General features: G+C 65.4%; 55 protein-coding genes and 1 pseudogene (1 of these 56 only partly in view). 18 read left to right on the top strand and 38 right to left on the bottom strand.

What is annotated here, in order from left to right:
- Positions 1 to 10 precede the first annotated feature (10 nt).
- Positions 11 to 3,445 (top strand): ADP-ribosylglycohydrolase family protein, encoded by a 3,435-nt coding sequence (locus LCN96_RS51110; protein WP_225269618.1) that lies wholly within the window; start codon positions 11 to 13, stop codon positions 3,443 to 3,445.
- Positions 3,438 to 4,250: a carbohydrate kinase family protein gene (locus LCN96_RS51115; RefSeq protein WP_225269619.1), complete on the top strand. Its 813-nt coding sequence runs from the start codon at positions 3,438 to 3,440 to the stop codon at positions 4,248 to 4,250. Before LCN96_RS51110 ends, LCN96_RS51115 begins: the two co-directional genes overlap by 8 nt.
- 794 nt (positions 4,251 to 5,044) lie before the next feature.
- Here the strand turns inward: LCN96_RS51115 and LCN96_RS51120 are convergent.
- The 8 genes from LCN96_RS51120 to LCN96_RS51155 form a co-directional block, all read right to left on the bottom strand.
- Positions 5,045 to 6,409: a tyrosine-type recombinase/integrase gene (locus tag LCN96_RS51120; protein WP_225269620.1), complete on the bottom strand. Its 1,365-nt coding sequence runs from the start codon at positions 6,407 to 6,409 to the stop codon at positions 5,045 to 5,047.
- Positions 6,406 to 6,597 (bottom strand): helix-turn-helix transcriptional regulator, encoded by a 192-nt coding sequence (locus LCN96_RS51125; protein ID WP_080044974.1) that lies wholly within the window; start codon positions 6,595 to 6,597, stop codon positions 6,406 to 6,408. The genes LCN96_RS51120 and LCN96_RS51125 overlap by 4 nt, the downstream gene beginning before the upstream one ends.
- The gene (locus LCN96_RS51130; RefSeq protein WP_225269621.1) at positions 6,594 to 7,925 is read right to left on the bottom strand and encodes a replication initiator; all 1,332 of its coding nucleotides are present in this window, start codon (positions 7,923 to 7,925) and stop codon (positions 6,594 to 6,596) included. Before LCN96_RS51130 ends, LCN96_RS51125 begins: the two co-directional genes overlap by 4 nt.
- 243 nt (positions 7,926 to 8,168) lie before the next feature.
- Positions 8,169 to 8,330 (bottom strand): hypothetical protein, encoded by a 162-nt coding sequence (locus tag LCN96_RS51135; protein WP_155129025.1) that lies wholly within the window; start codon positions 8,328 to 8,330, stop codon positions 8,169 to 8,171.
- 12 nt (positions 8,331 to 8,342) lie between these two features.
- Entirely contained in the window at positions 8,343 to 8,672 is a 330-nt protein-coding gene (locus LCN96_RS51140; protein ID WP_225269622.1) for a hypothetical protein, read from the bottom strand.
- Complete coding sequence (locus LCN96_RS51145) at positions 8,669 to 9,343, bottom strand: DUF2637 domain-containing protein (RefSeq protein WP_225269623.1); 675 nt, start codon at positions 9,341 to 9,343, stop codon at positions 8,669 to 8,671. The genes LCN96_RS51140 and LCN96_RS51145 overlap by 4 nt, the downstream gene beginning before the upstream one ends.
- Positions 9,344 to 9,347: 4 nt before the next feature.
- Positions 9,348 to 10,718 carry an FtsK/SpoIIIE domain-containing protein gene (locus tag LCN96_RS51150; protein ID WP_225269624.1) on the bottom strand — a complete coding sequence of 457 codons (1,371 nt, stop codon included), beginning with the start codon at positions 10,716 to 10,718 and terminating at the stop codon, positions 9,348 to 9,350.
- Entirely contained in the window at positions 10,711 to 11,043 is a 333-nt protein-coding gene (locus tag LCN96_RS51155) for an SCO3933 family regulatory protein (protein ID WP_225269625.1), read from the bottom strand. The genes LCN96_RS51150 and LCN96_RS51155 overlap by 8 nt, the downstream gene beginning before the upstream one ends.
- A 144-nt stretch (positions 11,044 to 11,187) precedes the next feature.
- On the opposite strand from LCN96_RS51155, the gene LCN96_RS51160 reads away from it, so the two are divergent.
- Complete coding sequence (locus LCN96_RS51160; RefSeq protein ID WP_080044968.1) at positions 11,188 to 11,571, top strand: GntR family transcriptional regulator; 384 nt, start codon at positions 11,188 to 11,190, stop codon at positions 11,569 to 11,571.
- 188 nt (positions 11,572 to 11,759) lie between these two features.
- Here the strand turns inward: LCN96_RS51160 and LCN96_RS51165 are convergent, their stop codons facing one another.
- Entirely contained in the window at positions 11,760 to 12,974 is a 1,215-nt protein-coding gene (locus LCN96_RS51165) for a helix-turn-helix domain-containing protein (protein ID WP_225269626.1), read from the bottom strand.
- Positions 12,975 to 13,165: 191 nt separating this feature from the next.
- A complete protein-coding gene (locus LCN96_RS51170; protein WP_225269627.1) occupies positions 13,166 to 13,453 on the bottom strand; it encodes a hypothetical protein in 288 nt (95 codons plus the stop codon).
- Between the two features lie 302 nt (positions 13,454 to 13,755).
- On the opposite strand from LCN96_RS51170, the gene LCN96_RS51175 reads away from it, so the two are divergent.
- From LCN96_RS51175 to LCN96_RS51195, 5 genes are all read left to right on the top strand, one after another.
- On the top strand, positions 13,756 to 14,022 hold the full coding sequence (locus LCN96_RS51175) for a GntR family transcriptional regulator (protein ID WP_225269628.1): 267 nt from the start codon (positions 13,756 to 13,758) through the stop codon (positions 14,020 to 14,022).
- A gap of 56 nt (positions 14,023 to 14,078) precedes the next feature.
- The gene (locus tag LCN96_RS51180) at positions 14,079 to 14,552 is read left to right on the top strand and encodes an NUDIX hydrolase (protein WP_225269629.1); all 474 of its coding nucleotides are present in this window, start codon (positions 14,079 to 14,081) and stop codon (positions 14,550 to 14,552) included.
- A gap of 83 nt (positions 14,553 to 14,635) precedes the next feature.
- Positions 14,636 to 15,412 (top strand): AAA family ATPase, encoded by a 777-nt coding sequence (locus LCN96_RS51185; protein ID WP_225269630.1) that lies wholly within the window; start codon positions 14,636 to 14,638, stop codon positions 15,410 to 15,412.
- An 841-nt stretch (positions 15,413 to 16,253) separates the two neighbouring features.
- Positions 16,254 to 17,870 carry a DUF262 domain-containing protein gene (locus LCN96_RS51190; RefSeq protein WP_225269631.1) on the top strand — a complete coding sequence of 539 codons (1,617 nt, stop codon included), beginning with the start codon at positions 16,254 to 16,256 and terminating at the stop codon, positions 17,868 to 17,870.
- Positions 17,857 to 18,678: a PIN-like domain-containing protein gene (locus tag LCN96_RS51195; protein WP_225269632.1), complete on the top strand. Its 822-nt coding sequence runs from the start codon at positions 17,857 to 17,859 to the stop codon at positions 18,676 to 18,678. The genes LCN96_RS51190 and LCN96_RS51195 overlap by 14 nt, the downstream gene beginning before the upstream one ends.
- 171 nt (positions 18,679 to 18,849) lie before the next feature.
- On the opposite strand, the gene dndE is transcribed toward LCN96_RS51195, so the two are convergent.
- The 4 genes from dndE to dndB are packed head-to-tail and all read right to left on the bottom strand — an operon-like array spanning position 18,850 to position 23,845.
- A complete protein-coding gene (dndE, locus tag LCN96_RS51200; protein ID WP_225269633.1) occupies positions 18,850 to 19,227 on the bottom strand; it encodes a DNA sulfur modification protein DndE in 378 nt (125 codons plus the stop codon).
- Entirely contained in the window at positions 19,217 to 21,205 is a 1,989-nt protein-coding gene (gene dndD, locus LCN96_RS51205; RefSeq protein WP_225269634.1) for a DNA sulfur modification protein DndD, read from the bottom strand. Before dndD ends, dndE begins: the two co-directional genes overlap by 11 nt.
- Positions 21,192 to 22,715: a DNA phosphorothioation system sulfurtransferase DndC gene (gene dndC, locus LCN96_RS51210; protein ID WP_225269635.1), complete on the bottom strand. Its 1,524-nt coding sequence runs from the start codon at positions 22,713 to 22,715 to the stop codon at positions 21,192 to 21,194. The genes dndD and dndC overlap by 14 nt, the downstream gene beginning before the upstream one ends.
- On the bottom strand, positions 22,712 to 23,845 hold the full coding sequence (gene dndB / locus LCN96_RS51215) for a DNA sulfur modification protein DndB (protein WP_225269636.1): 1,134 nt from the start codon (positions 23,843 to 23,845) through the stop codon (positions 22,712 to 22,714). Before dndB ends, dndC begins: the two co-directional genes overlap by 4 nt.
- Before the next feature lie 84 nt (positions 23,846 to 23,929).
- Here dndB and dndA point away from each other — a divergent pair, with 84 nt between their 5' ends.
- Complete coding sequence (gene dndA, locus LCN96_RS51220) at positions 23,930 to 25,087, top strand: cysteine desulfurase DndA (protein ID WP_225269637.1); 1,158 nt, start codon at positions 23,930 to 23,932, stop codon at positions 25,085 to 25,087.
- Here the strand turns inward: dndA and LCN96_RS51225 are convergent.
- The 3 genes from LCN96_RS51225 to LCN96_RS51235 all read right to left on the bottom strand — a co-directional run bounded on the left by LCN96_RS51225 (position 25,074) and on the right by LCN96_RS51235 (position 29,584).
- Positions 25,074 to 26,522, bottom strand: a complete 1,449-nt coding sequence (locus tag LCN96_RS51225; RefSeq protein ID WP_225269638.1) for a DNA phosphorothioation-associated putative methyltransferase — start codon at positions 26,520 to 26,522, stop codon at positions 25,074 to 25,076. The genes dndA and LCN96_RS51225 overlap by 14 nt on opposite strands.
- 131 nt (positions 26,523 to 26,653) lie before the next feature.
- The gene (locus LCN96_RS51230) at positions 26,654 to 28,894 is read right to left on the bottom strand and encodes a ParB N-terminal domain-containing protein (RefSeq protein WP_225269639.1); all 2,241 of its coding nucleotides are present in this window, start codon (positions 28,892 to 28,894) and stop codon (positions 26,654 to 26,656) included.
- A gap of 3 nt (positions 28,895 to 28,897) precedes the next feature.
- The gene (locus tag LCN96_RS51235; RefSeq protein WP_225269640.1) at positions 28,898 to 29,584 is read right to left on the bottom strand and encodes a hypothetical protein; all 687 of its coding nucleotides are present in this window, start codon (positions 29,582 to 29,584) and stop codon (positions 28,898 to 28,900) included.
- A 467-nt stretch (positions 29,585 to 30,051) separates the two neighbouring features.
- On the opposite strand from LCN96_RS51235, the gene LCN96_RS51240 reads away from it, so the two are divergent.
- The 3 genes from LCN96_RS51240 (at position 30,052) to LCN96_RS51250 (ending at position 33,079) form a co-directional block, all read left to right on the top strand.
- A complete protein-coding gene (locus tag LCN96_RS51240) occupies positions 30,052 to 30,897 on the top strand; it encodes an IS5 family transposase (protein ID WP_225269641.1) in 846 nt (281 codons plus the stop codon).
- A 15-nt stretch (positions 30,898 to 30,912) separates the two neighbouring features.
- Positions 30,913 to 31,323, top strand: coding sequence for a hypothetical protein (locus LCN96_RS51245; protein WP_225269642.1), 411 nt, complete (start codon positions 30,913 to 30,915; stop codon positions 31,321 to 31,323).
- 733 nt (positions 31,324 to 32,056) lie between these two features.
- Complete coding sequence (locus tag LCN96_RS51250) at positions 32,057 to 33,079, top strand: hypothetical protein (protein WP_225269643.1); 1,023 nt, start codon at positions 32,057 to 32,059, stop codon at positions 33,077 to 33,079.
- A 354-nt stretch (positions 33,080 to 33,433) separates the two neighbouring features.
- Here the strand turns inward: LCN96_RS51250 and LCN96_RS51255 are convergent, their stop codons facing one another.
- Positions 33,434 to 36,199, bottom strand: coding sequence for an AfsR/SARP family transcriptional regulator (locus LCN96_RS51255; RefSeq protein ID WP_225269644.1), 2,766 nt, complete (start codon positions 36,197 to 36,199; stop codon positions 33,434 to 33,436).
- Between the two features lie 86 nt (positions 36,200 to 36,285).
- Between LCN96_RS51255 and LCN96_RS51260 the strand changes: the two genes are divergently transcribed.
- Positions 36,286 to 36,738, top strand: coding sequence for a carboxymuconolactone decarboxylase family protein (locus tag LCN96_RS51260; protein WP_225269645.1), 453 nt, complete (start codon positions 36,286 to 36,288; stop codon positions 36,736 to 36,738).
- A gap of 36 nt (positions 36,739 to 36,774) precedes the next feature.
- Entirely contained in the window at positions 36,775 to 37,065 is a 291-nt protein-coding gene (locus tag LCN96_RS51265) for a hypothetical protein (RefSeq protein ID WP_225269646.1), read from the top strand.
- On the opposite strand, the gene LCN96_RS57580 is transcribed toward LCN96_RS51265, so the two are convergent.
- The 3 genes from LCN96_RS57580 to LCN96_RS51280 form a co-directional block, all read right to left on the bottom strand.
- Positions 36,983 to 37,225, bottom strand: a complete 243-nt coding sequence (locus LCN96_RS57580) for a LamG domain-containing protein (protein ID WP_225269647.1) — start codon at positions 37,223 to 37,225, stop codon at positions 36,983 to 36,985. The two genes, LCN96_RS51265 and LCN96_RS57580, sit on opposite strands and share 83 nt — an antisense overlap.
- Positions 37,226 to 37,348: 123 nt before the next feature.
- A complete protein-coding gene (locus tag LCN96_RS51275) occupies positions 37,349 to 37,942 on the bottom strand; it encodes a hypothetical protein (protein ID WP_225269648.1) in 594 nt (197 codons plus the stop codon).
- 167 nt (positions 37,943 to 38,109) lie between these two features.
- Positions 38,110 to 38,607, bottom strand: coding sequence for an FBP domain-containing protein (locus LCN96_RS51280; RefSeq protein ID WP_225269649.1), 498 nt, complete (start codon positions 38,605 to 38,607; stop codon positions 38,110 to 38,112).
- A 65-nt stretch (positions 38,608 to 38,672) separates the two neighbouring features.
- Between LCN96_RS51280 and LCN96_RS51285 the strand changes: the two genes are divergently transcribed.
- Positions 38,673 to 39,275, top strand: coding sequence for a TetR/AcrR family transcriptional regulator (locus LCN96_RS51285; RefSeq protein WP_225269650.1), 603 nt, complete (start codon positions 38,673 to 38,675; stop codon positions 39,273 to 39,275).
- Between the two features lie 390 nt (positions 39,276 to 39,665).
- Here LCN96_RS51285 and LCN96_RS57585 read toward each other — a convergent pair whose 3' ends face one another.
- The 12 genes from LCN96_RS57585 to LCN96_RS51340 form a co-directional block, all read right to left on the bottom strand.
- Positions 39,666 to 39,773, bottom strand: a complete 108-nt coding sequence (locus LCN96_RS57585) for a hypothetical protein (RefSeq protein WP_397351834.1) — start codon at positions 39,771 to 39,773, stop codon at positions 39,666 to 39,668.
- The gene (locus LCN96_RS51290; RefSeq protein WP_225269651.1) at positions 39,763 to 40,359 is read right to left on the bottom strand and encodes a DEAD/DEAH box helicase family protein; all 597 of its coding nucleotides are present in this window, start codon (positions 40,357 to 40,359) and stop codon (positions 39,763 to 39,765) included. The genes LCN96_RS57585 and LCN96_RS51290 overlap by 11 nt, the downstream gene beginning before the upstream one ends.
- A 66-nt stretch (positions 40,360 to 40,425) precedes the next feature.
- A complete protein-coding gene (locus tag LCN96_RS51295; RefSeq protein ID WP_225269652.1) occupies positions 40,426 to 40,818 on the bottom strand; it encodes a hypothetical protein in 393 nt (130 codons plus the stop codon).
- A 269-nt stretch (positions 40,819 to 41,087) separates the two neighbouring features.
- Positions 41,088 to 41,720: a beta-lactamase family protein gene (locus LCN96_RS51300; RefSeq protein WP_225269653.1), complete on the bottom strand. Its 633-nt coding sequence runs from the start codon at positions 41,718 to 41,720 to the stop codon at positions 41,088 to 41,090.
- A gap of 45 nt (positions 41,721 to 41,765) precedes the next feature.
- Entirely contained in the window at positions 41,766 to 42,917 is a 1,152-nt protein-coding gene (locus LCN96_RS51305) for a hypothetical protein (protein ID WP_225269654.1), read from the bottom strand.
- 16 nt (positions 42,918 to 42,933) lie between these two features.
- Positions 42,934 to 43,890 (bottom strand): hypothetical protein, encoded by a 957-nt coding sequence (locus LCN96_RS51310; protein ID WP_225269655.1) that lies wholly within the window; start codon positions 43,888 to 43,890, stop codon positions 42,934 to 42,936.
- 33 nt (positions 43,891 to 43,923) lie between these two features.
- Entirely contained in the window at positions 43,924 to 44,646 is a 723-nt protein-coding gene (locus LCN96_RS51315; protein ID WP_225269656.1) for a hypothetical protein, read from the bottom strand.
- A gap of 44 nt (positions 44,647 to 44,690) precedes the next feature.
- On the bottom strand, positions 44,691 to 45,074 hold the full coding sequence (locus tag LCN96_RS51320) for a hypothetical protein (RefSeq protein WP_225269657.1): 384 nt from the start codon (positions 45,072 to 45,074) through the stop codon (positions 44,691 to 44,693).
- On the bottom strand, positions 45,075 to 47,330 hold the full coding sequence (locus tag LCN96_RS51325; RefSeq protein ID WP_225269658.1) for a glycoside hydrolase domain-containing protein: 2,256 nt from the start codon (positions 47,328 to 47,330) through the stop codon (positions 45,075 to 45,077).
- 106 nt (positions 47,331 to 47,436) lie between these two features.
- Entirely contained in the window at positions 47,437 to 47,811 is a 375-nt protein-coding gene (locus tag LCN96_RS51330; protein ID WP_225269659.1) for a hypothetical protein, read from the bottom strand.
- Between the two features lie 129 nt (positions 47,812 to 47,940).
- Positions 47,941 to 48,849, bottom strand: coding sequence for a hypothetical protein (locus LCN96_RS51335; protein ID WP_225269660.1), 909 nt, complete (start codon positions 48,847 to 48,849; stop codon positions 47,941 to 47,943).
- 352 nt (positions 48,850 to 49,201) lie between these two features.
- A complete protein-coding gene (locus LCN96_RS51340) occupies positions 49,202 to 49,636 on the bottom strand; it encodes an Rrf2 family transcriptional regulator (protein ID WP_225269661.1) in 435 nt (144 codons plus the stop codon).
- A gap of 131 nt (positions 49,637 to 49,767) precedes the next feature.
- Between LCN96_RS51340 and LCN96_RS51345 the strand changes: the two genes are divergently transcribed.
- Complete coding sequence (locus tag LCN96_RS51345; RefSeq protein WP_225269662.1) at positions 49,768 to 50,517, top strand: SDR family NAD(P)-dependent oxidoreductase; 750 nt, start codon at positions 49,768 to 49,770, stop codon at positions 50,515 to 50,517.
- A gap of 51 nt (positions 50,518 to 50,568) precedes the next feature.
- On the opposite strand, the gene ppk2 is transcribed toward LCN96_RS51345, so the two are convergent.
- On the bottom strand, positions 50,569 to 51,402 hold the full coding sequence (ppk2, locus tag LCN96_RS51350; RefSeq protein ID WP_225269663.1) for a polyphosphate kinase 2: 834 nt from the start codon (positions 51,400 to 51,402) through the stop codon (positions 50,569 to 50,571).
- Positions 51,403 to 51,421: 19 nt separating this feature from the next.
- Positions 51,422 to 52,282: pseudogene (locus LCN96_RS51355) on the bottom strand (alpha/beta fold hydrolase); the annotation flags it as partial.
- Here LCN96_RS51355 and LCN96_RS51360 point away from each other — a divergent pair.
- Positions 52,270 to 52,722: a TetR/AcrR family transcriptional regulator gene (locus LCN96_RS51360; protein WP_225276247.1), complete on the top strand. Its 453-nt coding sequence runs from the start codon at positions 52,270 to 52,272 to the stop codon at positions 52,720 to 52,722. The pseudogene LCN96_RS51355 and the gene LCN96_RS51360 sit on opposite strands and share 13 nt — an antisense overlap.
- A 134-nt stretch (positions 52,723 to 52,856) precedes the next feature.
- Here LCN96_RS51360 and dmpG read toward each other — a convergent pair whose 3' ends face one another.
- The 3 genes from dmpG to LCN96_RS51375 are packed head-to-tail and all read right to left on the bottom strand — an operon-like array spanning position 52,857 to position 55,653.
- Positions 52,857 to 53,870, bottom strand: coding sequence for a 4-hydroxy-2-oxovalerate aldolase (gene dmpG, locus LCN96_RS51365; protein WP_225269665.1), 1,014 nt, complete (start codon positions 53,868 to 53,870; stop codon positions 52,857 to 52,859).
- Positions 53,870 to 54,814: an acetaldehyde dehydrogenase (acetylating) gene (locus tag LCN96_RS51370; protein WP_225269666.1), complete on the bottom strand. Its 945-nt coding sequence runs from the start codon at positions 54,812 to 54,814 to the stop codon at positions 53,870 to 53,872. The genes dmpG and LCN96_RS51370 overlap by 1 nt, the downstream gene beginning before the upstream one ends.
- Complete coding sequence (locus LCN96_RS51375; protein ID WP_225269667.1) at positions 54,811 to 55,653, bottom strand: 2-keto-4-pentenoate hydratase; 843 nt, start codon at positions 55,651 to 55,653, stop codon at positions 54,811 to 54,813. The genes LCN96_RS51370 and LCN96_RS51375 overlap by 4 nt, the downstream gene beginning before the upstream one ends.
- A gap of 69 nt (positions 55,654 to 55,722) precedes the next feature.
- Here LCN96_RS51375 and LCN96_RS51380 point away from each other — a divergent pair, with 69 nt between their 5' ends.
- On the top strand, positions 55,723 to 56,272 hold the 5' portion of the coding sequence (locus tag LCN96_RS51380) for an IclR family transcriptional regulator (RefSeq protein ID WP_225269668.1). Its footprint extends 206 nt past the window's final position; the window shows 550 of its 756 coding nt (coding positions 1-550); its start codon is at positions 55,723 to 55,725; its stop codon lies beyond the right edge, outside the window.

Genomic DNA, 56,272 nt, shown 5'->3' on the forward strand with positions numbered 1-56,272 from the left:
AGGGCTGACTGTGCCGATCTTCGAGGAAGGCCCAGCCAAGTCCGTCGTGGCTCCCGATCGTTCGCTTGATCTCTTCGCGAATCGCTTCGAGTTGACCCGCCACGTCGTCTCGCTCATCAACGAGGACCCCGCGACCGAACGGATCCTCTACCTGCACGGGCTCGGCGGGAACGGCAAATCGCTGCTGCTGCGGCACCTGGAACAGCGTTGCTGCCTGCGTACAGACCAGTGGGCCACCATTCGGGCGGCCTCAGACGTCGAACTGCTGGAGCGACTGACCGAGCATGGCCGGCAGGTCCCCGTGGCCAGGATCGACTTCGGCGCGCGGCCGGCGGGTGAGAACCGGCCGCAGGAGGCGTTCTCCGGGTTGTTCATGCTCAAACGGCAACTCGCCCGGTATGGCATCGCGACGCCCCGCTTCGATTTCGCGGCGATCACCTACCTGCACAAGCTGGGCTTCGACATAGCCCACCGGGTGCCCGAGTTGTTCCCGCGAGGAGAGGCCAGCATCGCGCTGGACATCGCCGACGCCATCATGACGCTGCCGGTCCTGCGTGTAGGGCAGCAGTTGTTTCAGCTGATCAACGTGCGGATGGACAAGGTCTTCACCCGCGGCCGGATGAAGCGCCGCGTCCCTCAGGAGGACGCCGAGCAGATCCTCGCCCTCGTCCCGGAGCCGGACCTCCTGCACGAGCTCCCCCGCCTGTTCGCCAAGGACCTGAACGACGCCGTCGCCGAGCATCCCCGCATCGTGTTGCTCTTCGACACCCACGAGGCGTTTTTCGGTGAGGCGATCGGAGACCCGGACAGCCTGTTGCACGCCGACAAACTGATGCGGGACGAGTGGTTGCGCTGCCTGTTGGGGCATCTCGACCTGGGCGCCGGAATCATCGCCGTCCTCGCGGGCCGCACCCGACCACCCTGGTCAACAGCGCCCGTGTACCCCATCTCCGACCGGCATCTGGATCTGCACCTGGTCGGCCACCTGAGCACCATCGACGCCCACCAATACCTGAGCATGGCCGGCATCGCCGATCCGCCCATGCGCAAGGCTCTGGTCGAATATGCCTCCACCGCCCCCGACGAAGTGCATCCGTACTTCCTAGGCCTGTGCGCGGACGTCGCTCTCGCCGCCGGCTCTCGACTCAGCCCCGCGGACTTCACCGGTCTTGTGGACAAGGAACGCGACCTGGCTCACCGGTTGCTGCAATGGACGCCCGCCGAAGCCGAGTACGGGATTCTCGCGGTCAGCGCGTGTCGGGCCTTCACGGCCGAGACCTTCCGCCATCTGGGGCAGGAGCTGGACTTTCCCTGCGACCGCAGCGCGTTCAGCAGACTGACGGCCTTCTCTTTCATCGCCCCGTTGCGGGGAGGCACAGCAGGCGGAACCGGTGCCTACACCATGCACAACATCCTGCGTCGTTCGCTGCAGAACGTCCGGCCGGCCGAGCTGCGCCACGCGCATGAGGTCCTGGCGAGGTACTACGGCGAGCGCGAGGAGTTCACCGCGGAGATGGAGGCGGCCTACCATCTGAGCCATCTCGGCTCGACGCAGGGCGTGGCGGCTTGGGTGGTGCTCATGGATCGTAGCCTCGCCACGGGCCGGTTCGACCGGTGCCGCGCGCTCGCAGGGTTGCTTGGCGAACTTCGCATCGACCGTGACGAGGATCGGGGTCGTTGCCTGTACCGGGTTGCTCGCGCTTACCTTGGGCTGGGTCACTGGGACCAAGCTGAAGCCCTGTTGAACGACCTACCTCGAAGGTCGGCGCATGCCGAGCTCGTCCGCGCCGAAGTGGCCTTTTGCCGAGGAGACTTCGAGCAGGCCGAACGCCTCGCCCAAGCGGCCCTGACCCTCGCGGAAGGAGACGCGCGGCAAGGCTTCCTGTTCCGGTTGGCCGAGATCGAGCTCTACCAGGGGCGCTTCTCGGATGGACGCCGACACGCCACCGAAGGCATGCGGAGCACGGCCGACCAGGCGCCTTGGCGCAAGCTCCTCGGCGAGATCGAATACTTCTCCGGCAACGTCGACCGGGCGAACACACTCATCAACCAGGCACTACACGAAGTTGCTGCCCGCCCTATCCAGCTGAGGGATCAAGCGCTCTACGCAGGGCTTCTGCAGGATGCCGCACTGATCGCCGAAGCCACAGGCTCTTGGCGCACCGCCTTGGACAGTCAGAACAAGGCGCTCACGATCCGCAAAGCGTCGGAGGACGCCCGCGGAGTCGCCCAGTCCCTCCATGGAATTGGCAAGGCGCAGTGTGGCCTCGGCCTGCTCAAAGAGGCCGCTCACAGCCTGGCGGAAGCAGGCCGTATGGCCAGAGATCTCGGAGACGGCCTGCTGGCGGCGAAGGTCACGCACAGCGAAGCCGACGTCCACCAGGCCAACCGCGACCACGCGAGTGCGCGGCGACTGACTGAGCAGGCACTGAGCGAGTTTGAGCACCACGGCACTCCATACGACATAGCATCTGCTCGACTCTCGCTCGCACGCCTCACGGAGGGTCGCGAGCGCATCCACCACGCCGACCACGGCCGACGTCTCGCTGCTCAGGGAGGGTTCGGCGTACTTGATCAGTTGTTCCCTGACCAGGGGATCCCGTCCGCGGAGCGGATTCTGAATGGCCTCATCGGGTTTTGTTGTGGTGACGCTCTGGGCGTGCCGTGGGAAGGGAAGCCGCCGCAGGACATCACACTCACGGACACCTTGGCCACCCGCGGGGAATGGCCGACCGGCAGCACCTCGGACGACACCGAACAGCTCATCCTTCTCGCCGAGAACCTAATCAGCACGGGCGGCTCAGAACGTGCCTTCCTGACCGCCCTCGCCACGGCGCTGCCCACCATGCGCGGCGCCGGCCCCACCACGCGACGCGCGGTGGCAAGGTTCGAGGCGACCGGTTCCCTCACTGCGGACGGCGGAGGAACCAACGGCGCGATGATGCGCGTCCTGCCCATCGGCTGGGCCGTACCTGCCACCAACGTTCAGCATCGCCATGCGCTGGTCGAGCGTATGACCAAGACCACCCACGCCGACGCGAGAGCCATCGCCACCGCCAGCGCGGTAGCCGCCATGGGTTCTTGGGCACTCGAAGGCTGCGCCGCTCAGGACTTGATCACGATCGCTGCCGAGGAACTTGATCACTTCGGCATCCCCAGCGTCGAGGGGTGGGAACCGAGTCCAAGTGGCGTGTCACTGGACGTCATGGACACGTTGGGAGCAGTCCTACATGTGCTCCGCCTCCACGAGAACCCGGTTGGCGCCATGCGGTACGCGGTCAGTCTCGGTGGGGACACTGACACCGTGGCTGCAATCGTCGGAGGCATCTTGAGCTGCCGCCAAGACACGGTGGACATCCCCTGGAAGCCGCAAGTCGCTCTCCCCACGTCGCTGGACACGCTCGCGCAGGGGCTTCGTGCTACGCGACAGGTCATGTATGCCTGACTTCTGGATCATCGGGCCCATCGCCTGGGACCTCGCCCTGTACGTCGACCATCTCCCCGCCAGCGGCCACTTCGTCCAGGCCGTCGAGAGCACCGAGCGTCCCGGAGGTACCGGCGCGAACGTCGCCACCGCGCTCAGCGAGGCCGGCGCCCGTGTGCACATGGTGGGTTACGTGGGAGCGGATGCCGCCGGCCAGAGAATGACGACGGCGCTGACCGCAGCCGGGGTAAACGCCGATCACGTACAGGTCCTGAACGGACGCACATCTTCCGTGGTACTGCTGATCGAACCTAACGGTGAGCGCACCATTATCGGCATCCACCCTGATCTGCTGCACGACATCGCCATTCCCGCCGCGGCGGTGGGGCCGGGTGACATCGTCTACTTCGCCGCCTGGCGCGACGTCTTCACCCCCGCAGCCCAGGCCATGGCCGCCGCAGGAGCTTTGGTTACAAGCGTCCCGCCCGGCACGGTCCCGACGATGCGGTATCTGATCGGATCTCGAAATGACTTCACCGTCATCCCGAAGGACACCACCGCGATTGTCACCGAGGGCGCCAAGGGCGTCACCGTGCATTCAGCAGACGACGCCTACCATTTCCCGGCCATCTCCGCCGATGTCGTGGACGCAACCGGCGCCGGAGACGCCTTCGCCGCCGGCCTGCTCTGGGCGATCGGCAGAGAACAACCTCTCGTCGAGGGAGTGCAGCTTGGACTTGCCTGGGCCGCCGCCACCGTACAAGTGAAGTCATCCGTACCCATCGAGACTCCACCATGGACGAGCGAGCAGAAGCCACAGGCGTGACGTGGCCCTCGGATCATCCGTACAAGCGGTGGCATGCTTAATTCTGGATCCGGACCGCAGGGACAGAAGGCGGGAAGAGTTCATCGCATTTCATGGCGATCAATGACCCTTCCCGTTTCCCAGTGTCGACCTTCGGCACGGCTCGTCTGACTTCTGGTGTTCGCCTTGGCCGCACTGGTCGCGGCACCACGTCTCGACGGTCTGGCCGAGACGACACAGAACGGACATCTCCTCGCTCCCGCCTTCTGGACGATGAGACCGCTCTGTTCTTCGGCTGCTTAGAACTCGGCCGGGACTTCGCGGGTGAGCGCGCGCTGAACGTCGGCGAAGGCGTCGGCGTCGAGGGGGCCGGCAGCGACGGCACAGCCGCGATCGGCGTCGTGGGCGTCGGAACAGCGCCAAGGCCAGATGAGCTGAGCGGGCTGTTGATGACGGACCAGGCGGAGAATACGACGCAAGTCGAGAAGCCGACCCCAAGCAGCAGCTTGGCGGCGCGACGCCAACCTCGCGGAGATGATCTATGGGGAGCGGCCGGAAGAGAGTATTTACGCCAGTCGAGGGAGTTCGCCGCATCGTGCCTCATGCGAGGACGGATGGGCATTCCGTACGGTGGTCGTCTCAGCAGTCGGGTTGACGGGGTCGAGTTGTGGTCTTTGTGCATGAGCCCCCTCTCGCTGCTTGTTCATGCCAGGGTGACGCAGCGTGCCATCCCTGGAGCGGAACGACGCGGCATGTCGAGCAGCACGATGTGAAAAGGCCCCGGAAGACCGGGGCCGGAGGTGAATAACCTGGACTTATTCATCAAGAGCGCTGTTGATCTTGCTATTGATCTGTTCTTGCTGGCCGTCCATGCACTTGGCGTAGACCCGAAGCAGGACGTCCACGCTGTGCCCCGCCCGCTTGGCAACTTCGACGGCTGGCACGCCGGCATTCAGCCAGAGCGAGACCGCCGCGTGGCGGAGGTCGTACGGTCGGGCGGCGAGCGATGAGGCGATCTGGGCCGGAGTGAGGGCGAGCTTGCGAGCTTCCTGCCAGACGTAGGAGTGCGCCGAGCTGGAATAGGTCCCGCCCGTCCCCGTGGCGAAGATCCTGCCGTCCTCGGCGGTGCCGAACGTGGCGATGTGCTCGCGAAGTATGGCGACCAGGACGGGCGGGATGGGGATCTCTCGTGTCTCCTTGTCGGCGCGGTGCTTCAGGCTGCGCGACTCGTGGGTCTCACCGGAATTGGTCCAGCGCTTCGTCCCTTGGGGCCGCGCCTTCTCCAGGACGATCAGGCCCCAGCCCGATTCCGGCAGGGTGCAGTTCCTCTGCCTGAGATCGGCCGCTTCTTCCGGCCGAAGCGCGGCGTAGTAGATGCAGGCGAACAGCGCCTTGAGCCGGGGGCCGCGGTTGCGTCCGACCTTGGGGATGGCGTCGAGGAGTTGCTTGGCCTGAGCTGGGTTGACCACGGTGCGCGGGTCGACCGCCGTCACCGCCTTGGGCACTGTCCATTTGATCTCGTCCAGCGGGTTACTGCTGAAGACCTTCTGCTCCACCGCGTGCTCCAGCAGGTGATGCAGTACGGCGCGCTTACGTCGGACCGTGTTGGCTCCGGCCGGCTCGCCTGCGAAGGTGACTGAGATCGCGGCGAGCGCCGCGCGAAGTACATGTGCCTCCCCCAGGGCCGTCAGTGGCAGCGACGCCCTTTCCAACCAGCTCAGAACCGATGCCTGTGTCGGGGTCAGGTCCGTACGCCGCTTCTCCGGCAGCAACGCATGAACTCGGAGGACCTCTCGCAGGTGATCTGCTGAAGGGCGGCGCGGTGCGTCGGCTACGAGGGCAGGGATCAGCGATAGGAGCGCGTACGCGTCCGTCTCTCGGGTGCGTGCCGCGGACATGTTCCAGCGGCGCAAGACGTACGCCTGTGCGAACTCCAGGAAGGACGGTCCAGTGGCCTCGGGCGCCAGCATCGACACCGGCAGGCCGGTGGCTACGTCGAACTCCTCCCCCGCCTTGGCCGCCTGCCGGAGGTCGGACATGAAGGCGTTGGCCAGGCCCTTGGTTCGGAAGCTCTTGGACTTCTCCTTGCCCGCGACCCTCCAGCGGGCGACGTAGACGGGCATTCCGCGGTTCGAGCGCTGCTGGACCTGACTGAACTTCACGTCGTAGGTGGTGTTCATGCGGCCTCCCGTCGAGAGTCGAGCCAGGCGATGAGGTCGCTCCGCCAGACGCGGAGTTCGAGGTTGGGCAGTTGCACGCAGACCGGCGCACGGCCGAGTTCGCGCCAGCGGTAGAAGGTGCGGCGGGAGACTCCGCCCAGTTCGTCGAGGACCTGAGGAACGGTCAGCAGCTCGTCGCTTCTGCTCATTGAGGATCACCGACCAGCTGCGGCAGGCGGACGCCGGTTATGGCTGCGGCCAGGAGCTGTTCGCCCAAGGAGAGGCCCTGTCCGGCGTACTCCCAGTGGGCGATGACCAGGACGGTGTCCTCCTCGAACAGAGGGAGCCGCCCGGTGGAGATCTCTTCGGCGCGCATGTGTTCTTCGCGGGCGGCGCGGAGCGCGCCGAGGGTGGTGGAGTAGCGGCGGCTCTTGGTGGAAAAGTGGCCGCGGAAGCCGAGCATGTGGGCCCAATGGATGAGCCGGAGGTCGGCCAGGGCGGGTTGGCCGCCGAGGCGCAGGCAGGCGGCGATCAGCCGGCGGGCGTGCTCGCGCACCGGAAGAACGTTCAGGTTGTCGAGGGGTTGGATCCGCCGGTCCAGGGTGCCGACGCACTCCGCCGCCTTCGTGGCGTACTTGGCGATGTAGGCGGCTACGGCTTGGTCGGTGAGGTCCCCGGTCATGGTGATCTGGCGGGTGTCGAGCTGCGTGCCCCAGCGGAAGGCACGGCGCAGAGGCTTGATCTCTGCCGTCACTGCGGCAGCCGCGTGCTGGACGGCTTGGGCGAGTGTGTCTGCCGTGGCCCATGTCGGTGGTGGCGTGTCGGGTCCGTCCGGGCCGTCGAGGCGGATGACGGCGTGGAAGTGGACGACGCCACGGCGCTGGTACTCGGCGACCTTGGCGAACGCGATGCTGACGTGCTCGCGCAGCGCCTTGACGGTCAGGCCGTTGAGCCTGGCGAAGCGGCGACGGAGGGCGAGGTTGAAGCGCCGCCACAGCTCAGGGCTGATGGCGTTGAACAGGACCGAGCCGTCGTAGTCGTAGCAGTCGGGGCACAGCGGTTCACCGAGTCGCGGATCGTCGGCACTGTGCCGGTCGGTGCAGGACATCGTCCGCCCGTGCGGGCAGACCTCGGCGTCGCGGCGGGCATGGCACGGCAGGACCTTTCCGTTCTTCTCCCGCCGCGCGTGGACGACGCCGAAGGACGGCGCGGTGAGCGTCACGAACAGACACGGGTGTGAGGTGACCGTCTCGGGCACGCCCTTGCCGCCGACGAGGCCGGCGCGGACGAGTTGGTACGTATCGGCGCGGTACACCTCGGCGCAGGCCGGGCAGCGCGAGGCGCGGCGCGTCTTGCACGGCACGCGAAGGACGCCGTTGGGTTCGGTGGTGGTGCTGTACCGGTGCAGCAGGTGGCCGGTGGTCTGGTCGTAGTGCTCGACCTTGCCGCGTAGGTGAATGGGCTGTCGGCAGCCGCCGGTCCGCTTGATCTGGTGGGCCCAGCGGTTGTAGTCGGGGTCATGAAGTCGGGAGATCATCCCGGCTATGGCGTGTGGGTGGTGCAAGATGGATCCGTCCTGTCCGGATGTGCTCTGGGTGGGATGACCCCTCACCTGGCGCGGAACTTGGCGGTTGTGTGGCCAGGTGAGGGGATCTCGGCTATGCGCCGTGGTTGTCGATTCCGGTGCCGTGGCAGTCACGGCAGGTGTCGCCGTCGCCGTCGAGGCCCGAGCCGTTGCAGGTGCAGCAGCAGCCGGGTGCAATCTCTTCTGACGTCACGATCAGTGGCTCTCGCGCGGCGTGATCGTGAGGTAGATGCGGTAGTGGCGCGGTCGGTTCCTGGCGGGGAAGGCCCGCGACATGGACGTGACCGTGAAGTTCTGGCGTAGGTGGATCATGCCGAGGGTGAGTTCGGCGCGGTTGCCCTCGATGCGGATGCGCATGGCGCGTACCTCCTAGATGTCGGTCTGGATGCAGTCGCGGTAGCTGTCCACGGCGGCGTGGTGGGCACGGGCGGCGGCGAGGATGGCGGTGAACTCGTAGGTGACCGGTCCGAAGGAGATGCTGGTCATGTAGTGGCCGTGCGGGAGGTGGTCGCGGTCGATGTCCGTACCGAGCAGGGCGGCGACCTTGTCGACCTCGGCGCGCATCTGTTCGTCGGTGTCGTTGGCGGGAAAGCCGCGGATGATGACGGGTGCTATGGAGGTGGGTACTTGCGGGTTGGCCTTGAGGAAGCCGGCCAGGGCGATCAGGCCGGCGATGAGGGCGTTTCGGTCGTTGTTCATGGCGATTGCCTTTCGTGATTCTGGAACGTTCCACAGATGCTGAGCAGGTCGGATGCGAGTTGCTCGGAGACGCCCAGGCGGGCGCGGAGGACGTCGCGGGTGATGGGCTTGCTGTGCCTGGCGTGGTGTTCGTCGGCCACTCGGCGGGCGTAGTCGACAAGCGCAGGAGAAGGTCCAGGCCGATCCACGTCCACAGCCGGGGCGAGAGCGGGACGATCGTTGGCGGGAACGGTGGGCGGTTCATCGGGCTGAGGACTCAACGATGCTTCCGGGAATGAGGTGGGACGAGGGCCCGACGTCCGGCGTTCGAGCATGGAGACTGCGACGAGGAAAGCCGCTGCCGGAGTCGCCGCGGTGATCCAGCCCCAGACGGTCGGGTCGGCTTGTTGCAGGTTGGCAGCCAGGGAGAGGACGATGCCGCCGGTCAGGACGAGGACCGGCCAGGACATCGGACCGCGCCGCTGGCGCCCGGTCTTCTTGTCGCGCTGCCGCTCGCGGGCGGCCATGACGCAGGTGAGGTCGATGCAGACGGCGATCGCCCAGGCCATCCAGCCGGACTGTCCGTGTTCGCTGGCGGTGTCGCGGATGTGGGTGAAGGACCCAGCTCCGGCGATGAGGGCCAGGACGAGGACGGGGCCGGTGTCCATCAGCCAGTGGGCGAGGCGTCGCATCGGATCAGGCCTTCCGCGGGTCCGGGATGGAGTCGAGGAACTCGGCGAGGTCGGCGTCGGTCGGTGAGGTGGTGTGGCCGGCGACGATGTCCGCCCAGGTGGGCGTTCGGTCGGTGTAGGTGGTGGCGGCGAGTTCGGCGGCCTGCTCGCTGACGTAGAAGGAACGGGCGCGGTACCACTGGCCGTCCTGGGAGGCGACGATCGCGACGCCCGGCGTCTCGGCGGGGATGGCGCGAGCCGAGGCGAGGGCGGCGGGATCGAGGTCGCCGAGGGTCATGGTGGCGGTCTCGGGGTCGTTGACGCGGTGGCAGATGCGGCCGGAGCACTGGGCGCGGAGGGCGGTGACGCCGGGGCCGAGGTCGGAGCCGATGCGTTGGCCGCAGCAGAACAGGTAGATGCCGAAAGCTCGCCCGAGCTGCGCCACCCGGAGGAGCGCCGTCGAGGTCTTGGCGATCTCGTCCTTCTCGCTCTTGTCGGCCATCAGGTACAGCTCAGCCAACTCATCGACCAGGACGACGACAGGCACGGGCCGCTGCTCGTCCGGGAGTTGCCAGATGTTGCGGGCGCCGGCCTCACGGCACAGGGCCATGCGGGCGGTCATCAGACCAACGAGGTCATCGAGCAACGCGGTGCATTCACTTCGTGTGGTGCCCAGCGCCGAGAGGCGAGGACTGTACGGGGTGAACTCCACGCCGCCCTTGAGGTCGAAGCCGACCAGCGCGACCGGCTGTGGCGCGAGTCCTTGGACCAGGGCGTTGGCGAGGTTGGACTTGCCTGACTGTGTGGCTCCGGCGTTGATGTAGTGCGGGACGGTCTTGAAGTCGATGATCCAGGGGCCGCCAGTCTCCAGGCGTCCGACGATGACCTTGAGCAGTTCGGGCGAGGTCGGCAAGTTCTCGACCCGGACGAGTGGATCGCGGACGGTGGCGGACAGAACGACCCGTCCGGGACGAGGGGACGAGACGCGGACCGCGTGGATGCCCCAGGAGTGGGCGAGCCGTTCGGCGGCGTCGGAGTAGTCGGCGGGAATCTGGCCCTCAAGAGTGTGCAGGGTGACCCGCCAGCCGTAGCGGGTGGGCTTGGGCAGCCACATGAACGGCTTGGTGTCCACGGCGATGCGCTGCCACTTGCGCCGGACGCGGACGACGCCGGTCGAGGCGACCAGGCCGGGGACGGTGGTGAACCAGAAGCGCTGCCGCTTCTTGGTGAGGTTGCAGCCGAGTGCGACCTTGCGCCAGCTGGCCCGTACGCTGATCGCGACGAACGGGAAGGCCACCACGAGCCAGAACGACGGGAAATGCCAGCGGCGCCAGGCCCAGAGCCCGGCCGCCGAAGCGGCCAGGACTCCGAGCATGATGAGCGTGGTGTCAGACACGGAGCGGCTCCGTGCCCATCGGTAGGAGCGCGGCGGCGCGGTAGGAGATGCCCCACCGGCCGGCGATCTCCCAGACGTACCCGACCAGGCCGGTCGGGTTGACCTGCTGACCGGCGCTGATCGGGGGCTCCCCCGAGGTGCCGATCTTGACGAGCTCGATCCGGCCGAACTCGTCCTCGACCGAGACGGTGACTTCGTAGACGGTGTTGCCGTGCTTGTCGGTCTTGATCTCTCCGGTGTCCTTGTTGAGCAGGCGCGGCTTGGGCGCCTTCACGCAGGTGATGACGAGCTTGGACGTGTCGACAGGAATCGGGATGGTACGCACGAGAGCTGGTCTCCTTCAGAGGCAGTGTTCTACTTAACAAGATACCTAGGTATCTAGCTTTGTAAACCAAGATAGCTGACTCGGATCGAGATTGCTTACAGGTTGCCCAGAGACCTAGGCATCTAGAAAGGCTAAAGTTGGGTCATGGCATCCACCGACCGACGCCGGCCGTACCTGCGAATCGCCGAGGACATCCGGCGCGACATCGCATCGGGCCGCTACGCGGTCGGCGAGCGCCTCCCCGTGGCCCGCGAGCTGGCCGAACGGTACGGCGTTGCCATGATGACGATCGGCAACGCCCTAGCCGTCCTACGCGACGAAGGACTCATCGAGACCCGCCAGGGAGCCGGCAGCTTCGTCAGCCGGACCCCCGACGACGAGACCGCCGGCCCGACTCCCGGCGAGCACAGCGAAGAGTTCCGCATCATCTCCGAGCAGCTGAGCGAGATCCGTCAGCACATGCAGAAGCTGACAGTCAGGCTGGACGAGCTAGACGCCCGGACTCGTCCTGATCAAGCCGAGAAGTGATCCTCTCGGTGCGCCGCTGGAGTTCGGCCAGGTCGACCGTGATCTCCGCCAGCTCACGTAGCAGGATCTGTCGTTCGATCTCACTGAGACCCACGTACCACCCCATTGTGTAGGCAGGACGCCGAAGCGCCCCCGGGTTACCTGACAGGTGGGGAGCCATTGCGCGGACAGCCCTCCGTCTTCCGTGCTCACAGCAGCCGCATCGCCTTGGCGAGATTGAGAATCTCGCGCTGACGATGCAGGTTGCCGCTGTCCCTCAGGTCGCGCACGATGTTGCGGACCAGTGGACGGTTCCGGACGTGCTGAGGCGCGATCCGGTCGGCACGAAGCAGAGCGTCTGCCGCTTGGTTGTCCTTCCTGTTCATGTGGTAGCCCGCCGCGGTGCAGGTCCAGTAGTGGGCCTGGCGTTCGGACGAGGCGATCTGGGCGACTTCGACGTGTTCGGCCCGGGAGATGACCTCGCGGGGCCGGCCCAGCTCCATGCTCACCTCTACCGCGTGAATCGTGGTGTTCACCCGGTTGAACTGCGTCTGGAAGACGTTGCCGTCCCGCGGCAGCACCTCGGCGACCCTGCGAGCCTCCTCCAGGTGGCCCTCGGACTCTCGCTGGTCCCACAGCCGCGAGTACGCCACCGCGGCCCGCAGGTGCAGAGCGCCCCACATCGCCTTGATCGTGTCGCTCGCGCCTACGTGGGGTTCGATCTGGTCGATCGCCGACAGGGCCGCGTCCTTGGCCGGGTCAAGCTGCGCTTCGTGCAGCCATACACCACAGAGGTCCCAACTTGCGGCTGCGACCAGATCCGGGGCACCGACCCGTTGTGCGGCGACAAGCTCACGCTGCACGGCTGTCCAGCCCAGGTCATGATGCCCTAGTAGGTTGGACGACACCCGCGCCATGTGGCAGGCCCGCAGCATCAGCGCCTCGGCCCGTTCACGATCGGCTGACGAGTCGTTGGTAACGGCGATCAGGTCAGTGAGGATGCCGGGCAGCACCTCGCCCAAAGCGGTGAACCTGGCGTCCTGGCGCAGCTGCTCGGCGAGGCGCACGTTCGCCTCCAGCTCCTGCAGCGGCCGAGGTTCTCTTGCCCTCCCGAGCAGAACCCCGCTGGGCAGCGAAGCCTGTTGAAGCGCGAGCCGGAGCGCCGGCACCGCCGCGTGGCCGGAGTCGAGTTCCGTCGTCTCGTGCTGGTATGGCTGGCCGGTGAGCTCGGCGACCTCCACCCCGAGCACCTCGGCGAGTTGCCCGACCACACTCATGCGGTCCAGCGGCAGCCGCCCGTTCTCCACTTTCGACAGCCAGGAGACGGACCGGCCGACCTTCTCAGCGAGGGTGGCCTGATCCCACCCCTTGCGGTGACGCGCCCGCGCGATCCGCTGGCCCTGCGTCGCGTACTCTGTTGCCACGTCCGAGCCCCTCCCTCTCGCCGTCGCTTGCTTCGACGATAAGACGGGCGACCTGCGTCACTGGCAGAAAAACTGCCAGTCGGCGGGCATGCGAAACCGCAGGTCGGCCTTCGACCTGCGGAAACGCTCGTCACAGATCAGTCTCAGATTGTGACGCTACGTGTGCGTGGCCTACGAGGTTCGGCGCGTCCTCACCTCGCTTCGCCGTTGATGAGCTGTCGCCACAGCGTCTCGGCGGCACTGACCTTGATGCGCGGGCTCTCGGCGATGAGCCACGGAGAGACCGACCGGTCGTACCGCCGAATGAAGCCCTGCCCGCCGGCCCGGCAGTCCTCGAAGACCATCGACAGGCATTCGCAGGTGTAGCCCCGGACGCGCGCCGGAAGCGGGCGGTCTTCAACCTCGGCCCAGCTGACCGGCACCGCGTCCGGCCGCGGCGAGGCGGGGTGCGTGCCGTGAAAGTCGTCGTCATCTGCCACAGGGCTCACCGTCCTTCATGAAGAGCGATCACCAACAGAGCGCCGGCGGCACTCATGGAGACCGTGATCGATGAACAGGCGTTGGTGAGCGAGGAGCCATCTCCAGTCGCGGCGTGCGCACTCTCGGAGCGGCAGGCCGGAGCACAGCCGCGAAGCCCCACCCGGCGGGGCACTGGACCAGCACTCACCAACGCCATATCTCCAAGCTAGCAAGCCTGTAACCCCCTGTCTACTCCATGGAACTTCATGAAGCTCCAGGATCCGACGTGAAGGGCCGTGAAACGCCCTCCTACTCTCATACTGTGGCCAGATATGTCGAGCACACGCGCACCTGGGAGTTCGACGAGGACCGTTCCCGTTGGGAGCAGATCCTCGAAGTCCTGAACCAGCGCATCGACTCGGGCGAGTGGGGGCCCAAGTTCAAGATCTCCGAGGTCAAGCTCATGGAAGAGTTCGGAGTCGCCCGCCCCACCATACGCAAGGCCATGGAACGCCTCAGAAGCGCGGGCAAGATCTACACCGTCCCCAACCTGGGCAGCTTCGTCAAAACCGGCAGCGAGGCCGAGTAGAGCAAGAACGCCAACGTCCTCAAGGAGAGCGCCTCCGCGGAGTAGGCTCCGGGGACGTGAGCCAGCGGATCGACTACTACAACGACCCGAGAGCGCCAGCCGCCAACAGCCTCGTTCCTTCCGTGAATGTCGTCGTCACCAACGAGGCCGGCGAGCTGCTGCTCATCCGCCGCTCCGACAACAACAACTGGGCCCTACCCGGTGGCGCCATCGACCTCGGCGAGTCCATCCCTCAGGCCGCCATCCGCGAGACCCTCGAAGAGACCGGGATCACCTGCGAGATCACGGGGCTGGTCGGCACATACAGCAACCCCGGCCACGTCATTCACCACACCGGCAACGACGAGGTCCGCCAGGAGTTCTCTCTCGTCCTTACGGCGCGACCCGTGAGCGGCGAGCCGACTCCGAGCCCAGAATCCCGAGAGGTGCGCTGGGTGATGCCGGACGAACTCGACACCTACGACATGCACCGCTCCATGCGGCTGAGAATAGGCCACTTCCTGCAGGGCAACTGTCCCCACATCGGCTGAACCGGGCGCAGTCGATGGCACGCAGCTGCAACCGCGACGACCAGCCACCGCCCCTTGGCCTCCGTACACCGCTCTCAGGTGAAATGACCGCATCGGAAGCCAGCCTCCCAGGTCTGCCGTCGCCCGCCGACCCTTCGGACGACAACGCAGCCGACCAGCTGATCGAACACACCCTGCTCGAAGTCACAGGCCACCCAGCCAAGGCCGAGGCGGACATACTCCTCAACGGTGTCATTGACGCGTGGCGACGCCACCAGGGCCGCGGCAGCTCGAAGCCAACCCTCACACTCGTCGCCGGCTACGCCGGATCGGGCAAGACCGAGTTCTCCCGGTTCCTCTCCTATCTCACTGGCTGGCCCCTCCTCGACAAGGACACCTTGACCCGCCCTCTGGTCGAGCGGCTCCTTGCCTCTCTCGGCGGCGACCCTGACGACCGGCACACGGAGCTGTACCTGCGCGAGGTGCGACCGTTGGAGTACCGCTGCATGATGGAGACCGCCTTCGACAACCTGAGCGCGGGGACCTCCGCGATCCTGTCGGCTCCGTTCATCGCCGAGCTGGCCGACCCCAACTGGGTGTCTCACCTGATCAATCGCTGCGCCGCCGGGGGCGTCGACGTGGCGGTGGTGTGGGTGCGATGCGACGCCGCATCCATGCGCAAGCACATCGAACTCCGCGGCGACCCGCGCGATGCGTGGAAGCTCCAGAACTGGGAGGCGTACGCCGACACCCTCAACACCGAGACTCACCCCTCCACCGCCCACGTCGTCGTCGACAATCGGCTCGGCACCGCAATCGCTCTCGTCCACCAAGCACGCAAGAAGCTGAACCGGATCCTCGCGGGACTGGAGCTGCCCTGAGCGACGAACCTCAGCAAGGCGTCAAGCATCAACCGAGCTTCCTTGGGACCAGCAAGAGCGCAGGTACAGACCATGATCACAAAGCTCGCCGCCTGGATGAGACTTTTCTCTACGGTTTCAAGGGCGGCCCGCAGCGCGGCCCGCCGGGCGGTCTGCGTGCCCGGCTGCGGCTCTGCGGCCGGTCCGGGCACGCACCGCCACCGCGTGTCCAGGCACACGGGAGAAGCACTGAGCGCCGTGACGATCGCTCACTTCGGCACTCATATCCTGGGCTGGGGCGATCGGCTGCCGCAGACCGACTTTGTCGGTCCTTGCCACTGAACAACAGGGCTAGCCGAGCGCGTCGGACCCGCGGGCGTCGATAACTGATCCCCAGGCTATGAGCATGAACCGGCGAAACTCAGTCGAGCCCGAAGCAAGCAAGGCATACCCGGGCCGGCACAGTTGATCCGTCCATTGTCGATCGGGCAAGCTGTCGGTTCAGGGCCTGCCAGGATAACGGTGCAGGCGATCCCCCTTGTGGTGCCACTGGCTGTAGCCCCTCATACGCCCTGCAGAACAGGGCAGATGCTATCCACGCGACCTGCACGGCCGCGTTGCTGTCACGAATCAGCGATGACCCAACGGATCACCAAGCCGGTCCGCGCAGCCAGCACATCGACACCTACCTCTTCCTTCGCCTGCTCCAGCTACGAGCACATCCAGCTCGGCAGATGCCACTCCATGGAGGGTACACGAGGGCACCCACGACACTAGGCTTGCGAAGCAAGATGATCAGCGGCACGATGGCAATGCCACTGACACTACGAGCCTGCTCGGCGAACCATGAGAGTGGAGCAAAGTGCGCGCACCGCTGAACGCCTCTGCCACAACCGCAGGTAGCCTACTTGCCGGTGCCACCTTTCAAATCCCTGCATATCAGCGTGACTATGCATGGGACGACGCCGAGGTCGCAGAATTCTGGAATGATATATCTCACGCCGTCGAACAAGGGCCATATTTTCTCGGGCTGATCATTCTTACTGGCGAAGAGAAGCGGAAGCAGGTCGTCGACGGCCAACAACGGCTGCTCACACTAACGCTTTTGGCGGCAGCGCTGCGACATGCTGCTGTATCAATTGGACGCAAAGCGCTCGCGGACAGGATCTACTCCAATCTGTTGAGGTCGATGGACTATTCGACAGATGAAATGGTTCCACGCATTATTCTTACCGATACTAAAGCAGACGAAGCCCTCCAATCCATCGTAGACCATGATCGCGTTGATAGTGATCTCCTATCGAAAGGGTCATCAGCAGAGCACCTCTGGAGCGCCTATCAATATTTGCGTGACAGGCTAAGGCAGGAAGGTGGCCATGAGGGTTTCCGTCAACTTGGCGCATGGGCTGAATTCATCAACGAGCAGCTCTATGTCGCGGTTTTTGAGCATCCTGATGAGGCTGCCGCTTACAGCGTGTTCGAAGTAGTCAATACTCGTGGCCGGCAGCTGACCACTGCGGACCTTCTGAAAAATTTTGTACTACGCGAAACACCCGCCACCATGCGTGAAGCTCGATACGCACAATGGCATCAGACTTCGGGGCAGTTTCAGCAGCTAGGCGGCCAAAACTTTGTGCAGTACATCCGGCATGTCATAAACTTGAGCGCTGGCTATGTCCTACCGAAGGATCTCTACAACTACATAGCCCGTAGAGGAGAGTTCGCCCTAGCCAAGGAGATGTCAATTGACAAGCTGATGGAGCAGCTTCAAACAAATCTTCCACTTTATCTGCAGATGATAGACCCAACACTGGACGGTCCGGCAGAAGCTGACGCCTTGGGCATATTTGCTGCACTGAACGAACTAAGAGTATCTGCAGTCCGGCCTCTACTCTTGGCCATCAGTGGCACCGACGACGCGGTTCTCGGGATGCAGCAAGTACTGCGCCTCATCGTTAAGAGAATAATCGTAGGAAATCTTGGGGCTAGCAGTGTCGAGAGGAAGTTTGCAGAGGCTGCACACGCAGTTTACCAATACGGTTCCTGGCATCCTGGCATCGATATCCTCCGGGATCTAGATCACCCTCGACGTGACTTCATATCCGTACTTGGGCGCCGCAGTTACAACCGAGACGTTCTAACCTTTATTAGAAGATCAATCGTTTGCAGCTCGATAACTCCGAAGCCGATCGGAACACTTCAATATCTGCGCCCGCGCCAGTCCGTCCCCAATTGGTCTGAATTCAGTGATGATTATATAGCATCCTTGGGCTCAACTGTCGGAAACACGATCCTAGTTAACATCGATAGACGTCCTCGCGGAGCTAATTCTTGGGAAGGCGTGCGACAGCACTTGCTAAGTCAAGCCGTCGATGGTGAGATAACCTCACCTCTGCAGGAGTACTCTTCGTGGACTCCGGACTCCGTGCAGGAAGTTAGCTCTATCCTTGCAGAGGCTGCAGCTGATGTCTGGTGCTGAAGGCGTGTACGAGAACGAACTCAAGCTTCTGGAGCAAGTCCTCGATCGTCAGGCCGTTGTCGATCCGCTTAGCGCGCTGGCGGGCGCTATAAACGTCCCGGTAGATCCTCCGAACGATCTTACAAAGATTGCGTTCGGGATTGATTCGAGTGTGTTCTTGCGCCTAACAGAAGACCCGCGTGGAGCCGATATCCTCGACTATTTAACTACGCACCCTGCTCCGCTCGTCTTGCCAGGGCAAGCCGTCCAGGAGTTCTGGAATAATCGGCAGGCGACGCTCAAATTCAGCAAGCAGATTGCGACAAAATTCTCTGAGCTCTCAAGCTACGTGAGTAAGGTCGACTCAAATTATGGCGAGTTCGAAGAACGGTTCAAGTCGTTAATGACTTCGTTCGATAGCCAGTTTGGCTATACATATCAAGAACAGATATTGACCCGAGTCATGAAAATGCTGGAGCTTCTTCAAGAGCACGCGCACTGTAGTTCCGTTCCAAGATCACGCTTCACGAATCAAGCCCGCCTGCGGAAGTTAACGAGGACGCCCCCCGGATTTGAGGATACAGGTGACGGCGACTTCTTCGTTTGGGCGGATTTCCTCTTCGGGCTACTTGTATGCAAGCAGAAAAAGGAGGTGCAAGACTTCGAACATATTGTGTTATTAACGAACGACACGAAGAAGGACTGGAGTACCTCTGGAGTCCCACATCCGGTCCTGACCGCAGAGGTCCAGTCTCTCTTTTCTGTTCCATTCAGTGTCTGGGAATTGAAGACTTTCTCGACAAGGGTCGGAAAGTTCTATTCACAATGACGGCCTGAAGGATCGAGATTTGCTGCCTTTATAGTGCGAGGTAGAGTAAATCAGCTAGCTCGGGCCAAATGATTCATTCCAAATGGCGCACGCACCACTTTCTCGCTACTCGAAAGAGGTCTCGTTCTAGCTAAACGGTGGAAAGACAGATTACATAGTCAACACGCAAGGCTAAACAAGAGCAACTTTTATTAGATCATCCACGGATGATAGGTCGCGTCGTCCTGCAAGGTAGCCGATGCCGCGATGCAAGTGTGTGACGAGAGTCTTCAGGCAGGCATCTTCGGTGGGTTCACTGCCATCACGTAGACATCGGAATTTAATCAAGGCCATGTAGATGTCGCCATAGGGGCCAGCGAAAGTTCGCCAAGACATCTCAATGTTGGAATCAGTAACAATATCTCGTACTAGCGGAGGGGTCTCGTCCTGCAACGATATAGCTAGTGCCCAGCGACACAAAACGTTCCAGTGCTTTATCCCTGTGATCCTTTTAAGCTTGATCAGCTGATCCTTTGCTGGCTGAGACAATCGAATTGTATCAAGCGACATACCGAGTCTTCCCCCATCCGTATCCGCGTTCGATCGTTGTTGTAAACGTCGTGTCGTTATGAACCAAGGTGTATGTCTGGGCTATCGACGGGATAAGGCGCTTCAACAACTCATCATCGATCTCTTCGTCTGTCGACAGCAGAAGCACTTGATGGCTCGCTTGAGGGAAGTAGCGTTCAACAAGATTCTGCCGGTGTCGACTATCTAGCCGGCCCAACGGTGTATCGATAACGCTCGGGAGCCTGTTGCCCGCTACACGAGCTAGGCCCCAGAGGAGGGATACCGCTAGGAGCTGACGCTCGCCAGCGCTCAGACGGGCCGGGTTAAGGTCCTCACCGTCCGCACCAACCAAGGTCAAAGTAAACTTGCCAGTGTCGATACGCAGATCTTTGACCAAGCCATCCTTGCGCATTAGCCGGTTGAAACTGTCTAGTACAGCTACCTCCAACCGACTGATGTGACGTTGCAGCAGGAGCTCTCCGAACTTGTCCAGGGTGTTACGAGCGCGGTTGGAGTAAGAAACCACACGGGACCGATGCTCGATCTCGGCTAGTCCCTTAGCTCGTTTGGCATAAGCCTTCTCTCGGGTCGCCTCCAGCTGTGCCTGTTCACGGACGCGTGCAGCATAAGCCTCCTCTGTTGCGCGCAGTTCCCTCTCTAGATCGTCCACGCGCCGACGGACCTTGTCCTGTCGGGCGATCAAGTCCGCGATAGCGTCTTCTTCTGGAACGCCAGCCAACTGTCGATCTAGCCCATCGAGCTGTGCTCTGAGTTCCCCCGACTCATTGAGCAGCTCTTCCGCACGTTGAGATTCAGTCTCAGCAACTTGGTCGAGAGAGCCAAGCTGCTGAATACCTGTCGCCGACATCTGGATCACCCTAGGAAGGCTTGCGTCGCCGGCGCGCTGAGCACGGTCCTCTTCCATGAACTGCGCGATCTGCTCAAATTGGGCTTCCGGTATGCTGCTGCCCAATAGCGAGAGAATCTCCTTGTCCCGCCTGTGTAGAGCGTCGAGTAGCTGCTCCGCTCGCACCGCATCTTCCTCTCGAGCTACCTGCACTCGCAGTGCCTCCAGCTGGCCCTTGAGGAGGAGAAGTGGTAGCGGTCCTGCGGCGACTGTGTTAGCGAGAGTCGCAGTCACGGCTTCAAGCCGGTTTTTCACGTGCGCACTCCGCGCTTCAAGCTCGGCACGGCGGCGGAACAAGTCTCCGCCTTCCTTTGCAAACGCGGCGTCGATGGCCTTTAGTTCCTTCTTCCCGTGTAGCAGACCAGCCTTCGCCGAAGCGACTCGCTGATAAGCATCTGCTCTGGCCACCTCGTTCTCCTCAAGCTGCGCTTCGATAGCGTGGATCACGTCGAGTGCAGCCTTGTCCTCTCTGCCCACCTTTTGGCGGCGTTGAAGGGCAAGCAGATCGGTGCGCAGCTGTTCGACTGTACTGACACCTAGGAGCGATTGAACCGCCGACTCGATCACCGGAGCGGCCCGTTCAGGATCCGCGAGCGATTCGATCTTCTCGCCATCGAAAAAGAAGAGAGAGGCGACTTCCAGCGGTAGAAGATCCTCTACATAGTTCGCCCATGTTTCGCTGACGGTCTTATCATGTTCACCGTTGACGAAGATCGCTAGCGACTCGCGGAGAGTCTTTCCCGTGATGGACCAGGTTCGCTCAATGCGGTAATGACGTTGCTCCCCTTCAATTGTGGTCGAGAACCAGAGCTTCACGCCTGCCTGCTTCGGCATGGCTTGGCGATTTACACTGTCGCGAAGGAACGCGTCGTAGGAGCGATTCCCTCTACCACTGCACCGTGCCCGGGAGCCGTACAATGCGAGTTGGATTGCATCCAGCAGCGTCGTCTTCCCGCAGCCGTTGAGGCCGCCGATCAGGATGATGGGCTTGCCAGGCTTGGGATTCAGAGAGAGAACCTGCTTACCGCGGTACGCTCCGAAGTTCTCAAGAGTGATCTCATGCAGGAGCATCGGTGATCTCTTCATCCAGGCCGAGAAGGGCAGGGGCGATCTTGTTCTGCTGATTGCGCTTGGCTAGCTCAACCGCGTCCTTCTCATCCGTGTAGTAGCCCCTCTTAATCGCCTTCTCAAGTGCTTCAAAGAGACCTGATCGACGAGTCATTGTGCGGAATTGTCGCTCGACCGCGAGGAGCTCACGCATCGTCTCAAAGTGCAGCTCATCTCCTTCACAGACCTCACGAAGCAGCTCTACCTCATCCATCGCTACTGCGAGGTGCTGGTCGAGTGGACCGCCGGGGAACTCCTCGCCCGTCTCCTGCTTGTAGATCTGGGGCAGCGAATCCTCGACCTCATGCTTCTCGAAGACCCAGATGCGTCGGATCTCATGCAGCTCATTCATGGTGATCAGCTCGATGTCCCGCACATGCTCTGGAGCGTTCTTCCGAATCCAGGTCTGCGCATTGAGAAGTTTACGAAGCCACTCCTCACGGGCTTTCTGGGTGTACGGTCCAGGAACGTTGCGGTCGTGGAAGAGTTGGATCGTGCCGTTCATCTTCCGAAAGTCGCGCAAGTGGCTGTCATCGGGAGCGTCGAGCTCGTCTCGTAGCTCCAGGAGCGGAAGCATCCACTCCTTCTCCTCGTCGTTCTGGATCATCGCCGACATGGACTTGTCCTTATCAACGAGCGTGCACGTCCAACAGCCGAACCGGCTGTCACCACAGGACGGCGTGGTGTTATCCACCACAAGTGGGCATTCTCCGTCGCTCGAGGCCCCCTGATACATGGTGAGGAGGTCCTTATTCGGGTGTCCCCAGGGGTTAGGCTGCTGCATCAAGAACGTCCAGACCTCGTCGTTGCTCCATGCCTCGACGGGGCTGTAGACAAGGGAGTTGGGAAGATTGCCATTGGGCGAGAGACGGTCTCGGACACGGCGCTTCTCGTGGCGCTCCATCACCCGGGCCCGTGCCTGGCTCTCGGCTTTGCGGATGCCCAAGACCAAGATCGCCTCGCCGTGATCATGCACGACTCGGCGGATAAACGAATTGGAAGGCTTGATCTTCAAGCGTTCGGTGCACCAGCGAAACTTCGGCTTAGGAGCTGGGTATCCCTTGCCGATCAGGCCAACCCAGAAGGTGTCTTTCACATCGGGCACCAGTCGATTCGGCTCGATCGGAAGCTGCTGCTTCTCTGCCGCCCTACGCATAGTTTCCAGCGATTGGGTCACCCAAGCAGCCACGACCGGGTTCTCAACTAGGGTATCCGTGCTGATGACATAGACCGGCTTGGTGCGCTGGTCGGGCTCTAGGCCCTGTAGTGCCAGCCACACGAGTTGAAGCACCGCGGTGGAATCTTTGCCTCCGCTATAACCTACGACCCAAGGAACCTGATCGGCCAGATAGAGCTCACGGATCTCTGCAGTTAGTCCGCTCACCACCGCGGCGAGGCCGCCTTGAGTCTCAAAGGGCACGGCTCGTCGAGTGGGAGTGTTCAACATGACTGCACTGCGCGTCGGGGTGCTCATCGCTCTCCTCGCTGGTAGGCGTCTTCTGCCTGCTGCTCATCGGCAGTCAGTTCGAGACCGAGCTGCTTGCGCAGGTAATTCACGGTAAGTACGACGTTCTGATGATTCTTGGACACACGGCCACCGATAATCGCACGCCCCTCCCAGTCAGGATTGGTCCGTGACCAATCCACGTCCCGAAGCGGTGTCAGCCGCGGCTTCCACTCCTCTGGATCAAGGGAATCGCGAAGCAGCGTGTTCCCGAGCAGCCCTAGCGCATGGAGCGCGATCCCATGCGTATGCAGGTACTGCTTGCGCACCTCGGAGGCGGACAAAGATCGTCTCCGCACCTCTCCCCAGTCCGGCATGAGATCATCTATGGCTTCCCAGTAGCCCCACGACAGGCGCTCCCCATCCTTGCCATTGGTCAGCTCCAGCCCCTGAAGAAGGGCGCTCATCGCCGAGTACAGCGCGCTAAGCGTGAAGAGCTTGCGCGACCTGGCTGAAAGGTTGCTGCTCTCCATCTCTACGAAGTTGCGGAACACCGGGCACTTCAGCGCAAGCAGCCGTGTCAGCTGCGAGAGCTCATCCCGATGGTCGTAGAGAACGCCTATGGAACGGGCCGGCCGAACGGCATGTCGGTTCAGGTCAGCGAACATCTGCTGGCTGCGCTCAAGACCCGCGTCGTGGAAGAAGACGACAGCGATGGTTTCATCGCCGAGCGATGGGTTCTCTTTGAGCGCCGCCTCGATCGCTGCACGCCGGTGCTGGCCATCGTTGATCAAAAAGCGCGATGCCATCGGGATGTGCAGCTGACCGACACGCAAACCCGGCCCTTGATCCGCGACCCCCACGAAGCGTATGGCGCCATCAACGGAGGCGGTTAGCGCAGAAAAGACGTAATCGTCAGGGTTATCCAAGATGTACCGCGCGAGCGCTGGAACTCGTCCCCTGTTCAGGACTCGCTGCGCCCGAACCTCCGGCGCCAGCTCGTCCTCATCGAACAAGAAGATCTTGGGAATGAGACGCAAGGGACACATGGATGCGTAGTACTCGCGCCCTGCCTGCACACCGCGGATGGCTGGGAAGGTGTACTCGAAGCCTGCAGTTGTGGCGTCTCCGCCTTGCTGTGTCAGCGCGTGTGCTCCCACAAGGTCCACGGTACCGTAAGTACGTGTACGTTTTAACGTACGCACGTGATTCGGGGGTCAACAACTACGAGAGCAGGTGTGCACGTGGTCGCCTACCTGGATGCCGCTGCAACGACGCGGGTGTTCCCAGAGGTCGCGGAGGTCGTCCTGCACTGGATGTCCCAAGACTTCGGGAACGCAGGCTCGCGTACGCATGAGTATGGAACTCGCGCCAAGAAGGCGGTAGCGCGCGCCCGCGAGGGCATCGCAGCCCACCTCTCTGCTCGCCCGGATGAGTTGATCTTCACTAGCGGTGCAACCGAGAGCAACAACATTGCCATCCTTGGCCTAGCCCCCTTCGGCGCCCAGAGCGATCGCCGTCATATCATCAGCACCGCAATTGAGCACAAGGCCGTCCTGGAGCCACTTGAGCACCTGCAGTCACGGGGTTTCGAGGTCGAACTGATCGAACCGGGGCCTTCTGGCCGGGTGAGTACAGAAGCTGTACTGGAACGGCTCCGTCCCGACACGCTGCTTGTGTCTGTCATGCAGGTCAACAACGAGACGGGCGTCATCCAGCCAGTCGCCGAGCTGGCTGAGCATCTCCGCTCCACTGCCACCTTTCTTCATGTCGATGCAGCTCAAGGCTTCGGCAAGCGGCCGGACGACCTTCGTGTACCGATCGATCTCGTCAGCTTCAGCGGGCACAAGATCGGAGCCCCCAAGGGGATCGGCGGGCTGCTTATCAGACGTCGAGGGCGGGACTCCGTACCACTAACCCCGCTGATGTACGGAGGGGGCCAGGAACGCAAGCTCCGTCCGGGCACACTTCCGGTTCCGCTCATCATGGGTCTGTCCAAGGCTCTTGAGGTGTTCGATAGGGAGCGTAGCCAGTGGCTGGAAACGGCCGGCGAGTTCCGGACCCGACTGCTGGAGGGACTCAGCAAAACTCGGTTCACTCTTCATGGCGATCAAGAGAACGTGGTCCCGCACATCCTCAACCTGTCGTTCGACGGTGTGGACACTGAGGCTTTGATCTTGCAGCTGAAGAACTACGCTGCGGTGGCCACCGGGTCCGCCTGCACGAGTGCGTCATACACGCCAAGCCACGTCCTTGCGGCGATGGGGCTGCCCCAGGAACAGGCCAACAATGGACTGCGCCTCTCGTGGTTCCCTGATCAGGCCCAGGCACTGGACGTCGACGAGTTCGCAAGCATCATCGCCGAGTACCAAGCCGGCATCGCACCGCTTAGTGCCTCTTGATCAGGCGGTGACCACGGAGCTGGCGCCGGCAGCGGATGAGCTCGGCCTCCCAGCCCTGCTCTGTCCCGATGAGATGGGGATTGGCGTAGAGGCCTGCTCGCAGCTCGCTGTCGGTAAGTCGCCGGCACTTCGGGACATCCGGGTCATCCGGATGGAGAAACTCATGTTTGCGATGGAGCAGAGGCCTATTCTCCGACTGCTCGTAGGACATGTGCGAGGTCTTAAACGTAGTGAGATCAACCATATATGACGATCGCAGCCGCGGATGCGGATCCGTGTCGAACTCCGGATACTCCAGCCAACTCACGCCCCTACCCTGATGGCGCAGCTTGGCCAGTGTCCACTCCTGCGGACGTCCTGCCGCCAGCGAAGCGCAATGCTCATATAGGCGCAGCACCACGGGCATGTGATCAATCGCCCGGCGATGCACGTACAGGGCTGTTGGGGTGAGCTTGCCAACCTTCGACCCGTTCATCGCGCCACGGACATAGACGTCGTCACGCAGCTTGAGCAGCAGACGGTCGGACCGCCTACATGCTTCCTTGTAGGAACTGAAGAACGCTCTCACGTCGAGCTGCACAGGAAGCGGGAGGCATCCGAACGGGCCACGTCCGTTGAACAGCTCCACCCCAAGGAACAGCAGCGTGGTCAAGGTCGATCTCTTCGCAGCTTCCGCAACCCTTTCGGGGTCGGCGGACGCCCGGACAATCCGCTGCAGTTCGGCGGTGTTGAGATGCGCCAGGAGCTCCACCATCTGCGCCGGCATCTCCTCCACTCGTGGCGCTCTCCCGCGTTGCTCTGTGTAGTCGACTATGGAGGCGATCGCCGATGCCGCGTCGTCCGAGGTTAGCCAGATGGCCGCGGGCGCAATCCGACGAGCAAGGTAGCTTAGGCGCGCCTCATCCCGCTTGAACGCGTAGACGATTCCGGGAGCGGCGGAGACGCACCGAACGCCTGTGACGTCCTCAACGTAACCTCGGAGCTCGCCAGCACTGAACAAATGCTGAAATGTCCGCCGACTGGTAAGCACGCCGTCCCCGAAGCCTGTGCCCTTGACCTTGGACTTCTCCCAGGTGAGCCGAGTGGAGACCACCAAGGTCTCCTTGGCAAGTTCCCATGCCTTGTCGAGCGTACGACGCCGCTCCTCCGAGTCCTCGATGATGTTGAGGACATAGGTCAGCAGCACGACATCCGATGGGTCGAGGCTGCCTTCGGGGTGATAGTGGGGGTCCCAGCCAACCGCCCTCCTTGCGATCCCCTGTAGAGCCCGGACATCATCCCCTCGTCCGCACCCATAGTCCAGAACCGACGAGTCAGATGTAATGTGCTGATCCACCACAGCCTGACGTGCGGGTACGGAAAGTCCCGTCCTGCCGATCGCGGTCAGGCGACGCTCGGTCGCCCAAGCGCCGCCCATCTGCTCTATGAGAGTCACACGCCCATCATGAAGCTCAGAACTGAACCGTGCTGGGATTGACGAAGATCTCATTGCGCCGCGGGTTTCGTGCAGTGGACCACCTGTGACTGTCAGGCCAGCTGGGCTTTTCGTGAACCACCTCGTAGCAGTCAGTCACCAAGAAGGTCGTCAAGGCTGGTAACCCGGCCATTCTCGGACGTGCTGTCGTCCTCCTCATCAGTCACCGCATCATTGTTTTCAGAGGAGAGCCCGTCAGCAGCAACAGCTGCCGGGGGTTTCGCAAGCGATGAGAGCCAGTCCTCATACATGTCTTCAGACAGGTAGAACCAATCCCTCAGCGCCCGCTTGATGGAAGAGCTTGCGGCCTGCTGCGCATCGACGCGGAGCTTTGCCTCAGCAGCACCTGGCTTGTTGATTTTTAGAGCCTTGAGTTGCTGATCGGTACACAGCTTCAGGTACAGCTCACGGGCCGCACTAATCATCCGGTCAAATCCGGAACGATCCGGGAACCACGGCGCAATTTGTTCCCAACCAGCCGGAGTATCGAGCGCCTGCATCCAGAAGTATCGGAAGAACACCGACTGCGCCATGTCCATGTTTCCGATCTGATTCAGCGGATGGTTTACTTCAGCCTTATTGAAGGCCAGCCTACGATCCTTCGCCTTACCGTGATCTTGTGAGAAGTAGGCATTCCACCCCTTCACCAGCGCGTCGGAAAATGCGGGCAGGTCCTTGATGTCCGCACCGCCAGACTGCTCCTTGCGAAGTTGCCACACCGAGCCAAGGGTCAGCACCAAGCCGAGCTGACAGGCATGTGTATTGAACACCGCGTAGGCAGCCTTCGACCTCTTAAGGGCCTCAGGCTTACCGGAATCCAAAAACTCCACCGCCCGATAGGTCTCGAAGTTCTCCTCACGGATTTTCAGGGCCTCCCAAGCCTTGATCACATCCGACTTGGTGGTCCGGGTTCCATGCGGCTTCGTGTCCTGGTAGTGCTCATAGCTGTCCCGCAGTGTCCAGAAGACGCCGACACCGCTGAAGAGCGCATCGTGGGCGAGGGTCAACCCGGTGTCGTCGACATGCCAGTCGTCCTTCAGACGGGTCAAGGCTTTCGCATGGGCAGCGTACGGGGCGGTCTTCGACAGGACCGTGAGAATGGCGCATCCCCAGGTCTCGGCAAACCGATTGCTGATCGTTTCCGCTAGACCGATGGGAAACTCGGAATTACCGAGGTTTTCCCGTTGATAAGTGAAGCCACCATCCTCGAACTGGGCTGGGAAAAGGCTGGTCAAGTCCAGTTGTTCACGCATGAAGGCGTCTTGCACAGTAGGACTCTGACGGCTCCCGAACCTCAAGGTCACATCCTTGAGGTACTTCGGCGGACCAAATACGCAACGCTCCACCGTCGTCTTTAGAAGGTTGATGTTCGTCAGCACCGACCAGCGTGCGGGGCGACTGGAGTTAACCTCTGGGTTGTCATACTCGACCGCGTATAGCGGCAGATAGGACTCGTCCTGTCCATTCCGGAGTTCGCTAAGCAACCGTCGCGTCAGCACATTGCTCAACTCGGCGTCGGACAACAAGATGATGCGCGACTCGGATGGAGGTCGAGCCTCCTTATTGACGTCGACGAATAGCTTGCGTGCGGCCTCGTGCGGCTTGGCACCCTCACCGGTCTGGTCCGGGAACCAACAGACCGTTACCGGTACCTCGACCTTACTCAGTTCCAGTTCGCCCTGGCCGAAGTCTTGCAGCGCCTGCTTGACCTGATTCTCGTAGAATGACCTGAATCTCGCTCCCGCGGAGTTCTGCCAGCTATTCGTCGTCGTGCGCTCGACAGCGAGCAGCGCCATCGCCCGATGCTGACCATCCAAGACGACTAGCTGCGACTCGGTCCTGTTCCACCACAATTTGCCGACGTTCGCCGGATGCAGCCGATCATTTGTCCCGACAAGTCGTTGCACCTGAAACGAGGTCCCCGCCTGTTCCTGCGCCCATCTGGCACCGTCATCTTCGACCACCGTCGTCGCGCCCAAAGCCGAAAAGTGCGATGGGCGCTTATTGCGGAATGGCAGCAGCACCGCCACAATCGGGGGGAAGAACGCAGGCCCAGTCGCTTGGGGCTTCAGCAAGTAGGGGATCAGACTGACTGCGACCCGGTGGTCATCCAAGTCGCGTTGCAGGAGCTGATTGAAGTCGAGATCTCCGGCCTCCATGACTTCCCGGACCGGGGACAAACTCTTGGTGAGCTGACGTTCCGGATCGTCAGCGTCATCTCCGAGCCGCGCCTTGGTCATAATGTAGTCCACTCGGCCGGCGGGAGTGGAGAAGCTACCCCACGTGCCCTGCACGTAGTCACGGAACGTGAGCTTGGTACCTGAGCCGAACATCGTTTACTGCCTTCCCAGTATCGGTGAGTACAGCCGATGCAGGAGCCACTCAGCTGACTCGGCCGTGTTCCGTAGGTGCTTCTTCGTTGCTTCGTCGTCTTCCTCATCAGCCAGGTCAATGATCCAGGCCTCGAGGTGCTCCATGGCAATGTTCCGGGCCGCAGCGCGCTGACCGAAGTTTTTCCCCCGGGCGCGAATGATCTCCGCGTCCTCAGGGTGCTCACGCAGCCAGTCATGGGTCCGCGTGTAATCCAGGCGGTGCTTGCGAAGACGTTCCTGTAAGTTCGTGGCAACGCCGATGTAGAGCGGGGCCGAGAACACGGGAGACGCCATCTGGAGGATGGTCGACATCACCCGCCGCCGCTCCTCGGTGCCGAGGGAACTCATTAGCATTTCGAGGCGCTGCATCGAGTCGTCATCCCCGGCCGAAACGCCATCTGCGGGCTCACGAAGGGGGTAGTCCAGTTCCAGAAAACCCTCCCATTTTGCTCCATACGATCCTCGGCCGCTCAGATCGATTGGTAGTGGCTCATAGTAGCCAGCGTACTTCCGGAGCAGGTTCAGGAAGCCTTCAATGGCTCGATCCCCATCAGCACCGGGCTGAATCTTCCAGTCGTGCGGACCAGCACGAAAGCTGACATACCAGGCATAGAGCCCAGGACACTCCGGGGCTTGGTCGACATCCAGCATGGAAAAATGGTTCGGGAAACCACCGTCCGTCACGAGGTGCCGCCTCGCTCTGACATCGACTCCAAGCCAACCTGAGGGCCGTGGGCCTCGTGCATGTACTCCAACAGCGTTGACCTCCAGACTACGTGTGGATCGTTACAGGTGCAGATGATCCGAAGATATTGCTACTTCGATGCTGAGCGTAAGGGACAGGACTGGCAGCCCGGGGCAATTTTTCTGAGCGTCCCCTCTCGGGCGTAGACGCCTGGTTTCATGCCGCCTGAATCGCCGAGGCGCCGGACTGATCTCCACAGTCCCTAGGCAGGTTGCCGATCACAGCGGGTGGCTTCACCCTGGTTGCAATGAGGGGCCCGTCGCGCCGTTTTAGAGGGCGTTCTGTGAGCGTATGGGCGGTATGCGCCTGGGGATCTTTGGTGACTTTCCGGAAATCGGTTGACGTTCCGTGCGGGTGCACTCTACTGACAGTTATGAGCGAGCGGAAGCCGTACCCGAGTGATCTGTCCGACGAGCGTTGGGAGCTGATCCGGCCGGTCATCACCTCGTGGAAGGGCCAGCACCCCTCGGTCAGCGGGTATCAGGGCCGCTATGACATGCGGGAAATCGTGAACGCGATCCTGTACCAGGCCCGGACCGGCTGCCAGTGGCGCTACCTGCCGCACGACCTGCCACCCCACAGCGCGGTCTACTACTACTTCGGCGCATGGCGCGATGACGGCACCGATCAGGCCATTCACGACCTGCTGCGCTGGCAGGTGCGTGAGCAGGCTGGCCGGGCCGAGGATCCCAGCGCGGTGGTGCTGGACACCCAGACCGTGCACACCTCCGTCAACGCGCCGGCCGACACCACCGGGCTGGATCCGGGCAAGAAGAGCCGCGGCCGCAAGCGCGGCATTGCCTCCGACGTGCTCGGCCTGATCATCGCCGTGGTCGTGGCGGCCGCGAGCGTGCACGACAACGCCATCGGCATCGAGCTGCTGGACAAGGTCGCCGCCGCCAACCCCACCGTGACCAAGGCCTGGACCGACGCCGGGTTCAAGAACGCGGTCGCCGTCCATGGCGCCGGCTTGGGCATCGATGTGGAGGTGGTGCAGCACGCCCCGCACACGCTCGGGTTCGCGCCACTGCCCCAGCGGTGGAGGGCCGAGCAGGTCTACGGCACCCTGATGCTGCACCGCCGGCTGGCCCGCGACTACGAGACCCGGCCGGCCAGTTCCGAGTCGATGATCTATTGGTCGATGACCGACAACATGACCCGCCGGCTGACCGGCACGGCCACCTCGACCTGGCGCGATCCCGTCCCGGCGCCGGCCTAGCAAGCGGGGGCGCCGATGCGGGAGTTCCTTGAGCGCCTGGCCGAGCGCCAAGCCGCCGCCCAGGCCGAAGCCGACGATCTACGCGAGCAGATCGCCGAGCTGACACAGCGGCTGAACGCTGCCGAGCAGGTGCTGTCTCGGCTGCGCGTCACCCGCGAGACGATCCTGGAGATGACCGGCGAAGCAGGCGAGACCGCCGCGGGCCCGCCGACATTGACACCCGTCTACCGGCAGATCCTGGCGGTCGTGGAGCAGGCGCCGGACGGGCTGCGGGTCAAGGACATCTGCCGTCTGTTGAACACCGGAACCGATCACACCCACACCGAGAGCCTGCGCGCCAAGCTCAAACGCATGGTCGCCCGTGGCGTCCTCACCGAACCCGAACCCGGCTTATTCATACTGCCCAGGCCAGGTCACGACGCATAACAGCCGCTGCCCAAGTCAGACCGGACGGAGGCTCACAGAACGCCCTCTTAGGTGCTTGGCCTGGCGGCTCTGCGCTACAGGCCGGCTTGCCGCCGCATGACGTGGTACCCCCAATGAGGGCAGATGTGGGACATGCGCGGGATGATCACCGTTGCTGCACGAGACCACGACCGTGTTTTCGCAGGTGGGGGCATGTGGTTCAGGGACTGCGCCCACTCTCTCCTAAAGCGGGTGCCGCAGGTTCGAATCCTGCCGGGGGCACTCACCTAGATCGGCATTTCAGGCCCCTGACCTGCGGTTTCACAGCCGCAGGTCTTTCGTTTTGCGCCCCTGGTAGGCAGCCGACGGTGCCAGCATGCAGCCGTAAGACCATGATCAGGGGATATCCACGGGATGATCTTGATAGCGTTTCCCCAGCTCAGACCCTAGATTCACACCATCCCGACCTCCGGCAACCACTACGGACGCACCAAATATTGGACAACCGCCACGGGGGATCATGCCCAATACGTGCCCAAACCCCACCGGAAGTGCACGTTCATCACCGCACTACCGGCACCATCCCGGCCAGTTCCCTACCCTCGACAAACTGCCCATCCACGAAAGCTCGCACGGTCTCCCCATCCCCTGCCACGCCCGCCCGCGTACAATCCGCGCTTCCGCGCGAGGCGGGCTTCCGCGCGAGGCGGGCTTTGCGTCACCATGATCGCATCGAACCGACAAAGGAGACTGCTTGGTCGTCTTCGCCTGTGCAGCATGCGGCGCCGTGATGACCGCGAAGGTGGCGCGGGTGGCGCTCCCCGACCACTCCGGCCAGAAGTACGGCCATGACCTGCTCCCCCATCTGCTGGAGCCAGGAACATACGCCGTAGATCCCGGAAACGGTCAACCCTGGCAACCATGGGAACCCGAGCCGGAAGAACGCCTCGTCCGATTGCAGATGTACCGCATCACGGGGCCTCCGAACAGGATCGGGATCGCGCCGGGTGACGTCCGCGGGACCGTCTTCATTCCGGAGCGGCTGGGCGGCTGCTGTTGCGGGTGGGACGGCCAGTACGGCCCCAACCTCGCGTGCGCGGAATGCGGCTGTCCGGTGGCGACCCGCGTCGACGACTGCGGGTTCTGGCAGGTGGTGTGGCTCGAACCGGACGCCGTACACCCCGTCGCCGTCGCCGGCCCCGTCCCGCGGGTGATGGACTGGGACGAACTGCCGAGCACGCCACCCGCCGACCCGCGTGATTGCTGGAGCGCCCCCTGGGAGGCCGCAGTCGCGGTGACACTGGCGCACCTGCTGGTGGCCTCGGACGGTAAGCGGGTATCCGTCCCTGACGGACCCGTCGCGAAGGCGTTCCGCCGGGCGATCGACGGCCTGCTCCCTGCGGGGCCACCGGAACGACACCTCGTCCTGGCCGGGCCCGGCCTGTCCACCGCCATCACCGACATCGCCCTGGTACCACGGCATCCACAGACCGGCGAGGCATGGCCGTGCGACGCAGAAACGGTGGTGCCACTGGCCGCGGACGTGTGGACGTACCTCGCCTTCCACGACGACCGGCGGCTCGTGCCCGCGGCGCGCGGGATGCCTGCCGAGGTCCGCCGTGATGATTCATCCCCGCTGCTGCCGAACTCTCTATTCCGTCCTGATGGGCGGGTGTTTCTTCGCACGCTGGAGCGACTGGCGCCGATTCGGCAGCCGTGGCTGCGCCCCATCTACGACCGGGTCAAAGACCGTCCGTACATGCACCCGTTCTCGTAGCCGTAAGACCTCGAACACAAACGCCTACGCCACGAGAAGGGCCAGCACCAGACCAAGTCGCATCCCTCGCGCCAAGGGCCTCTGGTCGACCGGATGCCTGGGAACCGTCAACCCCGTAAGCTACTGAGGTTGATAACGCGCGCTAACGCCAGAGCCTCCGCACGGACATTGTCCCTGTGGGCTCTCATTCGGCGTCAATCAGGCGGCCACGAGGTTTCGGCGCTGGCCGCCGAACGCCTCGGCCTCCCGTTCACCACCTACCGCCGCCATCTGACGACCGGCATCGAACGCGTCTGCACCGACCTTTGGCACCAGGAGCTGTACGGCAGATCCAGCCGAGCACGCCGGAGGCTGTCAGCTGGCCCGTTCGAGGAAGGCGCGTACCTCCTCGGCCTCCGGGACACCCAGCTCACCATAGAGGCCGAGGGCCAGCCGCCCGTGCTCGACGGCCTGCTCCGCGCGCCCGAGCGCGAGGCACGCCCGCGCCAGCCCGTCGTGGGCGCGTGCCTGCTCGGGCCGGTTGCGCGTCAGGTCGGCGAGCGCGAGCGCGGCCGTGTGCTCCTCGACCGCCAGGGCCGGATCGCCCGCCGCCTCGGCCAGCCCGTTGAGCGCGGCCGCCTCGTCAGTGTTGTTGCCGAGTGCGCGGTAGAGCGCCGCGGCCTGCTCGTGGCGGGTGCGCGCCTGGGCCGGCTCGCCCTGGTGCCGCAGCACGACACCGAGGAGGTTGAGCGTCATCGCCTCCCCCGCCGGGTTGCCGACCTTGCGGTGCAGGGCCAGCGCCAGGTCGAGATGGCGGCGCGCCTCCTCGGGCCGGTCGGCGCGGTCGAGGACGAGGGCGAGGATGCCGAGCACGTGCGCCTCGGCCCAGGTGTCGGCGCCGATCCGGGTGAGGTCGAGTGCCTGCTTGAGGTGGCGCTCCGCCTGCGCGTCCTGGCGCTGGCGCAGAGCGACGTTCCCCAGCGTGAGCAGGGCACGGGCCTGTTCCCGTGGTGTCGGGCCGGCGTCCAGGGCCTCGTGGGCGTGCCGCTCGGCGTGCTCGTACTCGCCCATCCGCCAGTACGTCCACGCCAGGTCGGTGAGCGCCTGCGCCTCGAACCCGCTGCCGAGCGTGCGGCTGCGGCGCAGCACCAGGGTGTGCAGCGTGAGCGCGTCGTCGTGGTGCGCCTGCCGGTCGAGGTAGGGCCGCATCGCCAGGCCCAGCATGCCCACGCAGATCTCCGGTCCGTGGACGGCGGTGGCGATGATGTTGGCGCGTTCGGCGTCGAGCCAGGCGAGCGCCTCCGCGTCATCGCGGATGGGCGCGATCGGGGTGGCCGGCTCCGGGATGCCCTCGCGGTGGCTGAGGCTGTCGGGAAAGAGCCGGTCCATCGCCGCGCGGGAGCGGTGCAGGTAGTAGCCGAGCAGCCGCAGGCAGGCGCCGTCGTCCTCGGCGAGGCTGCGGGCGTGCTCGCGGAGCAGGTCGTGGAAGGTGTAGCGGCCGGGTTCGAGCTGCAGCAGCATGTGGGCGTCGAGCAGCTCTTCGAGCAGTTCCTCGGCCTCGTCTTCCGCGATCCCCGCCAGTGCGGCGGCGCCGCAGGGGTCGATGTCGCGGCCCGGCACCAGCCCGAGCAGGCGGAACATGCGCTGCTCGGCCTCGTCGAGCTGCTCGTAGGAGACGGTGAACGCCGCCGACACCCCGTCCAGGAGCCGGCGGTGATCCCGCAGCCGGCCCGCGAGGAAGGACACGGTCCAGCGCGGGCGGTGCTGGAGGCGGGCGGCCGAGATCCGGATGGCGAGCGGCAGGTGCCCGCACAACCCCAGCACCTCGCGGACGGCCTCCGGCTCCTGGTGGGCGCGGTCGCCGACGATGCGCTCGAACAGCCCCGCGGCCTCCTGCTCGCCCAGCACGTCGACCGACAACGCCTGGGCGCCTTCGAGATCGACGAGCCGCCGTCTGCTGGTGATCAGGACGAGGGTGCCGGAATGTCCCGGCAGCAGGGGGCGTACGTGCTCGGCGTCGAAGGCGTTGTCCAGGACGACCAGGACGCGGCGGCCGGCCAGCTCCGCGCGCCAGAGGGCGCCACGTTCCGCCGGCGTGACCGGGATGCGGTCGGCGGGCACCCCGAGCTGGCGCAGCAGCGCCTCCAGCGCGGCGGCGGCGTCGATCGGCTCCCGGCCCGCGGTGTGGGCCTGCAGGTCGATGAAGAGGTGGCCGTCGGGAAAGCGGTCCGCCAGCCGGTGCGCCACGTGGACGGCGAGCGTGGTCTTGCCGATCCCGGCCATGCCGTCGATGGTGACGACCGGCGAACGTTCGTCCGCGAGCCGTTCCAGCTCGGCGGTCCGTCCTGAGAAATCGGGAATGTCGTACGGCAGGAAAGTGGAGCGACGCGGCGGCCCGGACGCGGCCGGCTCCGCCGGGCGCAGGTCCGGATCGTCGGCCAGGACCGCCCGCTCCAGCTCGGTGAACGCGTGCCCGGGGTCGAGGCCCTGTTCCTCCGCCAGCGCCGCACGGTAGGCACGCGCCGCCGCCAGCGCGTCGGCCTGCCGCCCCGCCCGGTGCAGGGCCAGGACAAGGTGCCCGTTGAGCTTCTCGCGCAGCGGGTTGACACTCACCTGCGCGGCGAGCTCGTCGAGCAGCTCGGCGTGCCACCCGGCCGCGAGCTCACCCTCCACCAGGCGCTCGTACGCCGACAACCGCCGGTCGTTCCAGAGCTCCCTGACCCCGCTGACGTAATGCGCGTGCACGTCCTCCAGCGCCTCGCCGCCCCACAACGCCAGCGCCTCGCGCAACCGCCCGGCGGCCACCAGCTCGGTGAACTCCAGTGCGTCCACCTGCCCGGGCTCGGGCCTCGCGACGTAACCGCCCGCCCGCGTCTCCAGCAGATGTCCGGCCCCCGCACCGCGCAGCACCTTGCGGATCGCCGTGATCGAGGCGTGGATCTGCGACCTGGCGGTGTCCGGCTGGTCGTAGCCCCACATCGCGTCGATGAGCCGCTCGATGCTGATCGACCGGCCGGCGTTGAGCAGGAGGTAGGCCAGGACGGCCCGGTGACGTGGGGCGATGCCCGGCGGCGAGGAGCCGTCGACCGTCAGCTGGACGGGACCGAGAAGGGTGAAGCGCACCACCGTCGTCTCCCCCATCTCCCTCACATCGCGAACGCATAGCGAATGTATCAATCCGGGCGGCGACTCTGTCCTTACACGAAATCACGACAGAGGAGCACACGATGGAAGCCCGGATGAAGAACCCCGCCACGATCATCCCCGCCGCAATGAAGCCGATCATGGAGCTGATGAAGGCCGCCCAGTCGCAGGGGCTCCCCATGGAGCTGATGGAGATGATCCACCTGCGTGTCAGCCAGATCAACGGCTGCAGTTTCTGCGTCGACACCGGTCTGAAGAGCCTGCGCAAGCTCGGCGAGAGCGACGAGCGCATCGGCCTGGTCGCCGCCTGGCGGGAGGCCCCGTACTACACCGACGCCGAGCGGGCGGCGCTGGAGCTGGCCGAGGCGGCGACCCGGCTGGCCGACCACACCGACGCCGTCTCCGACGAGGTCTGGGACAACGCCGCCGACCACTTCGACGAGAACCAGCTCGCCTCGATCCTGCTGATGATCGCCGTCACCAACCTCTTCAACCGCCTGAACGCCCCGATCCGCCAGGTCGCCGGCAGCTGGTAAGCCCTCTCACCCCGTCAAGAACAGGAGACACCGAACATGTCCGCAGTCCGTTCGCACCGCTACTCCGTCCCCGACGCCGACCTGGAGGAGTTCCTGGCCCGCCGGAGCTCGCTGATCGCCACCGTCCGGGAGGGGCACCCCGGCCTCACCAGCACCGTCCTGATCCGGCTGGAGGACGGCACCTACACCGACACCTGGCACTGGGAGAGCGCCGAGCAGCTCGGCGCCGCCCTCGCCGCCATCTTCACCTTCCCGGAGGCGCCGCTGACCATGGGCCTGACCAAGGACGCCATCGCCCTGAACGGCGAGGTCGTCGACGAGCGTTGAGGGCCCGCGGCCGAGACGCCCCTGAGCCCTGGATTTGCTGAGCGGTCTGGGCCCGGTCATAGATCCGCACCTCGTCGATGAGCCCGTCGAAGTACTCTTCCCAGACCAAGTTACTTCCGATGGTCAGAGCACCGCCGTCGACCTGGATCGCGTCGGACATCGGCACCTGTGCCAACTGCTGCCAACGCGCCTCCGTACTTGCCGGTGACCCGGCCCGTGTTCGAGGATGTGCCGGTGTTCCCGTGGCCGGAGCCGTCGGCGACAGTCGTCCCTGACGTCTCGTTCACGCCGTACGCGGCCACCAGCCCTTCCGGAGGCGTTGGTGTGGGTGTGGGATCGGTTGGCGTGGGGTCCGGAGTCGGTAGCAGGTCGTCCGATGGGACGATTGTGTCGGCCGTGGAGCCTTCCCGTAGTGAAGGGCCTCGTCGTTGCTCACCGTCGCCGGTTCCGGCAGGGTCGCCTCGCCCCGGTTCCTGACCGGGTCTTCCGCCAGGGCCTTGGCCTTTTCGTAAGTGGCCGGTAGCGGCTCGCCGACGCGCATGTAGGCACTGAACTCCAGCGGTGGCTCGTACTGGATGAATAGGACGGGTGCGTGGTCGGGCTGGTTGCGATCCCAGGGGCCGCCTTCCTCCGAGTAGTACTGGCGCCAGTTGATGGCGGTCGTCTCGAGGGCGCTCATCAGGACCAGGTCGTGGTCCTGCTCGCCGTTCCCCCAGGCCTGCACAATCGGTTCGATCGAGTACCACAACTCGCCGCCGCCCGAACAGCCCTCGGCGTCGCTGTACGCGCCCTTGGTCGGGGCCTGCCCGCTGGTCGTCCAGGTCGGCCGGACAGCGCCCAGCGGGAGACAGAGGCGACCCTGCGCACACCTGCTCAAGCGGTAGAACTGACCGGCCGACGCCGGCCGCCGTGGCCGTGGCCGTGCGGGTCGCCACGGATTCCGGCGGCTGGGCTCCCGAGCTCACCGCCCCTCCTCGCGCGCAGCGACACCCCGCCGGGCCTGCGTCGCCTGTCCGCCCTGTGGCGTGACGGCGACCGGCTGGCCTACGCGACCACCTTCGCGATGAAGGAGGTTAGGTTGTCCCGCGTGCGGGCCACCCGCTCCTGCACCGTCAAGGTCTCCTCGAAGTCGCCCCCGGCCGTCTCCTTCCTGCCCCGCGTGTAGAGGGAACAGGCCAGGTCGGAGCACAGGTACTGGCCCACGGTGTTGCCCAGCCGCCCCGCCTCCCCGGTGCGCCGCGCGCTCATCAGCGCCACCCCGCCGCCGGTGCGGACGGTCAGGCACAACGAGCACATGCTGCGCGAGGCGAAGCCCCGCGCGGCCCCCTTGACCGCCCGCAACGCGATCCCCACCAGGCCGCCGTCCTCGCGTTCGGCCACCACGTAGCCACGGTCAGGCGCCCCGGGATCGCGCCAGCCGAGGAAGTCGAGGTCCTGCCACGGTTGCTCGGCGAGATCTGCCGGCAGGCCCAGCCTCTTGGCCTCGCCTTTGGAACAGTTCACGAACGAACTGCGGATATCGCTCTCTGTTATCGGTCTCATGGCTCGCACGCTATGCCAAGCTAATATAATTAGGCAAATTATTAATTTGCTTAGCGGAGGTTGTCATGGCACGTGCTGGCATCACCGCCGAACGGCTCACCCGTGCGGCGGCCGAGGTGGCCGACGAGCTCGGCTTCGACCACGTGACCGGCTCCGCGGTCGCGCGCCGCCTCGGCGTGAAGGAGCCCAGTCTGTACGCCCACATCCGCAACGCCCGCGAACTGAAAGTTCGGGTGGCACTGCTGGCCCTGCAAGAGATGGCCGACCTGACCGCCACCGCGATCGCCGGCCGCGCCGGCAAGCAGGCCCTGACCGCCCTGGCCGGCGTCTACCGCGACTACGCCAGAACCCGCCCCGGCCGCTACGCCGCCTCCCGCCACGAACTCGATCCGGAAACCGCCGCCCGCAGCGCCGGCCCCCGCCACAGTGAGATGCTGCGCGCCCTGCTGCGCGGCTACGACCTGCCCGAGCCCGACCAGACCGACGCCATACGCTTCCTCGGCGCCGCCATCCACGGATACGTCAGCCTGGAAGCGGCCGGCTCCTTCAGCCACACCCCGCGCGACACCGACGCCTCCTGGACCTGGACACTCGACACCCTCGACCTCGCCCTGCGAGCCCGCTCCGCCAACCCCACCAACCCCGCCTACCTTGCCGGTCCCACCTGACAGCCAACCGCCACCTGCACCACCGTCAACGCGGTCATGGCAATGGAGTGACATGACCTCCTGGCAGCGGCTTCACCGGCCTTTCTTCAACCTTTCTCCGGACCGGGATCCATGATCCGCGCATTCACGCTGTCCGCAGGATTCCGTAGGGTGAAATCACCTTCTCCGAACCCCCCCGCCAGCTCAGGAATGATCCAACTCGCCCACCCAAACCTGGATGGCCGCCCTGGCCCGCTCCGCCGTCAGCCGAGACGGGCGCGGTGATGGTCAGCGGACTGGTTCTGGCCCGCACCCGTCTCCCCGCTGGGCGCGCAGGTGCTTGGCGTGCCCGTCCGCGATCGAATCGATCAGCCGGTAGCGATAGACCACGTCAGCGGTCACCGGCCGCCGTCACCGCGGCTGAAGCAGGGCCGACATCAGCAGCCGGCGGGCATGCGGCAAATGCGCGAAAAGCCGCCGATACGATTCCGCGGCCGCGATATGCGCCTCATCGACCACGATGAAATCGATGTCGTCCGGGGCGCGCCCGGGCGAAGGTGCCTCTGATCACCCGCCCCGGTGTGACGATCAGCGCCCGCCGCCGGGTGAAGGCAAGCGTGGCGGCGACGCCCAGCGCCGTCTTGCCGGCACCCACGGACATCACACAGGCGGCGTCGGCCTGCCCCCGCCGGTAGTAGTTGGCCAGCGCCGCGATGGCCTCGCTCTGGCATTGACGCAACGGCTCCAGGGTCAGGCGCTCCCGTACCTGGTCGAAATAGCTCCGCTCGACCACCTGTGGCCGGGCCGGAGGCGTGACGATCGCCAGTGGCGTGGCGCCCATGTCGTCAGGGACCGGAGCGACGGGCCGCGCGATGAGGTACATCGCCAAGGCGGGGTCGTCACGAAGAACGCGTTGAAGCTGCTCGACGCACAACCTGACGTCTCGGCGGATCATCTCGTACGAGAACCGCAGCACGGTATACCGCAACCCGACCAGGTGATTCTGCCGGATCCTGTCGTGCGGGAAAGCCGTCCTGTCGCTGTGGTACGCGAACCCGTCCAGCACGTGCTGTGCGATTCCACTGGTCGCTGCGAAGCTGAGCACCCACTTGACGAAGGCGTTCTCAAGGGAAGGATTCGCCCCGGATCAGATCGACGCGACGGGCCACCTTCACCGCCCCTCCGCGTCGAGTGCGGCGACCTTCGCCTCCGAGTCCGCGCGCCGGTAACTCTCCCCGAACCGCTGAGCTCGCCGGCTCACCGCCACGGCGTCGCGAAGCGCACCCTCGGTCTTCAGAAGCTTCATCCAGACCTCCACGGACGCGAGCCGAGCGAACCCTCGTGTCAGATCCGCTTCATCCATCGCGACAGCATGCGGGACCGCCTCTATCAGGCCGAGATCGAGGGCAGCGAACACCTCAACGAACTGCAGCCCCTCAGGCGCAGACCGGCGCCGCGACCACAACTGCTTGATGGCGCCCTGCAGGAGGAAGTGGTGGTCCGACGCGATGCCCGGAAGTTCCGCTCCTTCCCACACCCAGCGAACGAGCCCGTTCGTGTCCATGTGTCCGGTGTCGGCGAAGGCTCGGCGATGGGCCGGGGAAGCGCTGCTCCCGCCCTCCGGAGTCGGCCAGTACAGGTACCGGGAACCGCGCACCTGGCGAGGCCGTACATGAGCGTCCGGCAGCCGGGAGCGGTCGATGTCTGGGCTGCCGGCGAACCCTATGCCGGAGATGTCCGCCATCCGCGTGTACCACCGTGTCACCGGCCGATCCCCCTCCGCCTGCGTCTGAGCAGGCAGCGAGAAGATCACCGCCCGAAAGGGGTCGAGTGTTACGGCGGCGGCGGCCTGATCGTCTGCGGTTGATCGTTCTGAAGGCCGGAGGGCAGATCGGCGCGTGGGCGACCCCTGTCTGTCGAGCCGGTGTTGAACTGCGCCGCCGGGCCTCTGCTGGCATCGTCCACCCAGGTGACCGAGCCGGTCACGGTGGTCCTGCCGTCCGGGGAGCTGTACATGAGAGCGCCGTAGCCGTGCGGCGCGCTGTCGTTGTGGCGCAGGATGGTGCCGCAGCCCAGGCCGCTGGTGTGCTGGAGCAGCATCCGTACGGTGATCCGCTCGTCCAGCCCGTACTCGGGCAGGTAGCCGGCCACCGAGTCGTCCAGCCCCAGCTTGCGTACTCCGGCGCTGTCGGCCCACTCGCCTCGCTCGTCCTGGACGCGCAGGGTGACTCCGGTGAAGCCGGCGTCGATGAACCGGCCAGCAGAGCCTGCTCTGGAGGGCGAGCAGGACACCGCGCTCGCCGGCCTGCGCACGCTCGCCGAGCAGGCCCAGCAGAACGGCAACATGGATCCGGCCGCGGAGATCTGGCGACAGCCAGCGACGGCGATCTCACCGCTGACGGCGTGGGCCGCGACCACGCTGTCGGCAGAGGGCCTGCTGGCCGCACCGATACGACTCAGCCCCACGTCTGTCATGGCGTCCCGCTTCGGCGAGCTGCAAGGAGAGGAGCCCTATTTCTCCGGCAGAGGAGGAAGCCGTGAGGGCCGTACGACGAAGGCTCCGAAGGAGCTCTTCGACTCGGGGTAGATGACCACCATGGCGTCCTTGTTGGAGACGGTGTATCCGTTGCGCTCGGTGACCTGGGTGCACGAGCCGGTCCGCATGTCTCCGAGATAGACGGGCTGGCCCGGTTCGAGCGAATGCCAGGAGACGATGTCGCCGGCGACGTTCACGTCGTCGACGGCGCGGTCGCGGCCCGAGTCGAAGACCGTCCGCGGCTCCGGCCAGCCGATTCGCCACGCGCGGATGGCACGGAAGTTCCCCTCGATCCACACGAGCGTCGAGCCGCTTGCCGCGATCTGGGTCAACGGTCCGGTCTTCGACAGCCCCGCGGGCGTTTCCACCCGGTTTCCTGAGGTCAGGGAAGCCGCCTGGAAGACGGCTTGAGAGCCCGGTCCGACGATCTGCGGCCAGATGACGAGATCGCCGACGATCCATGCGGTTCCGATCTGACCGCGGGCTATCACCTGGTCCCGGGACGCCGCCAGATCGTAGAGGTGCACTTCGACGATGTTCTTTCCGACGGCCTTGCTCCAGACGGCCTTTCCCGCTGCCGCGTCCACGTAGATCAGGGGCCCCCGGAAACCGGCGTCCTGATCGAGCACGCGGGCCTCGTTCGTCTGCTGATCCCAGACGTGAACCGACCAGTCGTCATAGGACGTCAACGAGTGTTGCAGCGCGAAGACCATTCTTCGTCCGTCGAACACCCCGTCCACCTGCTGGTCGGTCGCGGCATCAGGCATCGCGTAGATCGGCGACCAGGTGCGGCTGACGAAGTCGTACCGGACGATCTCCTTCTTGGTCGCGCCGTCGATTCGTGCGGGATCTCCGGCTGCGAGTTCACCGAAGAGCGCTCTGCCGTCCGGGCCGACGGCGGTCGGACGGATGCGGCCGTCCCCCGACATCGCGGGAACTCGCCCGGCGTCGATCGCCTGCCGCCAGGATTTCGGCATCGTCTTGAGGCAGCCCTGGTTCACCGGCGCGGCCGGTCGCTGGTTCGAGGGCGGCACCGCGGCGTGAGGCTGGGCAGAGCCCGCCTTGGCCGGCGGTGGCGTCGGTGCCGGCGTTGCCGCGCAGCTCACGCTGCACAGCAACGCCAACATCGCTATCAGTGGTCGCTTACCAGATGTAGCCACGAGAGCTGAAGATCCCCACTAGGGTGTCCGAATAGATGCCGTCGTACGAAGGGGCGTTCCAGTCCGCGGGCACAGCCGTGCTGTTTCCGGCGGGATCGACGTACATGGTCCAGTCGCCGTAGGCGTCGTAACCGTAGACACCGATCCAGTGGAAGATGTTGCGGTTCGTGGGATGCCCGGCGAGATGGTCGCTGGTCGGCGTCTCAGCGGTGTTCCCCATGATGAGATAGTTGTTGTCGATGTCCGACACCAGCGCGTCGACATAAGCCTGCTGATGAGCCAGCGTGGGAATGCCGGGGATCGGTTGCGGGACGTAGAAGGTGGTTTCCATCTCGTAGTTCATCGCATCGGCCATCGGCCGGCCGGTGTTGTAACCGGTCGCGATGATTTTGAGGTCCTGACCGAGGGGGTTGGTGTACCACGGGGTGTTGCCATGGAAGTCGGTATCAAGCAGGTCTGCTGCATGACTCCATCTGGGGTCGTCCACCGTGCCCCAGTCCAGGCCCTTCGCGTACATCGCGGAGAGCAGCGTGGACGGGCCGCAGTAGTAGTCCTCGATCTGCGGGAAGTAGTAGACGGAGAGCCAGTTCATCTCGGCGGAAGCTGCGGTTGAGCGTCCACCGGGAGCCGCGGCTCCTTGACGTCGCTTCGCCGCATGCGCCTTGGCTTCGGCGGTTTTCCGGGCGAGCAGGTCCTGCTGCGCGGGAGAGAGCGGAGCGTCGGCTTCGGGATCGTTCTTCGGGACGACCCGCATCTCGTTCATGCCCTGGCTGAGCTGCGCGGGGGCGGGGATAGAAGAAACTTCGCCAGGATTGTCCGGACTCGTGACGGCTCCGGCGGGCGAGGTGACTGTCAGGACCGCTAGAAGCGTGAGGCTTACCACGAGGGCTAATCGCTGCACGATACCTCCGATGCTGGTGCTGCGGATTTCGGACATCATCGAGACACCGGACACCCCTGGGGCGAGCCGGCCTCAGTCTCGCGTTTGCTGCAGTTGCAGCTTGCGGGCCGCCTTCCGCCGTTCGGTGTCGAACGGACTCTGCGCCGCGCCGGCGCCCTGCCCGGGCTCCCCGTTCCAGGCCCGGATCTTCGCGGCCACCCGATGCAGCCGCTCGTCTCCGGGCGGGACGTCGATGCTGAATCTGGACTCGTCGGGCCGATCGTCGTCGCCACCCCAGCGGACGACACCCTCGCACTCCAGGAGGACATCCCGGAGCACCACGGCCTGGTGCGTGAAGAAGTTGCCCCGCGACCCCGCCGGATACCAGTCGGGGCGGATGGACACCGCCGTTCCGGAAGCGTGGTTGCCGGCCGGCGACGAAGCCGAGGCGGAGCCGAGCGGCCGGTAGCCGATGACCTGGCTCTCGGCGGCCTTCAGCTCGTCGATCTCGTAGTGGAACCTGCCGAGCACGTAGAGCAGAATCGTGGCCGGTTCACCGAGCCGCAGGTTCACCATGACGTCGCTGCCGCCCACCCGCCAGGGGGGCGCCCACGCATGATCCTCGGGTCGTATGATCGGCCAGCCGTTGGCGCTTGTCGGGACTTGATCCGAGGACGCCGCAAGATGCGGAGAAGTGTTCCCGTCCCGTACGGCGGCCTTCGCCGTGCCCGGTCCCACGAGCACTCCGGCCAGGCCGGCGCCGATGAGCCCGAGCGAACCGCGGATGACAGCGCGGCGGCCGATGTTCTTCGTCACCTCTCGGAGGTGAGCCGTGGTTTCGCCAGCCACGAGGCTCCCTTCTAGGAAAAAAGGCTTCCCACGTTCCAGAGCAGCTGGAAGATGGAGGACGCCAGAGCCACCAGGACAGCGCAGAGCCAGTAAGGTCGCCGCGACACCGGCGCGGAGCGGAGCACCACGATGTTCACCGCTGCCATCGCCAGGATGAAGACGACGACGAGTACGAGCCCGATGCTCAGCGCTCCGAGATAGCCGTCCTGGAACGGGATGCCGGGCGATCCGAACCCCAACCGCGCGAGCCAGTCACGAGCCACGAAGTAGGGGTAGAACAACGCGAACTGCCCGAGAAATCCGAGTACCGCGTTCAGTAGCAGGCACAGCAGGTAGGCGGCCTTCGAGGACAGCCGAGGTCCGTTTCTCCGTCCGTCCTGCCTGCTGGTACGCATCTAGACATTCCTCGCCGCACTGTTGTACTTCTCGAATATGCGATAGATGGGCAGCGTCTTCTGCCGGTACACGTCGGCCTGGGAGCTGGTGCCGTTGTATCGCTTGAGAATCAGGCCCGCTTCGTTCTCCGTGTAGTCCAACGCGGGTCTGCGCTGACCGATGTCGGCCGCGCCCCAGATGTTCACCAGCGGAATGGTGCTGACGGAATACTCGTCATCGTCCTTGAGCTGTCTCCAGACCCGCCAGACGTCGTGCCAGTCGGCCGGGTCGAGCGTGCTGTCACTGATGATCCCCACGGACGCGCAGTGGTTTCTGGATCTGATCGCGGTGTCGGCGAAGATCTGACCGAGACCGGTACTGCTGTCGTCCTTCATGATGATCGGTGGTTGGGGCGGAGGGCCGCTCATGTTCTTCTCCCAGAGCTCGAACGCCTCACGATAGGCGTAGGTCGCCAGCACGAGGCCGTCCACCGCGGCGTCGTCGATGCGGTTGTTGCGGAGCTCCCAGAAGAGCGGGGTCTGAATGAGCGCCTTTCGCATGCCGAAGGCCCGGGAGAGCGCCGTGATCAGTGCGTCGTGCCGCAGGGTGATGTCGAGTGACGCGGGGGTGAGGTAGAGCCAGGCGTTCTCGATCACGTTTCCCTCGGGGAGGTCACCGAGGCTCTTGATGTACGCGAGCAGTTCGGCGAGGATCGCATCCCGGCTGGCGCTGTTGAAGGGCACATCCGGCTTGGCTCCGGTGGGCACGTCGTTGAAGCTGTTCTGTCCGCTGTCCCGTCCGGAATTGATGTTGTTGTCGATCTCGATGGCGCCGTCGCCGGCTCCGATCGTGATGGTGGAGATCTGGTCGAAAGCCCAGTCGTCCGGCAGCGGAAAGCCCAGGTTACCGCTGAAACCGGTGGACATGCCCGCGACGAAGCTGGCCGTGCTGAGGCCCTCCGCGGCGACCCTGGAGCAGACGTTGCGGGGCCCGTAGATGCCGATCGCGTACTCGCTGCCGAGCTGGTTGAACCGAGTCCGGATGGCACGGAAGTGCGGAAGGATGTTGGAGGTGACGTCACTGTCCAGGGCGTCGTAGTCGACGGCGAAGTAGATGCGGGTGCCTGGCTTGAAGCCGTAACCACGCGCCGCGTCCAGGGCGGCCGCGGCGTCGGCCGCGCCCTGGGTGGCGTTGAAGTAGGTCACCGCCCCGCCGTAGGTCTGGTAGATCGGGAAGACCCGAAGCCCCTCCTGCGCGATCACCGCCAGCTCGCCCGGCTGGATCTTCTTGTTGAGCGAGGTGTTGGGCACGTTGGTGAGATAACGGCCGACCACCTGATAGCCGAGGCCCTTCAACGTCTGCGCACGAGCAGGCGTTATCTGAGTGACGCAGTCGGCAGCGGTTCCCCTGCGGCTCGAATCGCCCGTGCTGACGAGCAGAGAGGCCCAGGTCTGCTTGTCGCCGGTGCCGGTCGGGGCGAGCCGGGCGAAATTCTGGAAGTCGACGACCCGGGCGGTGAGGTTGGCGTCATAGGTGGCCGTGAAGGTGGTGCCCAGCCGGCGGTTGAAGATCATGGCCGCGCTGAAGAGCTGTACGAAGACCCCCGTGGAACCCTGCGCTATCCCCCGCGCCGCCAGCCCGTTGAGTGTCTTGGGGCCGAAGATGCCGTCCGCCTCGCTGTCGCTCTGCCCCAGCTCGAACTGGCAGGCCAGCATCATCGCCTTCTGTACGTCTCGTGAGAAATGGCCGTCACACGGGATGACGAAGAAGTTCGTTCTGTTCACGTAGCGGGAGTTCATCCATTGCTGGATCGAGCGTACCGAGGCGCTGCCATTGGCTGTCACCACATATGCGTCCATGGTGAGCAGCGCCTTGAATAACTTGGGGACCATCGCGTCCCCTGGGAAGGCGTTCTGCGTGCCGGAGTTGGCCTTGAGCTGCTGAACCGCCGCCGAGACCCTGTCGTTGTAGATGCCGTCGATCTCGCCGCCGTCGTAGCCCTTGCAGTACAGCCCGGACTGCACGATGCGGACCAGGTTCGCCGGCGCCCCTGTGCTCCGCGTTATCGAAGGGTATTGACTGGTCAGCGTCGACAGGGTGGTGGGGCCGAAGTTGTTCGACAGCGTGGTGATGCCGAGCTGGTGCTGCAGGCAGCGGGTCAGGGCGTACATCGTCGCCCATCCGGTGATTCCGTCCTCGACTACCTTGGTGATGCCCGGCACGCTGCCGTAGGTGGTGTTGATGAAGCGTTGTGCACGCAGAACCATCTCGTCCATGTCGGCTCCAATGTCGCCTGGATGCGTACGTCTTTCCGCGCCTCCGGCCGCCACCGAGTGCACCGTGCTGCCCGGCCGGCATCGGCGTCGGGAGGCCGTGCGACCGTCAGAAGCAGTCCTGCCACCTGTGTGAGCTGAAGAAGTCGTTCATGCCGTAGGGCACCAGATCGTTGACCACGTACCCGCTGCCGCTGGTGTCGTAGGGAATGATCAGCCCCAGCCCGCCACCGTGGCTGTGCTCCCTGAGCACTGCCTTGCACCGGTCGTCGCCGTTGGACAGGGAGCTGGTCATGTCGTTCACGGGGGTGCCGCTGATGACGGGGGACGACCCCCAGAAGTAATAGAGGTAGTCGTTGTCGTAGCTGTCGTCCTCGTTGTAGTAGTCGTGCCGCCCGCCGACCTGATTCTCATGCTCGAAGACACATAACTCCGCGTACGTGCACCAGCCGTCGTGCTCCGCGGCCCATGCCGGGGCAGGCATGGTAAGCATCAGCTGAGCGCCCATCGCACTGCCGGCGACAACGGCCACGACTCGATTCAGTAAACGTCGGCCACGCATCATTCTCCTCTGGGTGCAGTCGAAACTCGTGACGGTATGGGCGGGATATTGTTACGGTCGCCCGCCCTGCAGGACGATTTCGGCGTTACGCAGGAGGGCGGCCCTGTTCCGCGCGAGTTCCTTCAGCGCGTCCGCATGCTGCTCGATCAGTTTCTGCTCGTTCGCGTTCTGCGCGGTCGACAGTGCCACGGCCTGACCCGACTGGTCCTTGCACTCCATGTCGGCGGTCGCGACCTTGCGCTCCTCGTCGGTCACCGCAGAGCCGGCTCGCCTGGCCCACCGCGGGTCGTTCCAGGCGTCCTCCGGGGTCGCGTAGCCGAATCCGCGCTGCTTCATGCACGCGCTCCAGTCGGCGACCGCCCGCAGGACCCCGGCGTCCTTCCTGGCAGGTGCCGCCGCCTCGGCCATCAGCCGCCACACGAGCAACTCGTCCGGCTGGGAGACTCCCGTCGTCAGGGTTCGGCTCGCCTCCGCGGTGCATCCGCCTTGTGGAGGTGTCTGACCACTGCTCAGGGTCACGTCACCGCCGGTCAGAGCACGGCGTTCCGCCATTGAGACGGCTCGGGCCTGGTCCGCGGTCCGGCGTTCGCCGTCGGCGGCGGCCACCTCCTCCGCGTAGCCGGTGCGCGCCGCCTGCCCGGGATCGATGTACAGATACCGGCGGCCCGAGATGAGCTCCGCGCCCTGTTCCTTGGACTCCACGGTCTTGAAGTCGGCGAAACCGAGGCGTCGCATGCAGGCGGCGACCAGGCCGGCCCGGGCGGTGGTCACCTTCTTGCGCTGCTCGGCGGTGTCGACGTACGCGGAAAGGGGCGATGCGCCGTCCACGGGTTTCGCGCTCGCGGATCGGAGTTGGACCGTGCTGACGCCACTGCCGGTGTCACTGCCACAGGCAGCGAGTCCGCATAAAAGCGTCAGGCCACCGGCCAGCACAATGGCCTTCCTGGAGAGATCGCCCACGAAAGAACCTCCTGTTGTTTTGTCGCAGTGGTACGGGAGCGGGTTTTCTGGGCACGACCGACGACTGCGATGATGCGTTTTCGAGCGGGCCGCACTTCGCGTGCCACTACTTCTGACGCGTCTCTGCGGTCGAACGCTGCTTGCGACGCTCTTCATGATGCACAACAAGATCACCTATCACAAGTATTGACGCCATTTAATGTTCGCAGTAAACGGTAATCACCGATTCCGCATACGCGTTGTGCCCGCCGATACTCGGAATGCGATCCTGTCGCCGGTCAGGCATCAGGAATGGCGCGGAGCACGGTCATGCGGAGTGGAGCGCCCTCCCGGTAGGCGCGGGCAGGGCCACTCAGCGAGGCGCCGCGAGGACGTCCTGGAGCACATCCTTCAGCGTGACGCGGGAAAGCTCGCGCCGGAGGGTCTCCTCGATGCCGTCGTAGACGCGCCGCATCGCCGGCTGGATGCCGTGACCCACCACGCATCCCGGGTCCGGGGCGGCGCGGTGCAGCGCGAACAGCGGGCCCGGCTCCACCGCCTCGTACACGTCGAGCAGCGTCATCGACTCCAGGTCGCGCGCCAGCGACCAGCCCGCACCCACCCCACGCCGGGACTCCACGAGCCCCGCCCTGCGCAGGTCGCCGAGCAGCCGCCGGATCACCACGGGGTTGGTGCTCGCGCTGGCCGCGATCTGCTCGGAGGTGGCGACCTCATGGCCCTGGCGCTGGTAGAGGCCGATCCAGGCCAGCGCGTGGGCGGCGATGGTCAACCTGCTGTTGGCGCTCATGCACTCGTTCCTCTCGGTCGCAACTCCCGATGTTACGACAACGACTGTCGTAACAGCTATAGTTGCGACACACTGTTGTAACCGTTACTGTTACGTCTGCTCGAAGCAGGTCAACCAGTGAGGTGAGAACTATGAACAAGCCGCTGACTGGCAAGGTCGCCCTGGTCACCGGAGGGTCCCGCGGGCTGGGAGCCGCGACCGTACGGCTGCTTGCCGAACAGGGCGCCGACGTCGCGTTCACCTACGTCAGCTCCGACAAGCAGGCGCAGGCCGTCGTCGACGAGGTGCGCGGCAAGGGAGCCAAGATCGCCGCGTTCAAGTCCGACCAGGCGGAGGCGAGCCAGGCGCCGGCGCTGATCGACGACGTGGTGGCGCACTTCGGCGGCCTGGACATCCTCGTCAACAACGCGGCGATCTCGGTGAACGGTACGGTGGACGACCCGGATGCCGACACCGCCGCGCTGGATCGCATGCACGCCACCAACTACCTCGGGGTGATCGCCCTCATCCGGGCCGCCTCCCGGGTGCTGCGCGAGGGCGGCCGCGTCATCACCGTGAGTTCCGGGCTCGGCACTCGAGCCGGTGTCCCGGGCGTGGCCGACTACGCGGCGACCAAGGCGGGGGTCGAGCGGTACACCATGGGCGTCGCCCGCGACCTCGGCCACCGCGCCATCACCGCCAACGTGGTGGAAGCCGGGCTGATGGAGGGCGGCATGGAGCCGCCGGACCCCGAGACTCTCAAGGCCCTGCTCAGCTCGCTGTCCCTCCAGCGCATCGGGCACCCCGACGAGATCGCCGCGGCCATCGCCTTCCTGGCGAGCCCCGCTGCGTCGTACGTCACGGGCGCCGTGCTGGACGCCCACGGCGGCTACAACGCCTGAGCCGTAGCGGCGGCCCGGCGACTCGGCGCACCACCGCTCGCCACGATGCGTTCAGTACGGGGTGGGGATGTAACGCAGAGGCAGTTTGGGCTCCACGTAGCCGTCGGCCCGCTGGCGCCTGGGGAGGGTGAGTTCCCTGTGGGCGAGCGGCTTGTAGGGGATCTGGCTCAGCAGGTGGCTGATGATGTTGAGCCGGCCCCGCTGCTTGTCGTCGGTGCTGGCGAGATACCAGGGCGCCCAGGCGGTGTCGGTGGTGGCGAACATGGCGTCGCGGGCCCGGGAGTAGTCATACCAGCGGCTGTAGGACTTCAGGTCCATGTCCGAGAGCTTCCAGATCTTGCGCGGGTCGTGGATGCGGCTTCTCAGGCGCCGGGTCTGCTCGGCGGGGCTGACCTCCAGCCAGTACTTGAGCAGCAGGATCCCCGAGTCGACCATCGCCTTCTCGAACGACGGCACCAGCTTCAGGAACTGCTCGGTCTCCTCCGGCTTGCAGAAGCCCATCACCCGCTCGACGCCGGCGCGGTTGTACCAGCTGCGGTCGAAGATCACGACCTCGCCGGCGGCCGGGAAGTGGGGGACGTACCGCTGCATGTACATCTGGGACTTCTCGCGCTCGGTCGGGGCGGGCAGGGCGACGACCCGGAACACGCGGGGGCTGACCCGCTCGGTGATCCGTTTGATCGTGCCTCCCTTGCCGGCGGTGTCCCGTCCCTCGAAGACGATGCAGACCTTGGTCCCCGTGCTCCTGACCCACTCCTGCATGGCGACCAGCTCGCCGTGCAGGCGCCGCATCTCTGCCTCATAGTCTTTGCGCTTGAGCTTCCGGGACGGGTCGGCGGGGAGCTCCGGCGCCTCCACCTGGTGCTTCTTGTTCTTCTTGGCCATGTCGCTCACCTCTCGGCACTCACGGTCCGCAGCTTCTGCGCCGCTGTCCCGGCCGGCCGGCCGCTGCTTCGACCGCTCTCGGCCCTGGCCAAGAGCTCGCCGGGCAGACCGCGTCAGCATGGGCCGTCGGCGTGAGGCTGTCATCCCCCGTGGCGGGGGATTCGGCGGGTGGCCCAGGCGTGCCCACACCGCCGCTCCCCCCGGGCCCGATGGCCTCGACCGGTCGGGTGTTCGCGATGAAGTCGGTGACCAGCCGGTTGAACTCGTCGGCGTGCTCGATCATCGCCCAGTGCCCGCACCGGTTCAGCACCACCAGCCGGCTGTCCGGGATGTTGGCCAGCAGATACAGCGACGTCTCGAACGACACGACACGGTCGTCGCGGCCGTGGATGAGCAGGGTCGGCGCCTGGATCGCCGGCAGCAGCTCCGGCTTGACCCAGCGGGGCAGCGGGGCGCCCTTCGGCAGGCCGTCCACGTGGTTGCGCAGGTGGTGGGGTCGGGCGAGTGCCGCGTCCGAGCGGGCCCGGCACAGCTCGGGGGTGGCGAAGCGGGCCCTGTCGTAGACCATGATCTCGACGAGGCGGCGCATGTTCTCCGGGCTCGCGTCGCGGTAGGTCTCGATGAGCACCTTCAGGCCCTCGGACGGGCCGCCGCCGGCGCCGAAGAGCGTGGGCATGCGGCCGACCGGCGGGCCCATGGTGACCAGGTGCGAGATACGGCCGGGGTGCTCCGTGGCCAGCCGGAGCGCGGCCTGGCCGCCCATCGAGTTGCCGACGAACGCGGCCCGCTCGATGCCGAGGGCGTCCAGGAACTGGATGGGCGCCCGTACGTGGTCGAGCTGGCCGCGGCCGGCGGTCACAGCAGGAGATCCTCGACGCGGCCGCGCGGGTGATGTCCGTGCGCGGTTACGCCGGCACGTCGATCTCGACGCTGGTGAAGGAGACGGGCCTGCCCAAGCGCGCCTTCTACCACCACTTCGAGTCCAAGGCGGGGCTGCTCGCCGCCGTCATGGCCCAGGGCGCGCGGGGCTTCTTCGCGGCCATGCGCGAGGCCCACCGCGACCCGCCGGCCGGCGGCACGCCGCGTGAGCGGCTGGGGTGTTACCTGCAGAGGACCGGCGAGGTGTTCGCGCACCGCGAGGAGTTCCTGCGCCTGCTGCTGGTGCTCGTGATGAGCAACGAGGCCAGGGAGGCGCGCGAGGCGATGGCATGGCCGGGTTCGACCGCGCTTTCGACTCGCTCCAGTCGCAGGACGGCAAGCCGATCTCGGAGGTCATGGATCAGCTCGCCGACGCCATGGTGGCGATCGGCGAGACGGTGACCAGCGGCCGCTGACCAGGCGGGGCAGGCCGGGGTCAGGCGGACGAGGCCGTGGCCAGGAGGGGGAGGCCGACGCCAGGCGGGCGAGACCGGGGCCAGGCGGGCGAGACCGGGGCCAGGCGAACGAGACCGGGGTCAGGCGGCCCTGGCGGCGATCGTGAGCGCGATGTCGACGATCATGTCCTCCTGCCCGCCCACCAGGCGGCGCCGGCCGCACTCCATGAGGATGTCGCGGACGTCGAGGCCGTACCGGGTGGCGGCGGCCTCCGCGTGGCGCAGGAACGAGGAGTAGACGCCGGCGTACCCCAGCGTGAGGGTCTCCCGGTCCACCCGTACCGGACGGTCCTGCAGCGGCCGGACGAGGTCGTCCGCGGCGTCCTGGAGCTGGAACAGGTCGCAGCGGTGCTCGAAGCCCGACAGGTCCGCGACGGCGATGAACGCCTCCAGCGGGCAGTTGCCCGCGCCGGCCCCGTGACCGGCCAGCGACGCGTCCACGCGGTGGACGCCGTTCTCGACCGCGACGACGGAGTTGGCGACCGACAGCGACAGGTTCTCGTGGGCGTGGATGCCGATCTCCGTGCCGGGGTCGAGGACGTCGCGGTACGCGCGGACCCGCGCGGCCACGTCGTTCATCGTGAGCCGGCCGCCGGAGTCGGTGACGTAGACGCAGTGCGCGCCGTACGACTCCATCAGCTTCGCCTGCCTGGCCAGCTCCTCCGGCGGCGCCATGTGCGAGAGCATCAGGAACCCGGCCACGTCCATGCCGATCTCGCGCGCCGCCGCGATGTGCTGCGCGGCGATGTCGGCCTCGGTGCAGTGCGTGGCGACCCGGACCGAGCGTACGCCGAGGTCATAGGCGCGCTTCAGCTCGTGGACGGTGCCGACTCCCGGCAGCAGGAGCGTGGTGAGGCGGGCGTTGACCAGCACCGACGCGGCGGCTTCGATCCACTCCCAGTCGGTGTGCGAGCCGGGGCCGTAGTTGAGCGAGCCGCCCGCGAGGCCGTCGCCGTGGGCGACCTCGATCGCGTCCACGCCGGCCTGGTCGAGCGCGGTGACGATGCGCTTGACGTCCGCCACGCCGATCCGGTGGCGTACGGCGTGCATGCCGTCGCGCAGCGTGACGTCCTGGACGAAGATGGGGACAGCCATCAGAGGCCCGCCTTCCGTGCGGCGATGCGCTCCGCGACCCGCAGGCCGGCGGAGGTCATGATGTCGAGGTTGCCGGCGTAGGCCGGGAGATAGTGGGCGGCGCCCTCGACCTCCAGGAAGACCGACACCTGGTGGGTGGGCCGGGCGGCGCCGTCGGCCAGGAGCGTCCCGACCGGCTGGTCCGCGGGGACCTCGGTGATCTGCACCTGCTGCTTGAGCCGGTAACCCGGGACGTAGGCGGCCACGTCGGCGACCATCTTCTCCACCGATCGGGCGATCTCCTCGCGTACGGCCGGGTCCGGCGCCGCGACGAGGCAGAAGATCGTGTCCCGCATGATCAGCGGCGGCTCCGCCGGGTTGAGCACGATGATCGCCTTGCCGCGGCGGGCCCCGCCGACCTGCTCGATGGCGCCGGAGGTGGTCTCGGTGAACTCGTCGATGTTGGCGCGGGTGCCGGGGCCGGCCGACTTCGACGCGATCGAGGCGACGATCTCGGCGTACTCGACCGGGGCCACCCGGCTGACGGCGGCGACGATCGGGATCGTGGCCTGGCCGCCGCAGGTGACCATGTTCACGTCGGGCGCGTCGAGATGGTCGTCGAGGTTGACGGCCGGGACGACGTACGGGCCGATCGCCGCCGGGGTCAGGTCGATCAGGCGCTTGCCGAGCGGGAGCAGCTTCGCGGCGTTCGCCTCGTGCGCCTTGGCCGAGGTCGCGTCGAAGACGATCTCGATCTCGTCGGAGTCCGGGAGCCCGATGAGGCCGTCCACGCCCTCGTGCGTCGTCTGTACGCCGAGGCGGGCGGCGCGGGCCAGGCCGTCCGAGTGGGGGTCGATGCCGACCATGGCGCCCATCTCCAGGTGCCGCGACCCGCGCAGCACCTTGATCATCAGGTCGGTGCCGATGTTGCCGGATCCGATGATCGCGACCTTCGTCCTGCTCATACTGTTGCTCCTTCGGTGCAGCGGGCCGTCACCGTGCCGAGGCCGGACAGGGTGGCGGTGACGGTGTCGCCGGCGGCGACCGGCCGCATCGGGCCGAGCGCCCCGGGCAGCACGACCTGCCCCGCGCGCAGCGGCTCGCCGAGGTCGCGCGCCATGCGGGCGAGCCACGCGAGCGCCTCGACCGGGTCGCCGAGGCAGGCGGCGCCGGTCCCGGTGGAGACCTCCTCGCCGTTGACGCTCATCGGCATCGCCACGTCCCTCGGCTCGAACGCGTCGAGGGCGCGGCGTTCGGTGCCGAGCACGTACGCGCCCGCCGACGCGTTGTCGGCCACCGTGTCGCCGAAGCTGATGTCCCACCCGGCGATCCGGGCTGCCGCAGATCTCCAGCGCGGCGACGCCGTAGCCGATCGCGTCCCTGACCTGCGGGCCGTCGAGTCCCTGACCTGCGGGCCGTCGAGCGGTCCTGCCGCGAGGTCGGAACGGAGCACGAAGGCGATCTCCGCCTCGGCCCGCGGCTGGAGCACCCGCCCTGCGGGGATCGCCTCCCCGTCGGCGTGGGCCATGTCCTCGAACAGGACGCCGCGGTCGGGCTGGTCGACGCCGAGCCGCCGTTGCACCGCCTCCGAGGTCAGCCCGATCTTGCGACCGACGATCCGGGCACCGGCGGCCAGGCGGCTCTCGGTGAGCGCGGCCTGGACGGCGTACGCGGCGGCCAGGTCGTCCCGTCCGATCAGGTCCCGCACGGGCGCGCAGGGCACGCCGGACGCCGCCGCCCGCGTGGGCCGCTCGGCCGCGGCGGCGATCTCGGCCCGGCCGTGGGGACCGGTGGTTTCTCTCACACCCCCACTGTGCAGGCACGATACGGGCACCGGCCAGCACCTCGTCTCGGTGAGCGATACGCTGATGCGGTGACAGCGGACCTCGGCACCGTGCTGGGCAAGGCGGTGACCATCCTGCGTGCGTTCCGGCCGGACGACCGGGTGGTCAGCCTCGCCGAGCTGGTGCGGCGTACCGGGCTGCACAAGGCGACCGTGCACCGGCTCTCGGGCGAGCTGGTCGCCAACCGCCTGCTCGACCGCGCCGACGGCGGCTACCGGCTCAGCGGCGGCCTCTTCGAGCTCGGCATGCTCGCCTCGCTGGAGCGCAGCCTGCTCGAAGTCGCGATGCCGTTCCTCCAGGACCTCTACGAACGCACCCACGAAACCGTCCACCTCGGCGTGCGCGACGGCCATGACGTCGTCTACATCGCCAAGATCGGCGGCCACCGCCAGGCCAGGGCACCCTCCCGCACCGGCGGCCGGATGCCGCTGCACTGCACCGCGATCGGCAAGGCGCTGCTCGCCCACGCCGACGCCGACCTGCGGCGCGAGGTGCTGGCCGGGCCGCTCGAACGCCGCACCCCGCACACCGTCGTCGCGCCCGGGATCCTGCGCGGGCAGTTGCTGCGCGTCGCGGAGA

Source organism: Nonomuraea gerenzanensis (assembly GCF_020215645.1).
Classification (GTDB): domain Bacteria; phylum Actinomycetota; class Actinomycetes; order Streptosporangiales; family Streptosporangiaceae; genus Nonomuraea; species Nonomuraea gerenzanensis.

Bases quoted from the DNA above. Each gene is read 5' to 3' on its own strand.
- LCN96_RS51115 (WP_225269619.1), top strand. From the start codon at position 3,438: ATGCCTGACTTCTGGATCATCGGGCCCATCGCCTGGGACCTCGCCCTG.
- LCN96_RS51120 (WP_225269620.1), bottom strand. From the start codon at position 6,409: ATGAACACCACCTACGACGTGAAGTTCAGTCAGGTCCAGCAGCGCTCG.
- LCN96_RS51125 (WP_080044974.1), bottom strand. From the start codon at position 6,597: ATGAGCAGAAGCGACGAGCTGCTGACCGTTCCTCAGGTCCTCGACGAA.
- LCN96_RS51130 (WP_225269621.1), bottom strand. From the start codon at position 7,925: ATGATCTCCCGACTTCATGACCCCGACTACAACCGCTGGGCCCACCAG.
- LCN96_RS51135 (WP_155129025.1), bottom strand. From the start codon at position 8,330: ATGCGCATCCGCATCGAGGGCAACCGCGCCGAACTCACCCTCGGCATG.
- LCN96_RS51140 (WP_225269622.1), bottom strand. From the start codon at position 8,672: ATGAACAACGACCGAAACGCCCTCATCGCCGGCCTGATCGCCCTGGCC.
- LCN96_RS51145 (WP_225269623.1), bottom strand. From the start codon at position 9,343: ATGCGACGCCTCGCCCACTGGCTGATGGACACCGGCCCCGTCCTCGTC.
- LCN96_RS51160 (WP_080044968.1), top strand. From the start codon at position 11,188: ATGGCATCCACCGACCGACGCCGGCCGTACCTGCGAATCGCCGAGGAC.
- LCN96_RS51185 (WP_225269630.1), top strand. From the start codon at position 14,636: ATGACCGCATCGGAAGCCAGCCTCCCAGGTCTGCCGTCGCCCGCCGAC.
- LCN96_RS51195 (WP_225269632.1), top strand. From the start codon at position 17,857: ATGTCTGGTGCTGAAGGCGTGTACGAGAACGAACTCAAGCTTCTGGAG.
- dndE (WP_225269633.1), bottom strand. From the start codon at position 19,227: ATGTCGCTTGATACAATTCGATTGTCTCAGCCAGCAAAGGATCAGCTG.
- dndD (WP_225269634.1), bottom strand. From the start codon at position 21,205: ATGCTCCTGCATGAGATCACTCTTGAGAACTTCGGAGCGTACCGCGGT.
- dndC (WP_225269635.1), bottom strand. From the start codon at position 22,715: ATGAGCACCCCGACGCGCAGTGCAGTCATGTTGAACACTCCCACTCGA.
- LCN96_RS51230 (WP_225269639.1), bottom strand. From the start codon at position 28,894: ATGTTCGGCTCAGGTACCAAGCTCACGTTCCGTGACTACGTGCAGGGC.
- LCN96_RS51235 (WP_225269640.1), bottom strand. From the start codon at position 29,584: ATGCTGGATGTCGACCAAGCCCCGGAGTGTCCTGGGCTCTATGCCTGG.
- LCN96_RS51240 (WP_225269641.1), top strand. From the start codon at position 30,052: ATGAGCGAGCGGAAGCCGTACCCGAGTGATCTGTCCGACGAGCGTTGG.
- LCN96_RS51245 (WP_225269642.1), top strand. From the start codon at position 30,913: ATGCGGGAGTTCCTTGAGCGCCTGGCCGAGCGCCAAGCCGCCGCCCAG.
- LCN96_RS51255 (WP_225269644.1), bottom strand. From the start codon at position 36,199: ATGGGGGAGACGACGGTGGTGCGCTTCACCCTTCTCGGTCCCGTCCAG.
- LCN96_RS51260 (WP_225269645.1), top strand. From the start codon at position 36,286: ATGGAAGCCCGGATGAAGAACCCCGCCACGATCATCCCCGCCGCAATG.
- LCN96_RS51265 (WP_225269646.1), top strand. From the start codon at position 36,775: ATGTCCGCAGTCCGTTCGCACCGCTACTCCGTCCCCGACGCCGACCTG.
- LCN96_RS57580 (WP_225269647.1), bottom strand. From the start codon at position 37,225: ATGTCCGACGCGATCCAGGTCGACGGCGGTGCTCTGACCATCGGAAGT.
- LCN96_RS51280 (WP_225269649.1), bottom strand. From the start codon at position 38,607: ATGAGACCGATAACAGAGAGCGATATCCGCAGTTCGTTCGTGAACTGT.
- LCN96_RS51285 (WP_225269650.1), top strand. From the start codon at position 38,673: ATGGCACGTGCTGGCATCACCGCCGAACGGCTCACCCGTGCGGCGGCC.
- LCN96_RS51295 (WP_225269652.1), bottom strand. From the start codon at position 40,818: ATGGACACGAACGGGCTCGTTCGCTGGGTGTGGGAAGGAGCGGAACTT.
- LCN96_RS51305 (WP_225269654.1), bottom strand. From the start codon at position 42,917: ATGTTGGCGTTGCTGTGCAGCGTGAGCTGCGCGGCAACGCCGGCACCG.
- LCN96_RS51310 (WP_225269655.1), bottom strand. From the start codon at position 43,890: ATGATGTCCGAAATCCGCAGCACCAGCATCGGAGGTATCGTGCAGCGA.
- LCN96_RS51320 (WP_225269657.1), bottom strand. From the start codon at position 45,074: ATGCGTACCAGCAGGCAGGACGGACGGAGAAACGGACCTCGGCTGTCC.
- LCN96_RS51325 (WP_225269658.1), bottom strand. From the start codon at position 47,330: ATGGACGAGATGGTTCTGCGTGCACAACGCTTCATCAACACCACCTAC.
- LCN96_RS51330 (WP_225269659.1), bottom strand. From the start codon at position 47,811: ATGCCTGCCCCGGCATGGGCCGCGGAGCACGACGGCTGGTGCACGTAC.
- LCN96_RS51340 (WP_225269661.1), bottom strand. From the start codon at position 49,636: ATGAGCGCCAACAGCAGGTTGACCATCGCCGCCCACGCGCTGGCCTGG.
- LCN96_RS51345 (WP_225269662.1), top strand. From the start codon at position 49,768: ATGAACAAGCCGCTGACTGGCAAGGTCGCCCTGGTCACCGGAGGGTCC.
- ppk2 (WP_225269663.1), bottom strand. From the start codon at position 51,402: ATGGCCAAGAAGAACAAGAAGCACCAGGTGGAGGCGCCGGAGCTCCCC.
- dmpG (WP_225269665.1), bottom strand. From the start codon at position 53,870: ATGGCTGTCCCCATCTTCGTCCAGGACGTCACGCTGCGCGACGGCATG.
- LCN96_RS51370 (WP_225269666.1), bottom strand. From the start codon at position 54,814: ATGAGCAGGACGAAGGTCGCGATCATCGGATCCGGCAACATCGGCACC.